The following is a 57,671-nucleotide window of genomic DNA, read 5'->3' as shown; positions in this document are numbered from 1 at the left end:
GGGTCAGCTGGAAATAGTCACGGGTTGAAATTAGAAAACATGATTCATCTCGATATTTCAGAAAAATTCCTTTCTCCTCCCAACTCTATCGCTGCAACTGTCACAAATTTACCGATTGCATCAAACTCTATAAAGGCCATAGTTTGCGTCGGCTCTGTGATAAACTATACGGATATTTACTTGTCTTTGTCGGAACTATCTCGAGTTCTGATTGCGAAGGGCAAAATGCTCATTGAATTTGAAAGTAGCTGGAGTTTTGAATATCTATTCAAGAAGGCTTTTAAAAAGCATGCTTGCATTAGTGAAACTTTTTATCAAAACAAAAAGGAGATGCTTTGGGTTTACTCGGATACTCTTGTTGTTGGTTTGGCTAAGAAGTTTGGATTAGGTGTTGATTATGAGCGCCACATTCATATACTTTCGCCGTTATTGTTTAGGTTTACGGGGTTACAAAATTTATCTTCCAAGGTCTCATTTCTTGATGACGCCCCCATAGTTAAAGGTCTATTGAGCAAGTACGCATCCAATGTAATCATTTGTTTTTCCAAATTTTCAGAATGATTGTCAGGTATTGGCGCACTGTTTTTTGGGTGGCCGGCAGGATTATTCCTGTAATCATTAGGAAGCTCAAGAATATAAGGAGGAACAGCTGAATAAAATCTGATTTCTCCGCACTTAGCAGCTTCAATAAAGCAACAATGATAAGTGTTGAGGAGAATATTGACACCATGTAAAAAACTGGCCAACTAAAAGACGCACCTCTCAACGCAGTTGGTTGAGCTAGGTTATTGTTCTTCAATAGCTCAGTTTCGGTTGATTTTAAATTTATATTTTTCTTCAGTTTTTTGGAGGATGTTTTGTATGTTTGGTGAGCTTTAATTTTATACTCATCATAATCTTGTCGGGGTTGAACCTCGTACCATCGGAGATAATGCTTAATATAAAGAACATGCAATATTTCACACACGGTCTCTTTTTTCAAGAAATCCCCGGCCGGACGGGGATTTACAAACAAACCAGCCTCCAAAAAACTTTCGTGGTTTTTGCTCGATAGCTCTAGCTGAACGTAATCAACATCTAATTCGTAAAAACCCACCATCCCAAGCAATCGACTCATTATTTCAAAGTTGTCGCATTTTTGTGTGGGATTTTGCATTTTTGCAAGCTCAGTGATTATGAATAAATAGTCCCTAAATTCATTTTTAATATATTCAAAAATATGATCGCAAAATTCGAAAAAAACGTTGTGTTTTCGGTAGCCGGGGTCGATTGACACGTAATCTATAACAACTATTTTCTCTTCTATAAAGTAGCAAAGCTGAGCAAACCCAATTACGATATCGTTCATGTAGAACGCCAGTGCGCAAAGCTTGTCATCGTATATGTTATGATAATTTTCTAGCCAGTAAAATATGGCATTGCTATCAGTTCTAATACAGGGGTGCGTCGTATTCATATAAATATCAACAGCATCGATCGCATCGGGATATGACGGATTTTTTATTTCTCTTAGCTGATAATTTGCGGAAAATTTCATAATTAATAGTTATCAATAATATTGTGTTGAAACACGGTTATTAGTTACCCGCATTAACTGGCAGTTAATAGCGATTTACTACCGATTCTGGATAATAAGACAACACATGCAATGAACAAAGTCATCTGGCGCCGTATGGAAGATTGTGCTGTCGAAAGCTGCTAGCTTCGAACAAAGTCAAAATGTCGATGATTGCTTGGGATAAGTTTTAAAAACACGGTATGTTTTGGTACAAACCATAGAAATTTCTAGTCTAAAACCCATCCCAATAAGGCGGGTCGCCAAAATAGCCGTCTATAAAATCGATAAACGCGCGTACCTTGCTGGCGAGGTGAGTGCGGTGGCTGTACACCGCATAGAGGGTGAAGGGCGGGGGCGTGTGTTCGGTGAGTAAGGCGACAAGTTCGCCGCGCTTTATTGCGTCGCCGGCAATAAACGTGGGTTGTAGCGCGATTCCTGCGCCAGCGATAGCGGCTTGGGTGAGCAGGTCGCCGTTGTTACACACCAGCGAGTGGCGAGCCCGCTGAAGGTGTTGATTCAGGGGGATGGCCTGCGCGTCCAGGTAGCTGTAGCGCAGGAAGTGGTGGTCTGCCAAGTCCTTGGGATACGCGGGTGTGCCCTGTTTTTCAAGGTAAGCCGGGCTGGCGCACAATACCAGTTTGATGGGGGCGATGGGTTTGGCAATAAGCGAGGAGTCGCGCAAGCGGCCAATGCGCAAGGCGATGTCGAAACCTTCATCGACGATGTCCACTTTGCGGTCGTTCAGCTTCAAGTCGACCGTCACCTCAGGGTGAGTTTGTCGAAAGTCGCTAATCAGGGGGCCCATGTGTTTAGCGGCGAACGACACAGGTGCGCTTATGCGCAATTCTCCCTTCGCCTCCTGCTGGAAGTTACCCAGTTGCTGGTCCATATCGGCCAGCTCGTCTAATAACAGCTCAGCCCTTTGCGCATAGCGTGCACCGGCTTCCGTGACGTGCAGGCTGCGCGTAGTGCGCTGGAGAAGTCTCGCGCCGAGCTGCTCCTCCAATTTGCCAACATATTTGCTCACCAGCTGCGGTGACATCTGCAGGCGCTCAGCCGCTTTGGTGAAGCTGCCCTCGTGGACAACCGCCACAAGAGCTCTCATGGTTTCAATCCGGTCCATTAGTATCCCCCTGCCGAGACGCTTCAGTTATTGTCAACGATACGTTGATAGATAAGCATGATATGCTGATTTATTCAACATAGCGGTGATACTAACCTGTACTCACTGGCTCGCAGAGTCAACCGCTGCGAATTCTTCTGTTAGCTTATCTGCCTATCGGCTTCCCAAATGGAACACGCTCCTCACGAGAAATAAATCGGTCATTGTGCCTAAATGGATGAACCTAAAGGGATTAAAAGTAGTGGTCGCGTGGAGCGCCTAGTATTTTTCAATGGGAGAATGTGCGCAGAGCGCGTGTTCTAAGCGTTTATGGAGTGGTTGCAGGGGAGGCTCGGTGTATTAACGTCCTGTGGGCCATCAAAGGTAAGAAGAATGCTTTGGTGCGGATGTTTAGGGTGGGGTGCGAACTGAAGGAGAATCAAGCTGTTTTATTAAGTGACTTTTTAATACTTAATACTGGTCTGACTGTGGCCGTCAATGAATATTCAAGAAGCGCTGATTCGTATAATTAAAAGCCCCTCGTTAATCTACCGGTTACATAGCGGTTGTGTTGGTCTTTTCTTGTACGATCTGGGGCGGGCACTCAAGTAGAAGGCGCGTCAAGTCACATTGCTCTCAGCTTACAACCTTTTGATCCAGTGCATTTTATTTCCTGGTGAATTTGTCCAGGTGTTTGTGTTAGCAAATTAAAATATAATCGCTGGAATAAAACGCACTGAAGGAATACATAAATAGCACCTTACGGACATCAGGGAGATTAAATGGAAATTTCAAACCTAAGAAGGAATGCAAAGCTGGCTGGTTTTTCCAGGCTGCTGGGAACGCCCAGTTCTAATTTTGTATTGCTTGCCAAAGAAACAGACGGAACCTCTGGCAGAAAGGTGTTTATCGACCAAAATCTGGCAGCGAAGTTTTCTGCGCTTGCCGGTGGCGAAAAGGGGGAGGCGAAAGTCAATTCTGACCGTTTGCTACGGCAGCTCTACCAGTTGCGCGCAGTTGCCGCCGGAGGAACAGCCTTTAGCAATATGCAAAATGCTTTCGAGCATATGCATATATTTGGCGACTTGAAGGTGGTGTACAAAGTTGTGCAGAGTAGCGGTAGTAGTGAGCCTTCAGGCGTGTATGTTACGGATATTGATTATGCGAGTTTTCGTAAAGGAGAATCGCCAGGTTTTTATAAAGCTACGTTTGAAGCTAGGGGTAAAGGTTGGGTCGTTAGACGAAATGATAGTACAAGTATTCTCACAAAAAACGCAGCGATAAATGGCTTGGCCAAGGGCTTGAACCATGCTGGCGCCGATATTTTGCCCTCTTTGGTAGAAGCCTCGTACGGGAATAGAGATGGTATCAACGCTATTCGTAATGAAGGTTATACGCTGTTCTACAATCCTCAAAGCTTGAGGGATAAAGGATGCAACTGGTACACACCAGAACAAAAGCAGGTAAATCGTAAACATGCGGCAGGAATGTTGGGTAACGGGATATTGGAGGCTCAGCGGCGCGGGCAGGTGGTTCAGTGGTCAATCCATGGCAATGGAGCAAAACTTTTCGGTGAAGCGATAGAACGTCTAAAAGGTCAGAACCTTGATAAGCACGAAGTTATTTTTCTTTCTACACCCGATGAATCGCATTTAGGTAAAGTTCTGGGTAGTGTACGCGCAGCGGGCATGAAGCTGCATGAAGACGCGCTAAAAGTACATGAAGACGATTGGTCTGGCGCATTAAACCGCACGATAAGGGCCGGTGCAATCGCGAACGAAGTGGCTAAGTTTGGCGAGGAACATGTCACCCAGGCAGACGTGATTCGTTCTCAAGGCAAAGCCAGCTTGCTCGCGTCTGCAGGCTGGATAAAGTTTGCAGCACAGTTGGGTGCGACATCGCTTTTCAAGTACAACACCCTCCGTAATATGGTAGCCGTAAACGCAGAAATAACAGACGCAGCAGTTAACCCTCATTTTCACCCGTTTAAAGACAAGCATCAGTTTGCAGCGCATGCCAAGGCCGCTACGGGTGGTAGGGTCAATAGCGTTTTCTTCTCTGAAATAGTTAAAAAAATCAGGGGGCGATAATGTCGTTTCTCAAACGCTGGCGCGCGTCGCCAACAAATCTTTACGGGCCGGATGTTGAAAAAGCGCCAGTGGAAAGTTTAGATCTCTCAGGAGTGCTTGTTAGCTTTAAAAAGCCGCCTCATACGGCAGAAGTTCCCCTTCGGCCGGTTATAAAACAGTTTGATATGCTTTCAGAGGGATCATATGACGATTTGTTGGAGGCTAGTACTGTATATGCAGAGGCCCTGCTTCGCACCGGCTGGAGTTTCTTCGCCGGTCTTTCAGCATCAGACTCTATCGGTAGTCTAATGCTTCACATTGCAATAAATAAGACTCTCGATGAAAAATGTGCTGGAAATTCATTGTTTGATCGAAATATACATCTTGATCTTTTGTGTCAAGCTTTGGACAAACAATATTCCAAATGGAATGGCGATATGTTAACTGAGCGAAATATTCCGCCAGAAGATATTGTTAGGTATAAAGCCCAAAACTTTTTTCAATACCCCAAAAATAGGAATGATTTTGAAGTAATAAAAATAAACAATTTCGAGTGGCTAAAATACAGTGTGGGTCAGCCGGGTTATCCACATCATGTCAATTATAGTGTTGCGCTCAGCCACAGTAATTCACTAGTTGTAATCTTCGAACCCAGCCGCCATATAGACGACTACTTCAGCCCCGATACCAACCTTCCTGAAGCCGTGGACAAAACCATTAACGATATAATGAACTCCATGGAAATAAAGCTCTCACCAGAGGCAGAACTGCAGCGAAAGGAAGCGCTTGGCGATGCTGAGTCAGCTTAAAAACCTGTTTTCCGCAAAACGTGGGGAGTTGGTGACGGTAGGAGCCTCGCAAGATTATTTAAAAAAGTGCCCTTGGTTCGAGCTTGTACTCTCCAATAAACGCTTGCGTTTTCGCGACCCTTCGGTGCTTGTGGGGGAGGCGTGTTTGCAGGCGAACATTAAAAAGGACCTGCGCCCTTTTATTAATTTAGAGTCGCGCGCGGACTTCACCTATTGGGGCGATTACGGCAGTGTTACGGTATATACTGTGGTGTGGCGAATAGGCTCGGGCTCTAACAAGCTCGCTGTGCAAACTCAGCAGCCTACTGGTCCACGCCCGGCGTTTTGCTTTTCACTGCAACTGCTGACACCACAGGGGCAAGATTACGAGCAATACGATAATCTGCTGGTTACTCAACAAAGCGAAGCCTGGATACAGGCGTATTTGCAGCGCAGCAATACTTTTCTCAATAGTGTTTCCCTAAGAGTCGATCCGCAAGCAGGGCTGGAGGTAACGTTCGCTGATGAAAACGTTCACCAGCCTGTGGTAGCAGATACGTCTCCCGTGGAACTTCAACAACTCGCCGGTGGTGTTTTTTACCTACAAGAAAGCATTGCCAGCGAGCGTTATTTTCTCGCGCTGGGGGAGAGAGATCTGGCGGAATTTAATTTCTATACCGCTCCCATTTGGGACGGTCGATCTTTTCCACCCGGTTTTGCAGGATTACCGCGAGCCTTAATGGAAAGCGTTAATGTTGATCAGAATTAACCAGCAAGGCGGGAGCCGCTGAAGTACCAATGGAATCGGCGCCTGTTTAGTACTGATGATTGTTTTCTGCCACCAACTGCTCTGCCGACTTTTTGTTTTTCCCCCGTAACGCGGGTTCACCTTGCCTTGCTGACGCGGGCTCCGTGCTGTGCCTGCATCCGCTTATTCAGACGTCAATCCGCTCCATCGCACCCTCACTGCCCAAACAATCTCGCAATTATCAACAATGCGTTGATAGATAAGCAATGCTAACCCAATTTATTCAACGTTACGATGATATTAACCTGTGTTCACTGGCTCGCAGAGGTAATCACTGCGAATTCTTCTGGATTAAAGGAATCACATTATGAAAACGCTATTTTCGAAATTTGTATTTGCGCCCACGTCTGGCTTGGCGGCGACCAGCTTGCGACTGCCGGTGGCGGTTATTTTTATTGCTCACGGTGCACAAAAGCTATTCGGCTGGTTTGGCGGTTACGGTTTGGTGGGCACTGGTCAATGGATGTCCAGTATTGGCTTGGAGCCCGGCTACGCCATGGCGCTGCTCGCTGGCAGTGGGGAGTTTTTTGGTGGGGTGGCGCTTGCCCTCGGCCTGTTAACACGTCCGGCGGCGCTGGTGACCGCGTTTACCATGCTCGTTGCGCTATTTTCCGCACACGTCGGTAACGGACTGTTCTTATCGAACAATGGTTATGAATATGCTCTGGCGCTATCTGCCGCGTCTGTCAGCTTGGCGTTTTCAGGTGGTGGTGCTTTCTCGCTGGACGCATTAATCAATGCAGTTCGCCAGAAGGCAATGTCTGAACGAAGCTTCAACAATGAATCTGTTTTGGTGTGATTAACGTAGCCATTAGATAAAGACATCGAAAGAGCAGGGTATTGGCGAAAAATCTAATACCTTAAAAACGGAGAAATTTATGTTAGTGAATGGCAAATGGCAGGGCGATTGGTCGCCGAACGATGATAAAGACACCGATGGCGAGTTTGTTCGTCAAACGTCCTCATTCCGCAATTGGATTACACCGGATGGCAGCGCAGGCCCAACTGGTGGTGATGGGTTCAAGGCGGAGCCGGGGCGTTACCACCTTTATGTTGCGTACATTTGCCCTTGGGCGTCTCGCGCACTGATGGTTCGCGCGCTAAAAAATCTGGAGTCTTTGATAAGTGTGAGTGTGCTCAACCCCCAGCTTACCGATCAAGGTTGGGCGTTTAAGGGGTTTCCCGGGGCTACTCAGGATCACATTTATGGCCTTACATATATGCACGAGCTGTACACAAAAGCAGATCCGGAATTTACCGGCCGCGCTACGGTTCCGGTGTTGTGGGATAAACAGCGTGAGACCATAGTCAACAATGAGTCGGCGGATATACTTCGCATGTTAAATACAGCATTCGAAGAGCAGGGTGCGGCTGGCCCGGATTTATATCCACAGGACCTTGCCAGCGATATAGATGCCCTTAACAAACGGCTCTATGAAAACCTGAATAATGGCGTCTATCAGGCCGGGTTTGCCACTCGTCAAGTTGTATACGAGGAAGCTTATACAAAAGTTTTCGCCACCCTGGATGACCTGGAAGCGCGGTTGGCTGATGGTCGTCCATTTTTACTGGGGGAGCAGCTGACCGAAACCGATGTGCGTTTATTTGTTACGCTGATTCGGTTTGATGCCGCCTATCACGGGCTGTTTAAATGCAATCGCAACACGTTGCGAGCTATGCCGCATCTGATGGCGTACACGCAACGGATAGTTGCTCTGCCCGGGGTGAGAGAAACCGTGCATATCGATCACATCAAAGCCGGTTATTACTCGATTAAAGAATTAAATCCGCGCGGGCTGATACCGCTTGGTCCAGAGGATTATTAAGTGCAGCACCTGTCTGAAAATACTCGCCATCGGGCACTTTTTGTGTCCCACGGCGGCGGCCCGTTACCACTGTTGGGTGATCCTCAGCACCGAGATATGCGGGCATTATTGGAAACCATCGTGCAGGGTACGCCGTCACCTGCGGCGATTGTTGTTATCAGCGCGCATTGGGAAGCGTCGGGTGTGCGAGTTACGGGGGCGAGAAACCCGAGTCTGCTTTACGATTATGGCGGCTTCCCAGACGAGGCTTACCATATCCAATACCCGTGCCCCGGCGAGCCTGCTCTGGCTCAGGAAATTGTCGAGTTACTCCGCGCAGAGCCTGCACTGATTGGGGAGGTCAACGCGGAATTGGATAATTCGCGCGGGTTGGACCACGGAGTTTTTGTCCCCCTCAAATTAATGTTCCCCCAGGCCAACATTCCAGTCGTTCAGGTATCCTTAGCGGCGGGTTTAAACCCGCTCCAACATATCCACATTGGCAGAGCCCTGGCAAAGTTATCGCGCGGAAACCTGCTGTTTATCGGTTCGGGTTTCACCTTCCACAATTTTCGCGCGTTTTTTTCTCCAAGCGAGGAGAGTGAAGCTAAAAATACGGCGTTTTTGCAATGGCTCGACAAGACGGTGGGCGGGGCTCTTGACGAAGCCCAGCGCGTTGAGCAGCTGACTAAATGGGAGCAGGCACCCTTCGCACGTTTCTGCCACCCGCGCGAGGAGCATCTTATCCCTTTGATGGTTGTCTACGGTATTGCGGGCAGGGCCAGTTCCAGAAGTTTGCACGCGCAAATTCTGAATTACACGGCGGGCTTTTATTGCTGGGACTAAATATGGCCCCGCGTTTTACACGGAACTGACGCGCTGCGCGCTAACCTTGGCTTGAATGACGATTAATTCTGGTATAAACCGGCGATAGAGCGGATGATCTTATAATGTTTATTGCCGACTAAATTTAAAACCAGTGTTGTGAAAATTGGAGAAAACTTAACGATGAAGATTGCATTTTTAGGCTTGGGAGCGATGGGGGTGCGTATGGTCGAGCACCTGTTGAATGCCGGGCATGATGTCACCGTTTGGAATCGCACATCCGAAAAAATGGCGGTATTGGTGGAGAAAGGTGCGGCGAAAGCAGAATCGCCGAAGGCGGCAGCAGCGGGGAAAGACGTTGTGTTTTCCATGGTGCGTGACGATGAGGCCAGTCAAGCGGTGTGGCTCGACGAAGCCAGTGGTGCGATCCACGGTATGGGTGCGGGCAGTGTGGCTGTTGAATGCTCGACCCTTTCTCTCGCCGGTTTGCAAACCCTGGCGCAGGCGTTTCGTGTACAGGGGAGAGCGCTGGTAGATGCCCCTTTATCCGGTTCCCGCCCGCAGGCAGAAGCGGCGACGCTGGTATTTTTCGCGGGTGGCGATAATGACGCTGTAGCTAAAGTTACCCCGTTACTCAACACAATGGGCAGCGCTGTGCACCATGCAGGCCCTCTCGGCAGTGGTGCGGCGATTAAGCTTGCGGTTAATGCCATGCTGGCTACTCAGGTGGCGACCATGGCTGAATTGTGCAAGTTCTTGCAAGCGCAAGACCTGCCGGTACCGGGCGCGCTGGAAATGATGGCCAGCAGTCCTGTGTTTAGCCCCGCAGCCAACCTGGCGGGGCAGAGTATGGCCAACAGTAATTTCGCACCCTTGTTTCCGGTCGAACTGGTGGCGAAAGATCTCGACTATTTTCAACGTTCCAGCCCCAATGCCGCCGTTATTTCGCAAGTAAAGCAGACCTTCGACGCCGCAATTGCAGCAGGTTTTGGCGATGAACAAATGACGGCTGTGGTTAAGCTTGATCGCTAGAATTCCAGTTTTGAAAATACTTAAGTAGCTGCAAAATCTCCCACCCTCTCCCGCTGATATTTTTGCGGGTGAACTGGCGGTTCCGACACGGTTGGAAGCCGCCATCACATTCCGCGATAGCTGCCGGCCCGGCATTGGTATAGAATCACCGCCTTTCTCGTTATGTCCCCGTATGGGCAAGTGTTTATATCTGAACTGTCCGCCGGTTTTATTATTTAACCGCAACAGCAACGCAAACACTTGAGGGAATGCCAGGGTCTGGTGGAATGAATTCCAATATGCCAGATACACTGGAGCTGTCCCCGCAACTGTATGCAGTGAGCGTGTCTCATAGCCACTGGCCTTCGGCCGGGAAGGCGAGACCTGCGTTGAACGCGATTGCTCAAATCCGTTCAAAAACTGAGAGCCAGTAGACCTGCCATAGCAGAGATCACTTATTTGATGTCGGGGACTGCATCAAGCGAGGATTTTATCTGCCCAGTGGGTGCTTCCTGCAAATTGACCGGGCTTGCTCGCCGCGCACAGCGCACCTATCTCCCGATATTTCCACTCGTCTCCTGGCTGCGATGCCAGAATTCCCAGCCGTTTGTTGCGGCTAAGGTGAAGTTGTTAAATGAAAGTATCGGTATGGGTGTGTTTTGTGTGGCTGCTGGTCGGGGCGTGCTGCACGCAAGCCGCAAGCGCGGATTATTTATTGTTGATCTCCTCACAACGCAATGCCCAAACGCTGGCGGAAGCTGTCCGTTTGTTTCGAAAATCACACCCGGCGCTGGCGGTACAGGCGCGCACCGACGAGCAGTTGCGCGAATATACCGCGAGTGAGCTGGATGCATTGTTTCGTTCGGCAAACGGCATTTTTGCCACCGGGCTTTATGGTGGCAGTGTGGCCCAACTCTCGCCTTATTTTGCCCGGGGTTCGCTGAACCAGTTAATTGTCAGCAGCGACCACCGCCTGGTGGCGTTTAGCCAAATTCAGCAACGGGCGCTCTTCGCTACGGGTGCAGGCTCGCGACGGGTTGCAGAATCCGCAACGAGCGCAACTGCAACCCCAACTTCAGCTATAACGACAAATACCACCTTGCTAGCTACGCTCGCGAAATCCAGTCCGGAAGGCGACGTTACCGCCTGGCTTAAGAATATGCGCGCGCAGTATCCTGCGCAGCGCGCGTGGTTGGAAGCACGTGCTTACTGGCAGGTAGGCGGGGCCAAAAATACCACGGCACTTATTTCTTACCTCTACCGCAACTTGGCTGGCGCAGCGGTAGAAGTAGCGGCACCAGAAAATCTGGCGCCGGTTCGCTGGTTCCATAATGGCGGTTATCGCGCGGACTTTCCCACGGTGGGTAGCCAACCTGTGATTGCGGTAATTGATCATGCCGGTGGTGCGCGCGAGGCGGATTCGCACGTGTTGTCAGCCATTTGCGAGCAGGCAGTGAACACGTTAAATCACCAGTGTGTGGCTGCGGTAGCTAATTGGGGGGCTGCCGGGGTTGATGCTTTGTCTGCATTACTGCCAATAAAACACCAGCTGAGCGCGGTAATTATGCTGCAGGATTTTGTGGTTGGTGGCGGCGAGGGTCGATTGGATGCAACAGCATTATTTAGCAATTTAAATGTACCTGTGCTGAAAGGGATTAAACTGCGTGATCGCAGCCAGCAGGAGTACGCCTTGTCTGCGGATGGATTGGCGCGCGAGAAGGTGTACTACCAGGTGGCGATGCCGGAGCTACAGGGGGCGAGCCAACCGCTGGTTGTTGCGACCGCAGGCGATGTTACAACCGATGCCTTAAGTGGAATTCGAATTCATCCGATTACACCTGAACAGAGCGGTATTCACGCTTTGCTGGAGCGCATTGGCAACTGGCATAAATTGCAAACCACACCCAATAAAGAAAAGCGTGTTGCGATTATTTATTACAACCATCCTCCGGGTCGCCACAATATCGGCGCAGATAATTTAGATGTACCTGCGTCACTGTGGCAAATATTGCAACAGATGAAACGCGCAGGCTACACCACGGGCGACTTGCCGCAGTCCCCTGAAGCGCTGCTCGACCTGTTACAACGCAAGGGCGTAAATTTACCACGAGATGCCAAAACGCTGCGCACCATGGCTGCTGAGGTCGCGACCATGGCACCTGCAGCATACAGCGACTGGTTTAATCAACTCCCGGCTACGCTGCGGCAAGAAATGCGTCTTGGGCCGTTAGGCTTATTACATCAACAGCTGGTTGATGCCATTGAGCACAATGCGACAGATTTGGGGCGTGGGCTGTTGAGTCAAACCGTGGGAGAAACGCGTCACTTATTGGAGGGGGTGGATCATCCTGGGCGCTCGCGGGCGATGGCCTTGCTCGGCGATATCGAACACTGCTATGAAGCGGCGCTTGCCAGTAAAAAAATGTCGTGCTTTCCGCAGGCGCTTAGCAATATTCAAGCGTTGCGGCAAACGGGAATAGAAGGGTTGGGTGGCTGGGGGGACGTGCCCGGCAAGGTAATGGTTGTGGACGAGCGTATTTTGTTGCCCGGAATTCGGTTCGGCAATATTTTTGTTGGCCCTCAGCCGCCGCGCGGTTGGGAAATTAACGAAGAGCTGTTACACGCGAATCTGGCATTTCCGCCACCGCACCAGTACCTGGCGTTTTACCATTTCTTAAAATCTGAATTTCGTGCTGATGCATTAATCCACCTCGGGCGGCACTCTACCTACGAATTTTTACCGCGACGCGCTGTCGGGGTCGGGCCGGACGATTACTCGCGCATTATTGCCGGTGATCTCCCCGGTATTTATCCTTATATCGTCGATGGTGTTGGTGAGGGAATTCAAGCAAAGCGCCGCGGCCTCGCGGTCATGGTGGACCATTTAACGCCACCGCTGAAACGCACCGATTTATACGACGAACTCTTGCAGTTGCGGCAGTTGGTGGAGAGCTTCGAATCTCAACATGGCAGCGAAGACTCGGCGGTGAGTGAACGGTTGATTCAACAAATCCGGCAAAAAATCGTCGCGTTGAATTTAACCGATGAACTGGCGCAATCCATGTCGGCGGAACTGGCGGTCATGGGGATTGGCTTTGCCGAAGTTGACGATGAAATGTTAGTCCACGAGATCGGCCACTACCTCACAAATCTGCAAGAAAAGTTTATGCCGCTAGGGCTACATGTCTTCGGAAAGCCCTGGCAGGAAAATGCGGTAGCCATGATGCTTGATTCCATGGGGCCAACGACCACTGCAGAAAACAAACAATGGCGAGCGCTGTTGGAAGCGTCTCCGGCGGCGGAAATGAAAGCGCTGCTGACGGGGCTTAATGGCCGCTATATTTCACCCGGCCCCGGCAACGACCCCATTCGCAGCCCGGAAAGCTTGCCAACCGGGCGCAACTTTTTTGCGCTCGACAGCAGTTTAATTCCCAGTCGTGCCGCCTGGGCGCTTGGCCAGGAAATGGCAGCGCAAGCGCGCCGAGACAATCCGCAATCGGCAGAAAAAAGCACGGCGCTGGTACTGTGGGCATCGGATGTGGTGCGCGACGAAGGGGTTATGATTGCGTTCGGTCTCGATTTACTCGGCGTTGAGCCACAATGGAACAGCCGCGGGCTGGTGACCGGATTGCGTCAGCAGGAACGCGCTGAGGGCAACCCGCGTCGCGACGTGGTGTTTACCACCTCAGGGTTATTTCGCGATTTGTACGGTATGCAACTGGAATTGCTTAATCGCGCTGCACTTATGGCGCTGGATGCAAGTCGCGACCGTATCGTGCGGGATTTTCCCGCGCTTACCGTTCCACTCCAAAACGCGCTGCAACCCCTGCAAGCACACAATCAACGCGGCGATGAGTCGCTGCAAACGAACCAGGTGGCGGCGCACTGGGTCGCTCAGGCGAAGGCGTTACTCGCCGATGGCGTGAGCCCTGAGCAGGCTGGAGCCATGGCGAGTTACCGGGTATTTGGCGACGCGCCCGGCTCATATGGTGCGGGTATTAATCGCATGGCGGAGCGCTCCGGTGCCTGGGAATCCCGCGATGAACTGGCGGATGTGTATCTGCGACGTTTGGGGCACAGTTACGGGGGCGACAATTACGGCGTGCCCGCACAACGCGCGTTTAAAATGCAATTGGCAAACGTGGAAAATACCTATTTTGGCCGCGCCAGTAATTTGTACGGGCTGCTCGATAACAATGACGCATTTGATTATCTCGGCGGCTTGAGCCTCGCGGTAGAAACCTTGAGCGGGCAGGCGCCGAGTAATTATGTTATCGATCACAGTGACCCTCAGGCATTTAAAACCCAGCCGCTTAAACTGGCATTACGCCAGGAATTGCGCAGCCGGTTTTTAAACCCGCAATGGCTCGAAGGCTTAATGGTGCACGGTTACGCTGGTGCCCGGACCATGGGCAGCGAATTTTTCGAGTACCTCTGGGGCTGGCAGATTACCAACCCGACGCTGGTCGGCGATTGGGCATGGGACGAGGTTAAAGCTGTGTATATCGACGATAAATATCAGTTAGGGCTGGACACGTTTTTGGAACAAGGCCACAACGTGCATGTAAAAACCAATATGCTGGCGATTATGCTGGTGGCAATTCAAAAAGGCTTTTGGCAAGCCGATGCGGCCACCAGAAAAAGCCTCGCATCTGAATTCGCGAACCTTGTTGCGGAGCATGGTCTGCCGGGTAGCGGTCATACCGATCCAGATCACCCTATGCTTACCTGGTTGCAGAGTGAGTTGTCACCTGCGCAGCGCGAGGCGCTTGCAAACGTGGTTCGCGATGCGCGCCCCGCGCCGGAGCAGGCATTGGAAATTCATCGTCTGTCGGAGTTGCAATTGGAAGTAAGCGATTCTGAAGCTACGGACGAAATTTTGCGCACTGTAGAAAATCAAAGCAAATCAACCAGCTCGCAGGCGGCGGTTAAAAATAGCAGTGAGGCATCAGCCGAGCAGAAACAATCTTCCGCTAGCAATGTTATGCGTACCCGGTTCCTGCTTGCGTTATTTTTATTTGCGGTGGCGACGGTGGCTTTTGCCAGCGTGCGCGCGGTCCAGAATGCTCGCAAGGGGAGTGAATAAATATGATACACGGGTATTTTCTTGGGGCATTACACGATCTGGTGGCCTGGCTGCTTTATCCGGTAATCGGCGCATTGTTGCTGGCTTTGTTCATGCTGCTGGTTGAATGTGGTATTGCGCTGGCGGAGCGCTTTAAAACGCTGGCACTCTACCGACAGCAATCGCTCACCCGCTTTGAACACTACGCGCAAAAGCGCCTGGAACGCAGTGATTTACTGGCGCGCTGCGGCCCCATCCTGGGGTTAATGGGTACCCTGATTCCGCTCGGTCCAGGGTTAACCGCGCTGGGCGATGGCAATATCGAAATTCTTGCCGTCGCGTTGAGTGTTGCTTTCGATACAACCGTGCTGGGGTTACTGGTTGGGTTGGTGGCTTACGTGATCAGTCGCTTGCGTCGCCGCTGGTACGAGCAAACCTGGCAACAAATGACGGAGGCTGACTCGTGAGTTCGCAACGGCCCAACCCATGGCGCTCACCCTCCCGGTTTGCTCCGCACGAGGAAGACCCTCTGACGGGCTTTGCAAATATTATGGACGTAATGCTGGTGTTTGCCCTGGGCTTAATGCTGGCGCTCGTTGCGCAAAGCCAGGAATTGCGTAAACACTTTAAGTTGGAGCAGCCCGTTAATGTTGCCAGCAGCCGCGAACTTTCAGATGCTCCCGAGCTGTTGAAACAAATGCAGCAACGTGATGGCAGCGGTTTGCAGTCTCTGGGGCAGGTTTATCGCGATCCAAAAACCGGCAAACTGATATTGATCGAAACTAACCATGCAGCTGCGAACTAGTGTTTACAGGCCCTAAGGCCCAGGGCGGTCCAAATTTAATTTTTAGGTTGCGATTGTGTTAATGGTTTCTCTTGCAATTTTACTGCTCGCCTGGTGGCTGGATACCCGTCTGGGTGAGCCTGCGCGGTTTCATCCGTTGGTGGGGTTTGGCAATTATGCAGCTTGGCTGGAACGCCAGCTACGGCGATTGCCGCTGGCGGCGCGTTGGCAGGGCATTATCGCGTTTTTACTGGCAATGCTGCCGGTGGTGCCGTTTGCGTTTGCCGCTGCGATATTTTCCGGCGGGTTCTATGTGCTGCTAGGCAGTCTGGTGGTCTATTTAGCGATGGCTTACCGGGCATTGCGCGAACACGCCTTACATGTTTACCGCGCACTTGAGGCCGAGGACCTGCCGCTGGCACGGCTGGAGATCGCAAAAATAGTCAGCCGCGAAACGGCTGAACTCAGTGAGGGCGAAGTCTGTACCGCTTGCATAGAATCCGTATTGGAAAATGGCAGCGACGCAATTTTTTCGGCATGGTTTTGGTGGCTGTTATTGGGGTTTCCCGGCGTTGTGCTATATCGGTTGGTTAACACACTCGATGCAATGTGGGGGTATAAAAATACCCGCTATCGCTATTTCGGTTGGGCGGCGGCGCGGGCGGACGACGTTATGAATTATTTACCCGCGCGTTCGGTTGCCTGGTGCTATTCACTTGCGGGCAACGCCAAGCAGGGTTTGCGCTGTTGGCGGGAGCAGGGGTACCGTTGGAAAAGCCCGAACGCTGGCCCGGTTATGGCTGCGGGTGCCGGCAGTTTAACCATCACGCTTGGCGGTGCTGCGCGCTATCATGGCGTAATGCAAACACGTATGACGCTAGGTGTGGGTGCTACGCCTGTTGCGCAGGACATTTTGCGCGCACTTAATCTAGTGCGCCTGGCGCTGTGGATTTGGCTGGCGCATGCGGTTGTCGTGTGCGTTGGAATATTTCTCTTATTTTCTTTAATTGAAAGAGGTTTCGTGTGAAGCCACTGCAAATACACCACGGCGGCAACCTGCTACAAGCGGCGGAATTCTGGTCGGTTCCACTTGCGGATTGGCTGGATCTGTCAACCGCCATCAGCCCTTTCAGTTATCCTCTCGCAAGTCCACCGTCAGCGGTATGGCAACAATTGCCCTATTTGAATCCGGAATTTGTTAAGGCGGCGTGCAGTTATTACGGGTGTAAATGCTTATTGCCGGTCGCGGGCAGCCAGCAGGCTATTGAATTATTGCCGGGCCTGTTAAAGGCCGAACGTGTGGTGGTACCTGCGCTGGGATATTCTGAGCACGAGATTCAGTGGCAAGCGGCGGGAGCAACCTTGTGCCGCTACCACGATATTCATCAGTTGGAAGCACTTATTACGCAAGGTGAATTGCAGGTTGCGGTGGTAATTAACCCGAATAATCCGACAGGCGATGTTTTTCCTCGCGAAAGAATGCTCAGGTTGGCCGCGCTTGCCGCGGCCCATAATACACGTCTGATTGTCGACGAGGCTTTTGCCGATGCGACGCCGGAAATCAGCCTGGCAGGCAGCTGCCTGGAAAACGTCATCGTGTTGCGGTCGCTCGGTAAATTTTTTGGCCTTGCCGGGGTGCGGGTTGGTTTTATCGTCGCTGCAGAGTCACTGTTGTCCCAATGGGCTGATGCGGTCGGCCCCTGGGAAATTACCGGCCCCAGCCAGTGGGCTGCGCAACAGGCCCTGCAAGATAGCCGCTGGCAGGCCGAGCAGCGACAACGGTTACAGCAGGCGTCCGCGCAATTATCGCAACTTTTGCAAACGCGATTTCCCCAGACGACCGTGGTAAAGCAACCCCTTTTTTGTAGCCTGTATTTACCACAAACAACCGGACCTGCGATTTTTGAACAGCTGGCCCGCAGGGGGATTCTGGTTCGCCTGTTTACACCGTCACACGCGTACAGCCTGGTGCGCTTTGGCATGCTCGCTTCATCCTCAGCCTTTGCGCGCTTGGCCGAGGCATTAGCGTCATGCCGTTTTTGACCTATCGTCGGGTACCATAGCTGCGCTGTTAGAGGTAGCGTTGTTTGCGTTTATATCGAGACCGTTGCTGCGCGCGCGGTTGAGTGCACAAGCCAATGCTTTAATGGCCGCGGTGCTGATATTGCCATCGCGACCGACTCCAAACACCGTGTGATTGCCGAGCTTCACTTCCATGTAGCACATCGCTGCGCTATTGGAACCTGCGCCTACGGCGTGCTCGTGATAATCGACTACAAACAGTGGCTGGCCACAATGGTCCATAAATGCCTGCGCTGCTGCATCCACCGGACCGTTACCGCTGCCAGACAATACTGCGCGCTCGCCTGATTCGGCGTTGCACACACTAACCTCAATATTCACACAGTCGGCATCGCTGTCACGGTATTTACAGCCTTGTACCTGCAGAGGTATTTGTGCTTCCAAATATTCGTGTTTAAACAGCGCGACAATATCCGCACTGGAGACTTCTTTACCGGTGTTATCGCTGACGGTTTGCACAATGCGGCTGAATTCCATTTGCAGCTTGCGGGGCAATTCAAAACCTTCCGCTTGTTGCAGTAAATAACTTACGCCGCCTTTGCCAGACTGCGAGTTGACCCGCACCACCGCATCGTAGCTGCGGTTTACGTCCGCTGGGTCGATGGGCAAGTACGGCACTTGCCAAAACCCTGTGGTTGATTGCACAGCAAAGCCCTTTTTAATCGCATCCTGATGCGAACCGGAAAATGCGGTATAGACCAACTCGCCCGCATACGGATGGCGAGGGTGAACCGGCAATTGGTTGCACTCTTCCACCAGGCGCTTTACCCGGTCGATATCGGAAAAATCCAGCGCGGGGTGAATACCTTGGGAATACAGGTTAAGTGCGAGTGTTACCAGGTCGACATTGCCGGTGCGCTCGCCATTGCCGAACAGACAACCTTCCACCCGGTCTGCCCCGGCCATAATCGCAAGCTCGGCTGCCGCAACAGCGGTGCCGCGATCATTGTGCGGGTGCACACTTAAAATAATATTTTCCCGTTGCGCCAGGTTGCGGTGCATCCATTCTATTTGGTCTGCATAGGTGTTGGGCGTGCTCATTTCCACCGTTGCCGGTAAATTTAAAATGACTTTTTCATGCGCAGCCGGGCTCCATGCGGCAACCACGGCATCGCACACGTCTTTGGCAAATTCAATTTCGGTGGAAGAGAAACACTCGGGCGAATATTGATAGGTCCACTGGGTTTCCGGTTGTGCTGCACAACGGGCCTTGCAAATTGTCGTGGCGTCCACCGCGATGCGCTTTACCCCAGCGCGGTCTGTGTTGTACACGATACGGCGAAACTGCGGTGACAGCGGATTGTACACATGCAGAATCACCTGTTTTGCGCCCTTCACGCTGGCGATGGTTTTTTCGATCAAATCTTCGCGCGCCTGCGTTAATACCTCGATTGTCACATCGTCGGGAATGCGGCTTTCCTCAATTAATTTACGCACGAAATTAAAATCAGTTTCAGACGCCGATGGAAAGCCAACTTCAATTTCCTTAAAACCGATGGCGACTAGCTCCTCGAAAAACCGCAGCTTGGTGGCAATGCTCATTGGGTCGATCAGCGATTGGTTGCCGTCACGCAAATCGGTACTCATCCAAATTGGTGGCTTGGTAATCTGGGCATTTGGCCACTGCCGGTCGCGCAATGGCACCGGGCTAAAACGCGGGTATTTGCTGGCTGGGTCGCTGATCATAAGTCGCTTCTCTCCAAAAGGTGTATTTTCTAAACGCCTACAATTGGAACCGGTGTGTGGGTATAAACCGTAAAGCAGCGGGCGCCTTGTGGACGCGCGGTGTTTTTCCCTGGGGCGCGGGTAGCGTCAGCAGGCGTTTAGATGGGGTAAAGATTACAGGAGGAGGAGAGACAGCCGATTGCTAAAATTGCGCTTTTAGTGGTTTTTAAAGGTTGAATATAGCTAAAATAGTCATAAAATTGATATAAAATGCTCATCTATAGTAAATGTTGGCTATTTATATGACGATAGACCGCTTTGATCGACTGATTTTGAACGAATTGCAGCGCAACGGCCGTGTTTCCAATCAGGAGCTGGCCGATGCCATTAGCCTTTCTCCTTCGCCCTGCCTGCGCCGCACCCGCGCGCTGGAAGAGTCGGGATTGATCGATGGCTACGTGGCACTGCTGAATGCCCGCAAGCTCGGCCTGACGCTGATGGCGTTTATTCAGATCAGTATGGACCGCCACACCCCGGATCGGTTTGCCCACTTCGAGCAGGCCGTCGAGCGTTGCCCGGAGGTTCTGGAATGCCATCTCATCACCGGCCAATCCGCCGATTATTTGTTAAAAGTCATAGTGAAAGATATGGATGCCTACCAACAGTTTTTACTGCAAACACTGACCCGCATCGACGGAGTAAGTGGTGTGCACTCCTCCTTCGTGATGAAATCACCAGTGCGCAAAACCGCATTACCACTGGATTTGTGAAGCAAGGCCTGTTTAAACGCGGTGAGTTGCGCAAGACCGCTCGAATTTGCAAGCGAAGCCTGCCGGACCTAAACCGAGTGCATGTGCCAGTCTTCTGGCGATTGAGACGGTGGTCTGCGACTTGTCGATTGGTTGCCCGCCAGGAGTTGTGTGTTTGAGTGAGAGTTCTGTATATTAATACAGTTTCCTCATTCGGACGGCTCGATGAATTTACCGACCAAACTTAGTGTACTAGCCGATGCGGCAAAGTACGATGCTTCCTGTGCGAGTAGTGGCTCCGTTAAACGTAATTCGGTTGGAGGTAAAGGCATTGGCTCCACGTCTGGCGGTATGGGCATCTGTCACAGTTATGCGCCCGATGGTCGCTGTATATCGCTGCTCAAAATTCTGCTCACAAACTTTTGTATTTACGAATGCAGCTATTGCGTGAATCGCGCATCCAGCTCTGTGAAACGCGCGCGTTTTAGCGTTGACGAGGTGGTGAACCTGACGCTGGATTTTTACAAACGCAATTATATTGAAGGCTTGTTTTTAAGCTCTGGCATTATCCAATCGTCTGATTACACTATGGAGCAGTTAGTCAATGTTGCGCGCACGTTGCGCAAGGTTCACGACTTTAGAGGGTATATCCATCTTAAAACCATCCCTGATGCGAGCCCTGAGTTATTGCAGGAAGCGGGGCTCTATGCGGACCGTCTCAGTATTAATATAGAGCTACCGTCCAAGCAAGCGTTAACGCTTTACGCACCGGAGAAAAACCCGGCAGCCATACATCGCTCAATGGGGCAGTTGCGCCACCATATTGATGAATCAAAAGAAAGCCGACAACAGGCCAGCAAAATTATTTCTTCCACCAAGCGGAAACCGAGTAAACCTTCGCGCTTTATTTATTCTCCTGCGGGGCAGAGTACGCAAATGATCGTGGGTGCGGATGCATCTTCGGACAGTAAAATACTCACGCTATCCAATTACTTATATGGCAAATACCAAATGCGACGGGTGTACTATTCTGCGTTTAGTCCAATTCCGGATGCGGCACAAATGTTACCTGCGAAAGCGCCTCCACTGGTGCGCGAACACCGGCTTTATCAGGCGGATTGGTTATTGCGGTTTTACGGTTTTACCGTCGACGAAATCAGCCAACCCAATGATGAGCGCGCTGGCATGCTCGATTTGGATATCGATCCAAAATTATCCTGGGCGATTCGCAACCGGGATTTTTTTCCGGTGAATATAAACCGCGCACCGAAAGAAACGCTGTTGCGGGTTCCTGGCATTGGTGCCATTGGTGCAAAAAAAGTGATGCAGTCTCGTCAGTTCAGGCGTTTGCGGTTTGGCGACCTTGCCAAGTGCGGGCTTTCGGTAAAAAAGGTCGCGCCGTTTATTGAAGCAGTAGATTACAGGCCTGACGCGAGACTGCTGGAGAGCGAGCATCTTAAAACCCACTTCGTGGAACGCTCTTCTCCGCAGATGGCGCTTTTCTGAGTATAAAAACGTGTACTGCATCGAAGTCACTTGTTTTGAACACTGGCGAACAGTGGCTCGCGCGCTGCTACAACGCCATGTAGACCCTTCCTCTGTCGCCTGGCAGCGAGACGACCAGCCTTCGCTGTTGGCTGCGTTTAGCGAAGACTATGAAGCCTTGCCTGTGCTTACTCCGAGCTTGTCAGTATCGCAAGAATTTTTACAGCTTGCAGAAAGTGTCGCCTGTTGCCGGGACGATGCTCGGTGGTCATTGCTGCACCGCGTTGTATGGCGGTTGATTTTTGAAGACAAGCGATTACTCGATGATCGTCTTGATACTGATGTCGCTCGATTACTGGCAATGCATAAGGCGGTATCGCGTAACATACATAAAATGAAAGCGTTTGTTCGCTTTCGCAAGCTGGAAATTCCGCACGAATACTATGTCGCCTGGTTCGAACCGGAACATTTAATTGTTCCCCGCACCGCGCCGTTTTTTATCAAACGGTTTAATTCCATGCACTGGTCTATCTGCACGCCCGACTGCTGCGTCCATTGGGATACAGCGCAGCTGGTGTTTTCCCCGGGGTTGCCCCAGGCACCACAAATAAGCGATAAAGTTGAAGAGCTGTGGTGCCAGTACTACGCCAGTATTTTCAACCCCGCTCGTCTCAAACTGCAGGCCATGCAAAGTGAAATGCCAAAAAAATACTGGAAAAACCTGCCGGAAGCTCCGTTAATAACCCAACTCACCCGCAGCGCCAGTGCTCGGACGACAACGATGCTGTCTAACACCAGAAAAAATGGCTGGTCGAAAACTGAAAACTCGCAGTTTATAAGGGAAAAGCAGGCAGCACTGCGCGCGGCCAGACGAGACACTTGACCTCCTACTTTTATTGCACGAGGTCAAGTATCTAGAAAAGTGGCTACGGCGAGGTAATGGAGTCGAGGTGGCCATTGATGTTCAGCCGGAATACCCCGGCGTGATCTGGGTTCGCCGTTGTTGCGGTGATGTGGTTGTCGGGCTCTTCAGCCGCGTGAGTTGACGTATCAAGCCGCTCATTTTTATCTCTCAATAGTCAAGCGGTATCATTTATAAGCGGCCTCTTTTCGGCAATATCTAATTTCATACAGAAATTGATTCTTGCCTGTTAATTTGAGATGGGAAACCTGTTAACGTTTGGTTTTAAACGACTAAATGACAACAACAGCGGAAGTGAAATGTATGAAATTTGACCGATTTGTGGGGTTGGCGACGTTAGGGCTCTTCTTGGCTGCCTGTGGCGGCAATGGAGGATCGGATTCCTCGTCCAAACTTATAGAAGATTGGGCGGATAAAGTTGCCGAAGACCCATCAACTCAGACGAGTACTGAACTAAAAGACGCCTACTGGGGGTATGCTCAGGCGCTCTATTCTGGGAGCACTGCCGATGCCGATACGAATCCACAAAATGTGCAGGCTGCGTCGCGTTATCTGTTGAGTGACTCCAGTTTGGATGTGGCCTCATTGCTCAATTACATCATTTATAGCGCGCTTGATCCCTATTTTGAAAGTACGGTATCAGCACCTCAATTGAGTCACACGAAACCGCTCGTAGAGTTAGTGGTCTCCGCCCTGGCTAAGCAGAAAAAGGTGAATAATAAGGGACAGCAGAAAGCATCCAGTGACGCTTTTCCTTGTTATTTTTCTGGCAGCGTGTCTGTTGATGGCAATCTGGATGATAACGGTACGGGAACCGTGTCTATCGAATTTTCGAGTTGCATGGAGTTTTACGGCACGGCAGACGGCAGTGCCGTTGTTCGCATCGATGTCATGGAGCAAGATGAGTACTCCTCAACGTTCTACTACAACAAGGTCAATCTCAATATTGAAGACGTCGAACATTGGGAAGTAACAGGCTATTCCAGTGAAAATTATTCGTTGCTGCGAGATGAGTCCGACGTAGGGCTGCTGCTCACTAACCTGTATTCGGGTGAACAGTATCTTGAAAATATTGAGCGCACTGTCGTAGTTGACAGTTATGGTTACGCTTCTCGAGCCTTAATGACTGGGGATATCAGTATTGGATCTATTGGGAAGCTGAGTATTGCTACTTATTTTCAAGCAAGCGATGAACAGACAGATGCATATACGTCTTTTGAGTTCGACGGTTCGGGAAGTAGCATCGCAACGCTCGAGGTAGGTGTTGACCGTGTTAAATTCCTACTCGATGCAGATGGTAACGGAGAGGCGGAAAATGGGCTCCTATATGAAGACTTGTACGATTTTTATGTATCGGATTTGAGTAATGTGCAATTGGTGCCTATAGCACAGCTCTCGTTTTCCCCAAGAGTATATGGTGTTTGGGTAAGCGGATCATCGAATCTTTCTACCCTCGACTCAATAGTCGTCGATGGAGATTATTACGATCCGGATACGCCACACAGTGAACTTGAAGCTCATTACGAGTGGACTTTAAATGGTGAGGTCTTAACACAATTCACGTCCGACACTTTGCCCCCGGGTACGGCCGTATATGGTGACAGCTTACAAGTGAGGCTCGCTGTCTTCGACGGCTACAACACAGGTTACAGTGAACCTTTGGATATTGAACTAGTGGACTCTCCGTTAGAGGTAACCTTATCTGACGTGCCTGAATGGGTTGCAGCGGGAGAACAGGTTAGCTTTTCGGTGGTGCTTTATGACGCCGATACCCGCGATACCACGCAGTTACAACCGATACTTGCCTATGGGCCGGAAGGCACGGATATTACTTCTGACGGCGCTGTTGAATGGACCGCAGCGGCGCAGCTGTTTAACAGCACTAAAGTACATTTTGGCTTTATGCTTGAAGACGGCGGGGAGGTGACTGATGTTGTAGTCAATGTAAGAAGTGCCGACGCTGCTATGCCCATCGCGCGTTCTGGAATCGAGGTTCCCTATTCAGACAGATCAACGCATGTTGGAAATTTTCTGGTTGCTGATGGTATGGAAATCATTACTACAGACAATAAACAGCGTCTTTTTGCATTAAAGACCGATGAAGATTCTGGTGTTTACCAGGCCTGGATGTATCCATACAGTATTTCCGAAAGTAGTGGTGACAATATCGTACAGGTAGCGCTTGCGAACTTGGATGATGATGAGAGCAGTGAGATTTTGGTTGCGACTCCCGACGGTCTGTATGTGATATGGGACGAGTATTCGCTGGCAACACGTATACTGACCATGGCAGATGGAAGTGATTCTATTATGGGATTCGCAGTTGCAGATGCTGATAACAATGGCGGAGTTGAAATTGCGTTGCTATCCGGTGGCTGGTCCGGTGCACGAAAACTTACCGTCTACAGCCTGCTCGAAACTGCAACAGAAGTGTTTGATGTAACCTTGTCCGATACTACGGAAGAAATTATTTTTAGTAATGTGGATGCTGATCCAGCGTTAGAGCTTATCACCAATGACGGTTTTGTTTATGACGGTGCGACATGGCAAAATCAGTGGTTTTATGGCGCAGGATTTGGACGTGAATTTGTGGCCGCAGGTGATATAAATGGTGATGGACTGGAAGAAATTATTGGCGGCAGCAGTTGGGGCGACATCAAGGTGTATTCTCTAGCTACTAAGCAGACGATTGCGACCTTGGAAAACTTTAATACCTGCTCTCTACTTGCCGAAAATGTGGATAATGATAGCGCCGATGAATTGCTGGTTGGTGATTGCCAATGGGGCAATATTTCTGCTTACAGTGAGGTTAATGGTAATCTGATCTCAGAGTGGAGCATAAATACGCAGGGGCATGGTGCCAAAGGTATCGCCGTGGGGGACATCGATAGTGATGATGAAATGGAAGTTATGTGGGGGACGGGGCAGGGCTCTAGTGGGGCTGATCATTTTGTAATTGTAGATGTGCTCCCTCAGCCAGTGATCAAGGGAGCGGACTCTGATCTCGCTCAATTGGATTCTTTCATGACTGCTGGTTGGGCCAACATCACACCGGATGAGCACAAAGCGGTATTTATCGTTCCCACAACCAATAGTGATTATGACGGGCAGCGCCTGGTGTATATGGACGAAAATGGTCGCTACACTGTATCGCAGCAAATTTCAGACAACTGGCAGGGTGGCCGCTTTGGTGTGATAACGGATTTTGATAAAAACGGTTACGACGATATATTTCTCGCTACCGCAGAATTGTATGATGGCGGATTCAAAGCAATGGATCTTGAAACGTTGAGCGTGGCCTGGGAGGTAAGCGGTGGTAACAATGTTGGTCTTGTTGATGCCTTTGATGTAGATGGCGATAGCTACATGGACGCTGTTTATCTTGACGGGACAACCATACGTTTTGTGAACATATACGATGAGGTGCTACTGGGAAGTGTTACGGCCGATAGCTCAGTTAACGATATAGCGTTGACTAAAACTGGGGACGGTACGACCTATCTTGCAATTGCCTCCTCGACAGAATTAAGTTTCTATAGTTCAGATGGAACAGGTTTTACTTTTTTGTCTAAGACGACGTCCAACGGTTGCATGCGTATAGGTTTTTATGATGCTACGGATACGCCAACTTTAGTTTGCTCGGCGCGTTCTGGCTCCAGCTTTTACGCTGAAAACACCGATATTATTTCTTATTCCATAGTGGATGGTTCTTTTAGTGAGATCTCGCGATTTGAGGTAAACGGTGAGATTACTGACTTTGTACTGAATCAAAGCGCAGGAACGCTGCTCGCAGGTGTTGCGGAGGAAACAGGGGAGGGATATTATGAAACCTATTATATGGCAGAATATTCGCTAGCAAATAAAGCGATTCTCTGGTCGAGCAGCCCTTTGCTTGGTCGGGTTCAGTTTCGCAGTATCAAGTATGTGTCGGACGCAAACTCAAAGTTGATGTTTTCTACGCAACATGCAATGTATCTACTTCAATAGAGAGGCAATTCTAGCGATAGACTTGCTGTTTTTCCTACTCTACGGACGCTAATACTCTTCGCTTATTAACGTTTGGAAAACCCCGTTTGCAATGCAGCCGGGGTTTTTTTTATGCGCGTTAAACCGTGATTGGCGTTGACTCGGCTCAATACTTATTCGAGTGACATTTTCCCAGCACTCGCCGATTAATAGAAAGAGCCCATTACTGAAACCACCCCTGGTTTCCAGGCCACTAACAAACGCTCAGGTTTGATCGCGGCAGTACTATTCTTTCGATGTGGTGACTAAATCCTCCAGAGTAAAAACTGACAGATTTAGGTGCTCTCGGATCGCGACAGTGCGACAACAGGTGGTTTATAATCTACCAGCTGTTGGGTGAGTGGAATCTATACAAAACAATTTAAATGAATCGCGGCCTATATGGATATCAAACAACTCCGGTACCTGGTTGGCATCGCAGATGAACAACACGTAGGGCGCGCAGCCGAAAGGCTGCATGTCACTCAACCCGCCTTGTCGCAGCAACTACGCAAGCTGGAAGAGGAAATCGGCTCCCCTTTGTTTGAGCGCCATCACAGAGGGATGCGGCTCACTATAGCTGGCCAGGTCATGCTGAAGCACGCCAGACAAATTCTCGCGCAGATGGAGGACGCTCGCAATGAGATTGATTCTCTCGCGGATACGGGTGAATGTCTGGTTCACATCGGTACCATTCAAAGCATGAATTTCCACCTTATCCCCACCGCTATTTCCAGGCTACAGGAGAGTGAGCCCAATATTCATGTCAGGGTTGCGGAACTCTCAGGCAGCCAACTCGAAGACAGTGTAGCCAAAGAAAAACTCGATTTCGGTATCGGCTTTTTGCCCACTATTCGTGAAGATCTGGTTACCGAACAACTCTTCAGTGAAAACTTTTATCTGGCTGTTCACAGGTCTCATCCGTTGGCCGAGCAGGAAGTGGTTGATTTCAAGCAGCTGCATGGCCTCTCCATGGCGTTGTTGACCGATCGTTATATCTCAAGACGACTCTTCGATACGGCGGCATTGAGGGCTTCCATACGACCTAAAATAAAAGTTGAGACGAACACGACAGCCAGCCTGCTGCTTATTGCCTGTGTATCGCAGTTGGCCGTGGTGTTACCGAGAGCGGCTATACCAGAATGGATCCAGAGTAAGGTTGCCATGATCACCCTGAAAAACCCGACACTTCAGCGCTCGGTGGGGCTTATTTGGGGGAAAAACAACGTGCTCACCCACCAGGCGTTATCGCTTGCAGCCAGCATCCGCGATTGCTTTGTAGAGGATGCCTTCTGCCTTGGCTCAAAGAACACCACTTAAACTGATTCTCGCGTTGTTTCATCGAATTCCCCATAGAGCCGTCGTCTGTCATCAACCTCCGCGCCTTCGAGACGTTTTTTAAGCGTGGCACGCAGCGATGTCGCAATTGACTTGAGCGCCAGTAGCTGATTAATCAGCTGCGGATCAATCTCCTTCCCGTAGAGTATGCGGTTGACATCTAAAATACTAACTCTAGTTTCCTCGCCGTGGTGCCACACAATTTCATCACCAGCTTGTAGCTGGCCTGGCTCCAAGCAACGGAGATAGCAACCCGTGTACCCTGTTTGCTGGAAATAGTGAGCGAGTTTTGGTTCTCTATGTACAGCTGAAATTTTGTAGCAAGGCCGTCGTGGCTGGCTTACTTGAAGCTTGGTCGTACCGATACATAAAATATCGCCTATGCAGAGCTCTCTATCATCAACCCCTGAGACCAGCAAGTTCTCGCCAAACGCGGGGCGGGGAAGACTTAGCGCTAATTGCTTTTCGATATTGTTATACTCCTCACTCGCAAACAGGCAAAGCGCCTTGTCAGGGCCCCCGTGGTGTACCTGGTCGGCCTGGAAGTCATCGGTGATACCACTCACAGTTATAGCCACTTTCCCCGCCACTCGCGTTTTGAAGATCGCGGTTTCAAAACGCTTTCCATTTCCACGCCACTGGGCCACTTTGCCGCTATAGACACCAACTACCTTTGTCATGAGGAGCCCCCGATATTGCAATCAATACGCTTTCTTTCTTTTGTGTGTTCTGTGGACCCGCTTAGCAGGGACAGTTGGGTATTGGGGCGCTAGATTGCATCCGTTTCCGCGTTCGAAGCCGCGCGCTTGCTGCCAAATTGTTTGAGCATACTCTTTTCTAGCAGGCACTCGGGGCAGAGCCAGTCGTCGGGAAGTTCGTCATAGGATGTTCCTGGACGGATTCCGCTACCAGGATCGCCCTCCGATTCGTTGTATATGTACCCACACATGACACAGACATAAGTTTTTGATCGTTTAGACATAACGAGTTGAACTCCATTTGCATTCAGATCGTTGTACTTCACTTGTGAAATCACGTCTTTTCTATGAAATTGACTGCCTGCCCGTGAGAATAGACGTAGCAATTCCTAAGCATCTATCGCCTCGGCTGGCGTCGATACTTGATCCAGCCAGCTGAGCCAAATTTCACCGGCAACATGCTCGAGCTTACCTGCGTACTTCGCGCTGTCACTGCGTAGTTGGCTGACGCTCGTTCCGCGTGTTTGAGAAATTTCTGTTGCGTGCCCTATATACCACCGCTCCATATTTAGCTCAGTAACCTCTGGGTGGAATTGCAGGGCTAAACAATTGTTGCGCCACCGAAATGCTTGATTGGGATAACGCTCACTTGCGGCTAGGTGGACAGCGCCATCGGGTATATCGAACGTATCTCCATGCCAATGGAGAACCGGAACATTCTGTATTTCAAAGGGTGCGAGTAAAGAACGCTTGCCGGCCTCGGTGAGACTTAAAGGAAACCATCCGATCTCTTTTTCTCCGCCGGGATAGACCTTTGCACCTAACGCTCGAGCCATGAGCTGAGCGCCAAGGCAAATCCCAAGAGTCGGTCTGTCTCTATGAAGGCGGCTTTGTAGAATTGAAAGCTCTGTCTTTAAAAAAGGGTAGTCTGCGTCTTCGTACGCACCTATTGGCCCGCCAAGTATGATCAAAAGATCCGGGTCATCAGCGAGGATTTTATTGAATTCGCAAAGGCCTGCTTCATAGTAGCTAACGGTATAGTTTAAGCGCGATAGTGCGTCCGCAAGCGTACCCAGATCTTCAAAAGCCAAGTGACGAATTATGGCGGCCTGTTTCATTGAATTTGTCCTTTGTAAATAGCAGTTTTTACGCTTGACTGTAATGTAAAGTAATTACTAGCACGGCGATAAAATAGGTGATGCCATCTATTTTATCGCGCCCTTGAAATATCGACGGTTAATTTTAAATTTCAAGTATTTCAACGAGTTATATCGCCCTTCGGGCACATTGAGTGCTAATCTTTCTGTGCTGGGTATTATCGACCTTATTTGGTTAAGATTTCCAATAATTAAACTCTTTCAGAAGAATAACTATGCCTTATGGCCATTTGCTTCGTGGCGCTTAAATGGTGTCAAAGGTTGTTAATGGTTGCGAGCGGACAAATCTGTCTCTGTTTTAGTCGGTTTTTTTCGGTGTGAACCGTTGCTCATTCCTGCAGTAAATAATAATTTCGAACTCTGGTGAAAATTTTTAGATAATTAAATAGTTATTTAAAATCAATGCGATAAATTTCTTTTTAAGAAAAATAAGAAAACCTTATTTCTGAAAAAACAAATAACTATTGGAATCAACGTCATCTGTAGCGTTATACCTTACGCCGCACATCGCGGATCTTAAAAGAACAGCGTGGATTAAATCAATAAAATCATTGTCCTCGGTTTTTTTAAGGGGCCTACTCATAGCGCAAATTGACCAGCCAATTAAAATACAAATTAGATGTCACTATTAAGGTGGTACACGTTTTCCGTGATCTGCGGAGAAGCTGATATTTTAATAATAATTTTCGCTCATATAAAACGCTAAGCGATGTGGCAGGTTGTTGTACATTCGTTCAAGGTTGCGGGGCGCGCGAACATGCAAGAAAATTTACGCTCCAAGCGTCAAAATACCACATTGTATCGCAGCTAAGATTTAGCTGCGATAGCAGTGATTGAATCAGTATTAACAGACCAAAAAATGGAGAGTTGTAAAATGAATATGCCAAAAACAAGTTCAAACGATTATGACGATTCAGTAGGTGAGGTATCTGACAATCAAAGCTTTGAAGTGCTTGAACAACTCGCTGAACACTGGGAGTTACGTGCTGGCGTAAAAAAGAAAGAGTTGAATCCGGAAATAACATTTGACGCGCATGCGCCTGATTTTTTACCTGAGCTTTTACCGTTTCACAATCATGACCTCTTTTTGTCTGCCGATAGCCAGGCGAAGTCTAAAGCACTTTCATGCGGTTGGGTCGCTTACAACGAAAAAACAATCGATATTGAGTCGTATATTGTATCGCCTTCCTGTCTCGATATCCTTTACGGAAGACTGCCGCAAACACAAAACAGCATCATAAAATGGACTGCAAGTGAAACCTTAACCGACGAGGCCTATCATGTTTTACTTGTTACCAACACCTGTCGAATTACTCGCCAGCGACGTGGGCTTGAAACCCTTAAGCTGCCAACCTTTGATCTCGTGCGATTTATGCAGCGTGAAATGGCTATGGTGGATGAGGAGTGGAAAAAACGGTTGATAAATCTGGCTACAGCTACCGTGTCTGAGGTCTTTGTCAGTGATTACCTGTCATTGATAGCCGACGCTGAGCACATTCAACCGATCAATAGGCTAACGACAGATGTTCATCGCAAGGATGAAATGGCGCATAGCAGTATTTTTAAACATCTCATGAAGGTTATCTATCCATACTTAACCCAAAAGGAACAGGATTATCTGGCTGAGATACTTCCAAAACCTGTTAGTTGGTTTGCCAGTCAAGAACTTGATGTCTGGGAGAGCATGCTGAGTCAGATCAGGTTTCCGAATTACCAGGAAATGATAGCGGATTGCCGATCCGAGCATATAGTTAACCTCGGGCGCATTGACTACTCAGGATTAACAACCCTCGCTGATGAGCTGGGAATTTTACGCTCCCAGCGTGGACAGGATAGCTTTGGTGAAGCCGGCCTGCAGTAGCAAGCTGGTGAGAAAACCTACATGGGGTATGCGCTCCCCTGCGTGCGGTCCACAAAAATTGTTGGCCTATGAAGTGTTGTGATGCGCATGCTCCCGCGACTGTCAATCAAAAAAGTTACACTCTGAGATCTCTGAAGACGAGCTATTCAATAATAATCTGTTTCATTCTGCGCTTTAGCGGCAAAAAAGGTTATTGGAGTCTTTCAAAACCGTTAGTAGTGTTGTCGCCTCGTGTTTCTTTGGTCATTTCAATGCTCAGCTTGGCAGTCATAATTTTTATTTTTTATCGTCACTCAATCACATACGGATCTTTTATACCGGAGAAACTTGATGACTACACTTAACGATCTAGTGCGTAAAATACAGACGCTTGCAGAGGAGATATACCCACCCGACCTTTCTGCCGCTTATAGCGAGTTGGAAAACAGTCTTAACGACACCAGAAATGCCATCAAAATCGCGAAAAAAATCAAAGAACTCAAGCAAACATACAAAACGAAAGCATACAGTATCGACTGGTCGGACTTTTTTGAGAGAATTACCCAGGATTTTAAAAATGGTTCCAGCATTTCTATCGAAGACATTATAAAACTGGAGTATGCCCCAGAGGATCAAGCCGATAACGTTATCGAATTGCTCAATGTAGTGGCAGCCAATCGCGCAACGGAGAACAACGAGGCGATTCGCGTTTGTCAGTCCATATACGCGTTCACAACGTGCTTGACACCGTGCAACTACGGTACGTACGGGTCTTGCATTTTTGTACCGAAAGATAATGAAGAGACAAGTGTGGCTGAGCGGATACTTGGAAATATAAACACAGTGGACGAGTTTGTTGATGCGATTAAAAACAAATCTTATTCTAACAATCGCAAACTTATCACCACATCTCGTACAATCACTAGCCACCAATTTCGTGTGATTCTGAACACCATAAGAGAGATTCGTGCGAGCGACGACCCACACTGCCGTGATCTTCCCATGTGCGTGTCGCTTGGATCTTTGAATGAAGATCATATTATTCAGCTTAAGGATGCCGGGGCCACTAGAATTAATCACAATCTCGAAACCTCCTATTTCAATTCTTTGTATTTATCTGCAATGTCTCAGATGGAGGATGAACAGAAACCGAAGAAAAAAACATTAGATAATGAACACAAGCGCAGGTTGTCCACGCTACTAACTGGACTGAAGAATGACATCGGCTTTTGCTCCGGTGGTATGCTTTTCTATGGTGACGATGAGATGGTTGAAGACAGGATACTGCTTTACCTCACATATCGAGAGCTCGACAAAATAAAGGGGGGTAACTCATCCCCGTTTAATGTTTACGTTCCGCTTGATGAAATCGTTGAAAAATCCAGTGAATGGTTCAGCACCTTTGAACTACCCGTCATTGAGCGAAAGGCTCAAGTTGATCGATATAGCATTCTTAAAACCTTATTGTCGTTTAGTTTAATTGTCTCAAGTCAGCACAAAATCATTGTTAGTGCAGGATCAAAATGGCTAGGAGACGAATACTACGCACTTGCGGTTAAGCTCTCGGGCGGCGCTGGTTTAGCCAATTACCTCCAGCAAATAGATTCCGAAACCACTAAGAATGTTGTGGATAAGTTGACTCGCGAGAAATTTGCAAGCAGCTCACCAGCGGCAATACCGAATCAAATGTAACAAGGGTATTGGAGTCTCATTTCTAGCAGGGAAGCTTATAAATTCGTTATAGGGATTTGAACTGGCGTCCTTATATGGCCTCGATTCAAGTTCGATGGGGACTTGAACTTAATTTCTACCTGAAACGCCCTAAGATAAGCGACGCTGAACCCGGGCCATCTTGCTCATCCAAAAAACGAACGGTATCTTCGTTCGACATGTAGCTATGCTTTCACTTCGTCTTGCCAACTTTCTTTATCGAAAATCGGCAGCTGGCATAACGCAGGTGTGAACCTTAAGAAGCGAAGTGCGTAAAGGCCAATAATCTGTTGTCCAGACACCTGGTGATAAATAACTTGATCGTTGAATTCACTAACCTGGCAATGAAGCTAATCCTGATACCTCATACGTGGTTAATTGCAGATTCGATTTACCCACTTGCTGCAAGCAACGGAGTAGTCACTTCGTGCTTGCTGATTTTTCCAACGGTTAGCGAAAATATCAGTTCTGCCTCTAAACAATCCTCTGAAAATGGCAATCTTTTGTTCTGGTGAATATAGGGGCGAGTCAGATGTATTTGATGGGGGCTTTAGAAGTTGTTCTCTGAGAGCTAGAAGTTGCTTTTTCTCCTGTTCAAGCGCAACAAGCCGAGAGTCAATCTCGGCAATGCTTTGGAAACTTTCATGTTTAAGCATGTGCTTGTGGTGGTTTGATCAGAGACTCAGCTGGAATACCCAAGCCCTCATGCAGCTTCCAGATCATTTTTAGCGTGAGCGAGCGTTTGTGATTGAGAATCTCATAGACTCGATTACTCTTACCAATCATGGGCTCAAGGTCTTTTACGGTTAAACCTTTACGTTCCATCTCAAACTTAATGGCTTCAACAGGGTCAGGCAGTTCCATAGGGAAATGCTTGGCCTCATAAGCTTCGATAAGCGTGACCATGACATCCAGCTTTTCGCCTTCAGGTGTGTCAGGGCCAGCCATCATTAGGCTTTCAATTTCTTTTAATGCCGCTCGGTAGTCGGAATCAGTTTTAATCGGTTTGATGTCCATGGTAGTTCCTCCGGCAATTAAATAGTTTGTACATCAATTTTGTCGTACTGCGCATGGGTGCCTATGAATCGGATGTACATCACACGATAGGCATCGTTGGTCCAGACGACCAGTCGGTACTTGTTGCCTGCAATATTAAAAACCGCACGTCCATCTTTAAGAATGCTAGCATTTCTGAAGTCCTGCTTTACATCAGCTGGTGCGCACCAGTCAGCCGCTAATGCATGTCGATACCAAGCAAGCGTAGGCTCTTTCGCATCCATGTACTCTGGGTTTTCTTCCCAGAAAGTTTTCAGTGTCGATAGGGCAATGATTCTCATATAGTTAACAATAGTCCCAAAATGGGACTTGCTCAACTAAAATATACTGGAGAATCAATATGAATGAATACCAAGCACTTATGACGCAAAGGCAAAGAGAGCTATGTAATAGGTGGCAAGTAAGCGAGGCGACACCGGAGCGATGGCGATCTGAGGGCATTGGCCCAATTTACGTGAAACTGGGCGGCCAGGTCAGGTACAGGCGAGAAGATGTGCTGGAGTATGAGGCCAGTTGCTTGAGAAGGAGTACGTTTGAAGCTGTTTAAGGGTTGGATAGTACGCAATTGCCCGCATCAGTCCTAATTTCCTGATAGTAAAGTTGCGGGTTAATAAATAGCCCTAATGGCTGGTGAGGGCTCATTAGGGCTATTTACAAGTGGTGGAGGCGGGGGGATTTGAACCCCCGTCCGTCAGCTCTCCATCCGCGGCTCTACATGCTTAGTTTCCGTTTATTGTTTTGACCCATCCTCAGCCCAACGGTCAGGACGTGGCGGGCGAGTTCGCTATTAGTTTTGCAATGTTGCCGCGATCTTAACAACACAGCTATCCAGTTCTATTTGACAGTCGTTAGCGCGGTACTGGCACCTTGCTAAAAACCGCTAGCGGCGCACCGCTAGAGATGCTTCACAGGCTACTTACGCAGCGAGTTGGGCACCGTAGTTGTCATCATTGGCAACTGTAAAGTTACAGCTTTTGATTTACGTGATTGGCTGCCATCACGGCATGCACCTTGGGCTTTGACACCGGCGTCGAATCCTAATCGCCCCCAAAGAGTTCTTCCTGCATTTCGCGGGAAGCAAAGTAGTATATAACAAAGTGGGGGATATCCCCAGAGTTTCAAGCGGTTAGCGCTGGTTGGTTTGCAAAATGCGCTGTTTCTGCTTGTTCCAGTCCCGTTCTTTTTCCGTTTGGCGCTTATCGTGGAGTTGCTTGCCCTTAGCCGTGGCGATTTCGCATTTCACCAAGTGGTGTTTCCAGTAAAGGGCTGTGGCAACCACCGTGTGGCCTTTTTGCTCGGTCGCTTCTTTGAGTTTGGTCAGCTCTTTGCGGTGGAGTAGAAGCTTGCGGGTGCGGGTTGGATCGGTCACAAAGTGGGTCGATGCTTGCGGGAGCGGTTGGATCTGAGCACCCAACAGCCAGGCTTCGCCGTTTTTGAAGATCACGTACGAGTCCGTCAGTTGGCCTTTCCCTGCACGCAGGGCTTTGACCTCCCAGCCTGCGAGGGAAACACCTGCCTCGAAGCGCTCTTCGATAAAGTAGTCGTGTCGCGCTTTTTTGTTTAGTGCGATGGTATTGCTGTTTTGCGTTTTCTTCTTAGCCATGGCGCGGGATTATAGGGTTTAGATCGTGGTTGAGCCAGCGGAACCGTAAAGGCTTTTGTGGTTCGGTATTGATCAAAATGGTGGGGGCACTTGCGCCAATCACAAGTAATTTTGTTGTTTTTGGCGCCGATAGGCGTGTGCCTTGCATCAGAATTCCCAGCGAAAGCTGCCCTGGATCAACCGCTGCGACTGGCTAGTGCCTCTGTCGTCTTAAGTTTGGGGGAGTTTCCGGCTACAATCGAGCGTTCTGCGGCCGTAAAGAGCCGCGTGTGCGCGGCACATAGATTAAACATTTGGGGGCATTTAATGGACCAACGGAAGATGCACGGCGTGTGGGGCAATCGCTGGACGTTTATTCTCGCGGCGACCGGGTCGGCGGTAGGGCTGGGTAACATCTGGAAATTTCCTTACATCACCGGTGAGAACGGTGGTGGCGCTTTTGTGTTGGTTTACTTGGTTTGTATCGCTTTGGTTGGCATTCCGGTAATGATGGCGGAGGTGCTGATTGGGCGTCGCGGGCGTATGAGCCCCATCAACTCAATGCGCTATGTTACGCGCGAAGCTGGCCTCCACGGTGCTTGGACAGCGATCGGCTGGATGGGAGTAGTTGCTGGCCTGATGATTATGGCGTTTTACAGTGTGGTTGCTGGGTGGGCTCTGAATTATGTGTTGCTGGCGGCAACAGGTCAGCTGTCCTCCCTGAGTGGCGCCGCCGCTGGTGAACTGTTTGGCGGCTTTCTCGGGGACACTAATCGGCTGCTGGTATTTCACTCGTTGTTTTCGCTGCTGACGTTTGCTGTTGTTGCTGCGGGAGTCACCAGGGGGCTTGGCATGGTCGCACGAATTCTGATGCCGTTCCTGTTTGCAGTGCTCTTGGTCTTGCTGGTGTATGGCGTGGTGGAAGGCAACTTCTCGGCGGCGTTCGGATTCTTGTTTGACTTCAAGTTCGATAAGCTGAGCATGAGTGGAGTTCTAGTGGCACTTGGGCATGCCTTCTTCACCCTGAGCCTGGGTATGGGCGCCATCATGGCTTACGGCGCGTATATGCCTGAACACGCTAATGTGAGCCGCACAATTATTACGGTCGGGGTTTTAGACACTGCCGTCGCTTTAATTGCCGGGCTGGCCATTTTCCCAGTGGTGTTCGCCAATCCTGGGATGGAGCCTGGTTCTGGCCCAGGGTTAATGTTTGTCAGTCTACCCGTCGCATTTGGTAGTATGCCGGCCGGGGAGATCTTCGCCACGCTGTTTTTCCTGCTGGTGGCCGTTGCTGCCTGGAGTTCAGCGGTTTCGTTAATCGAGCCCGGTGCGGCCTGGCTTGTGGAAACGGGTAAGCTAAAGCGGGCGCCCGCAACATTTTTGCTCACGCTGGTCGCTTGGTGCGGAGGCGTTGGTTGTGTGCTCTCCAACAACTGGCTAGGCGACAACCCCGATGGGTTGCATATTTTTGAATCGCTGGATTTTTTAACGTCACAGATTATGTTGCCGCTGGGCGGTTTGTTCATCGCAATTTTTGTGGGGTGGCTTATGCGGCGTGCCATTGTTGTTTCCGAAATGGATGCCGAAGAGCATCCATTATTCGATATCTGGCTGTTTATAGTGCGTTTCGTTTCGCCTGCGCTTGTCGCGGTGGTGATGATCGCAAGTTTGTACGATAAGTTGGTTAGTTAATGGCAAAACGAATAGAACGCTCAGCGCTGGTCAATTTCTCGGCAGAGCAAATGTTTACGTTGGTGAATGATTTTGAGTCTTACCCCCAATATATGAGTGGTTGCGTGGCCGCGGAGCCTATTGACCGTGGTGAGGATTGGCTGGAGGCTCGCTTAACGTTGGAAAAAGCCGGTATTCGACAGTCGTTTATCACGCACAATACCTTGCGCCCTCCACATTCTATGGCGTTGCGCCTGGTGGAGGGGCCTTTTAAGCGGATGGACGGCGAATGGACGTTTACTCCGCTTGGCGATGATGCCTGCAAAGTCAATTTCTGGCTGGAGTTTGAATTCAGCAATCGGATCGTTGGGTTTGCTGCAGGCAAGTTGTTCGAGCAGGTGGCTACCGAACAGGTGAACGCCCTCTGCCGGAGAGCGAAGCAGGTATACAGCAAAAACTGAGTGAATGTGGAGCCTGCGCAGATAGACAGGCAGGATAGTTTAATCAGGTAAGAAGAGGGTGGTAGTTTGACCGATATTGAACCCATTTCGGTAGAAGTGGCATACGCACGTGCAGATAAGCAGCAAATTATTGCACTTCTGGTAGACCCGGGTACGACTGCGTTTGTTGCCGCGGAAAAGTCTGGAATTGTGCGGGTATTTCCTGAGATAGACCTGGAGGCGGCCAACTTTGGTATTTTCGGGCAGGCACTTGGTACCAAGGGGCTAAAGCCTGCAAAGGAGCATGTTTTGAACCCGGGAGATCGTGTGGAGATATATCGCCCGCTTATTGCAGACCCGAAAGAAGCGCGCCGCAAGCGCGCGGAGAAGGCGAAATCGGCAGAGGGTTAACCCTCTGCCGTATCGTTTTTCTCAGATACTGCTTTTTCTTTTGTTCCTGAGGTTTTCTCTTCTTTCTTGCTCTCTTTGTCTACTTCTGCAGCGGCATCGTTAAATTCTTTCGCTTCTTCTTCCTGCTTAGCCGCGCGTGTTTGATAATCGCCTTCCCAGCTTGCTAGCAACCCCTCGTTGAAATGCACTGTGAAGTGATATTCCTTAAAAACTTTGTCGCCGCGTTTATACTCAAAGTAGTAATCCCAGCGATCGGGATGAAAGGTGTCGGTGACCATCGGGGTGCCCATAATGTAGCGCACTTGTTCTGGTGTCATTCCTACTTCCAGCTGTTCTATCATGTCTTCTTCGAGATAGTTTCCCTGCTGAATGTAAATTTTGTATGCCCAGGGGAATTGAAGCTTGGAGCAGCCGGTAAAAGCGAGGACAGCGGCCGCGAGGAGCGCTGCTTTCAGAACAAATTGCATGCCAGGGGTTCCCGAAAATCAATAGGGCGGTGATAATACCCGATCTTTCAATCACCTGAGAAGCCCCAAACAGGAGCAACTGAATGGCTGTAGAAAATCAGGAATTGCGGAAAGCAGGCCTAAAGGTGACCTTGCCACGGGTTAAGATTCTGCAAATTCTCGAAAATTCCCCAGAACGCCATCTAAGCGCAGAAGATGTGTATAAGATGCTGATGGAAGCGGGAGAAGACGTGGGTTTGGCCACAGTTTATCGCGTATTGACTCAATTCGAAGGCGCAGGCCTGGTGGAGCGACACAATTTTGATGGTGGTCACTCTGTATTTGAACTCGATCGCGGCGACCACCACGACCATATGGTCTGTGTGGAATCAGGGAAAGTTATCGAGTTTCACAACGAGAAAATCGAACAATTACAAAAAGAAATCGCCGAAGATCACGGATACGATATTACCGGCCATAGCCTGGTGCTATACGTTAAACCTCATAAAGAGCAGTAATTACTGCTCTTTCTCCTTTCTCTTTAGTAAATATCGAACTTATTACATATCGAACCACTCGGGTTTCACACCGAAAGTCCTGCTGGAAAATGCTATTAAAGCCGTCTTTTGCGGTTCTCGCGGAAGCGCGTAATCACCAACTCCCGCTCGTTTGATTGAGGAATTGCCGCTAAGCTGTCGCCAACATCTCTCTTGCGTGTGCGAGAGAGCGCTTGGAATCGGCATTGCCGCCCATCATTCGTGCGACCTCGCAAATTTTCTCTTCCATGGTGAGGGGGCGAACTTGAGAAACTGCGCCAGTTTTCGAGCTGGCCGTTTTACTGACGTGCAGATGGTGATGTCCACGGCTTGCCACCTGCGCCAGATGGGTAACACAGAGTACTTGCCCGTTAGCGCCCAGCTCGCGTAGTAATCGACCCACTTCGTCGCCAGTGGTACCGCCAATACCAACATCGACTTCATCAAATACCAGTGTCGGGGTTGTGGATGTTTGCGCGGTAACGACTTGAATCGCCAGACTCACCCGTGATAATTCGCCACCAGAGGCTACTTTGGCCAGAGGTTTGGCCGGCTGACCGGGGTTGGTGCTGATGAGCATTTCAACCACCTCGTTGCCGTGTGCCGCAGGTGCGCTACCCTGCTGAAGATCCAAGCTGAATTTCGCGTTGGTCATTGCCAATTGTGTGAGTTTGCCGTTAACGGCTTTGGCCAGGCGGGCGGCAGCAAACTGACGTTGCTCGCTAAGTTGGATGGCGAGCTGGTCATAACCTGCGCGGCTCTCTTCAAGCTGATGCTCCAGGTGCTCAAGCTGTTCGTCGCCACTTTGCATACCGGATAGCTCTTCGGCCAGCCGCTGGTGGTGCTCGACCAATTCATCCGGCGCTATACGGTGTTTGCGGGCAATGTCGTATATAGCATTGAGTCGCTCTTCTACCTCTACTAGACGGCTTTCATCCTGCTCCTGGCGATCAATATAACGGTCTAGCTCGCCGCGGGCTTCCTGTAGCTGGATCAAAGCATTGCTGAGCATGGATTCAGCTTCAGATAAAGCGTCTGGCTTTTCTTTGAGCGAAGTGAGCTGGTGCACCGCGTAGTTGAGCTGGTCTTCCAAACCCTGGTCCTGGTTGCAAAGCGACGCCACATTGCTGGCGGCACGGTTGATCGTGTCTGCATTGGCGAGAGTGCGCTGTTCAGTTTCCAGGCGGTCCAATTCACCAGACTCCAGCGCCAATTGATCCAGTTCTTCCACCTGATAGCGAAGTAACTGGAAGCGGGCGTTGAGGTCAGCGCTTTCGGAGCGTAATTCGTTCAGTTTGTAGTGGACGCAGTGCCATTTTTGGTAGGCGTCTTTAACCTGTTTCGCCAGTGTCGATAGACCGCCGAAGGCGTCCAGCAGGCGCCTGTGAGTATTGGTGTTGAGGAGTGATTGATGTTCGTGCTGACTGTGAATATCGATCAGCATATCGCCAAGTGTACGCAGCTGACCCAGGGTGACGGTTTGGCCGTTGATAAACGCACGGGAGCGACCCTCATGAGTAACAATACGTCGCAGAATACAGTCGTCGCCATCCAGCAGAGCATTGTCGTCGAGCCACTTTTTAACATAGGAGAGCTTGGTGATATCGAAACTTGCCTGTATCTCTGCTTTTTTCTTCCCTGCGCGCACTTTGTCGGCGTCGGTGCGATCTCCCAGTGCGAGACCGAGCGCATCCAGCATGATGGACTTGCCGGCGCCGGTTTCACCGGTAATTGCGGTTAGCCCGCATTCCAATTCGAGGTCTAGCTTGTCGACGAGGGTGAAATCCTTAATCAGCAGATGTGTTAGCACATTAACCTCCAAACCCTATTGGCTGGTTGTTTATACAGTAAATTATATTGGCTATTTATACAGTAGTCGCTACTGAATGCAAGGCTTTTTTTATCTCCTTTTGTTGGGGTGGGTTTTTCCCTTGAATGTGGCGTTTGTGGCCCCATATTGCTGACCATCGTTCAGATCATTCAATGGAGAAGCGCGTGTCAAACCAAGACGAACCTCAAAACTCACCGGAAGAATTTGCCGAAGACCAGCAGGCCGATGTGGCATTGGAAGAGGCGAGTTCCGACAGCTCTGAAACAGCGGCGGATGTGGATCTTGTTGCTCGAATTGAAGCGTTGGAAGCTGAGCTTACCGAGGCAAAAGAACAAGCGTTACGTGCCGCTGCAGAAATGCACAATGTTCGCCGTCGCGCCGAGCAGGACGTGGAAAAGGCTCACAAGTTCGGCCTCGAGAAGTTTGTGAGCGACATGCTGCCAGTAGCAGACAATCTGGGGCGTGCACTCGAAGCAGCGGCGGCGGAAGGCGCAGACATGACGGCGGTAACTGAAGGTGTGGATCTCACCTTGAAGTCACTCATGGATTCTCTGAAAAAGCATGGTGTGGAGAGCGTTAACCCGGAAGGCGAGCCTTTTAACCCTGAGTTGCATCAGGCCATGACCGCGGTGGAAAACCCTGATGCCGAACCGAATACGGTTATTAATGTGTATCAGGTGGGTTACACCCTGCACGGTCGCCTGGTTCGCCCGGCGATGGTAGTGGTATCGAAATAAGTGAAGTTGGTTTTATCCCTTGAATAATTGTGGGGAGAACCAATATTGAACAGCAACTGAGCACGGCTACGGGAGTTCGGCTCACTACAGAATTTTGTCGACTGGTAAGCACCGGCGACAGCAAGTAAAAAATTTGGAGACTTTCAATGGGCAAAATTATTGGTATTGACCTGGGAACCACTAACTCCTGTGTAAGCGTGCTGGAGGGTGATAAAGCCAAGGTTATCGAAAATGCGGAGGGCGACCGCACTACGCCATCCATCGTCGCGTTCACCGATGACAACGAAATTCTGGTTGGCCAGAGCGCGAAGCGCCAGGCAGTTACCAACCCGCGCAACACTTTGTTCGCAGTGAAGCGCCTTATCGGTCGCAAATTTACTGACGACGTTGTGCAGAAAGACATCAAAATGGTGCCTTATTCCATCGTAGGTGCGGACAATGGAGACGCATGGGTAGAAGTTAAGGGTGACAAAAAAGCACCACCTCAGATCTCTGCAGAAGTCCTTAAGAAAATGAAGAAAACTGCGGAAGACTACCTGGGCGAGAAGGTGACTGAAGCGGTTATCACTGTGCCTGCGTACTTTAACGACTCTCAGCGCCAGGCGACTAAAGATGCCGGTAAAATCGCGGGCCTCGAGGTTAAACGTATTATCAATGAGCCTACTGCTGCGGCGTTGGCTTACGGTATGGACAAGGCCAAAGGCGATCGCACCATTGCGGTATACGACCTTGGCGGTGGTACTTTCGATATTTCTGTAATCGAAATTGCAGACGTAGATGGCGAGCACCAGTTTGAAGTGCTCAGTACTAATGGTGATACCTTTTTGGGCGGTGAAGACTTCGACCTGCGTTTGATTGAATACTTGGCAGAAGAATTCAAGAAATCCAACGGCATCGATCTCCACAACGACCCGCTTGCTCTGCAGCGTCTGAAGGAAGCCGCTGAGAAAGCGAAAATTGAGCTGAGTTCCAGTCAGCAAACCGAAGTTAACCTGCCGTACATCACTGCAGACGCAACGGGTCCGAAGCATTTGGTCGTTAAGTTGACACGCGCTAAGCTGGAGTCGCTCGTTGAAGAGCTGGTAAACCGTTCACTCGAACCAGTAAAAATGGCGATCAAAGACGCGGATCTTTCTGTGAGCGAGATCGACGACGTTATTCTGGTGGGCGGTCAAACCCGTATGCCACTGGTTCAGCAGAAAGTTGCCGAATTCTTCGGTAAGGAGCCGCGTAAAGATGTGAACCCAGACGAAGCTGTGGCCATGGGCGCTGCGATTCAGGGTGCTGTACTCTCTGGCGACGTGAAAGACGTATTGCTGTTGGACGTAACGCCTTTGACACTGGGTATTGAGACCATGGGCGGCGTGGCTACGCCATTGATCGAGAAAAATACCACCATCCCGACCAAGAAGTCGCAGGTATTCTCGACAGCGGAAGACAACCAGACCGCGGTGACTATCCACGTGGTACAGGGTGAGCGCAAGCAAGCCGCGCAGAACAAGTCTCTGGGGCGTTTTGATCTCGCAGACATTCCTCCAGCGCCGCGTGGTATGCCACAAGTCGAAGTGACTTTCGATATTGATGCCAATGGTATTTTGAACGTTTCAGCCAAGGACAAAGCGACGGGCAAAGAGCAGTCCATCGTCATCAAAGCCTCTTCCGGCCTGAGCGACGATGAAATCGAGAATATGGTAAAAGACGCTGAAGCGAATGCCGAAGCTGACCGTAAGTTCGAAGAGCTGGTCTCTGCACGTAACACCCTGGAAGGTTTGGTGCATGCAACCAAGAAAACGCTTGAAGAAGCGGGTGATAAAGCGACAGCTGAAGAAAAATCTGCCATCGAAGCTGCGATTACTGAAGCGGAAGAAGCGCTTAAATCCGGCGACAAAGATGCGATTGAGGCGGCGACCAAGAAGGTGACCGATGCATCCGGTTCTTTGGCACAAAAACTGTACGCTGAGCAGTCTGCGCAGCAACAGGGCTCAGCTGGTGCTACCGGCGGCGAACAGCCTAAGGCCGATAAAGCTGCAGACGACGGCGTAGTTGACGCTGAGTTCGAAGAAGTGAAAGACGATAAGTAAGTTTGTCGTTTTGTAGCAGACCGGGTGCCAGCCCCCCGGCTTATCAATTAACTTAGCGCGGGCGATTCAGCCCGCGTTTCCCGTAGATTCCGACTCAAATACTTATGGCAAAGCGCGATTATTACGAAGTTCTGGGCGTGGCCCGCGACGTATCCGAGCAAGACCTGAAAAAGGCCTATCGCAAGGTTGCGATGAAATTCCACCCGGACCGTAACCCTGATGATGCGAGTGCCGAGGAAAAGTTCAAGGAAGCAAGCGAAGCTTACGAGGTGCTCTCTGATAAGCAAAAACGCGCGGCATACGACCAATTTGGTCATGCGGGTGTGGAAGGTCAGGGCGGTATGGGTGGTGGAGCCGAAGGTTTCGGCAGCTTCTCAGACATTTTTGGCGACGTATTTGGCGATATCTTCGGTGGGGCTGGCGGCGGTCGCGGTCGCGGCGGGCCCAGCCGCGGTGCTGATTTGCGATATACCCTGGATCTCAGTCTGGAAGACGCGGTGCGCGGCACCTCGGTAAAAATCAAAGTACCGACGCTGGTGAGTTGTACCAACTGTGGCGGCAGCGGTGCCAAGCCTGGCACTACCGCTACAACTTGTAATACCTGTGGTGGCCATGGTCAGGTACGCATGCAGCAGGGCTTCTTTTCTGTGCAACAAACCTGCCCCACGTGTCGCGGACAGGGGAAAACTATTTCTGACCCCTGCAACAAATGCCATGGTCATGGTCGCGTAGAAGAGACCAAGACACTGTCGGTAAAAGTGCCTGCAGGTGTCGATACTGGCGATCGTATTCGCCTGGCAGGAGAAGGCGAAGCGGGCGCAGATGGTGGCCCTTCTGGCGATCTCTATGTGCAAGTGCATGTAAAAGACCACGAGTTTTTTCAGCGTGAAGGCCGCAACCTCTACTGCGAGGTACCTATCAGTATTTTTGACGCCTGTTTGGGCGGAGATCTGGAAGTGCCGACGCTCGATGGTCGGGTCAAGCTGAAAGTGCCTGCAGAAACCCAAACGGGCAAACTGTTCCGTTTGCGTGGCAAGGGCGTAACCCCCATTCGCGGTGGCGCGGCCGGTGATCTACTCTGCCGTGTTATCGTGGAAACACCGGTTAACTTGAGCAATAAGCAGAAAGAGTTACTCGAGCAGCTAAAAGATACGTTCAAGGGCACTCAGCATTCCCCCAAACAACAAAGCTGGTTTGAAGGGATGAAAAACTTCTTCGGCGATATGAAAATGTAGGCTGTTTTCAGGCCGCGTAATTGTTTGCAAGCGAATACCAACCATGACTACCCGAATAGCAGTAACCGGCGCCGGTGGGCGCATGGGAAAAATCTTAATCGAAGCCGTTTCACTGGCTGGAGGCGCACAGCTGACGGCCGCAATTGAGCGGCCAACCAGTTCGTTGCTTGGTGCGGACGCAGGTGAGCTGGCCGGCATCGGCAAGCTCGGTGTCCCGGTAGTCGGCGATCTGGCTGAGGTTGTTGATGGCTTCGATGTATTGATCGATTTTACCGCGCCAGTAGCAACGCTCGCTAATGCAAAGGTGTGCGCCGCGGCAGGCAAAGGGATGGTGGTTGGAACGACCGGGTTCTCAGGCGCCGAAAAGGCCGAATTCGACGAAACCGTCACATCAATACCTGTCTGTATGGCATCCAATTTCAGCACCGGTGTTAACTTGTGTTTCAAATTGCTTGATATGGCGGCGAGTGTTTTGGGCGACGACGTAGATATCGAAATCTGTGAAGCTCACCACCGCCACAAAGTCGACGCGCCTTCGGGTACCGCGTTGAGCATGGGGGAAGTGGTTGCCAATGCCGTGGGACGCAATTTAAAAGACGTTGCAGTATACGGGCGTGAAGGCCAAACCGGTGCTCGCGAGCGTAATACCATCGGTTTTGCCACGGTACGCGGTGGCGATGTAGTGGGCGACCACACGGTTTCTTTTTTGGCCGATGGTGAACGTGTCGAAATTTCCCACAAAGCCTCCAGCCGCATGTCGTTCGGGCGCGGGGCCGTGAGAGCGGCGACATGGCTGCTTGGTAAACCTGCGTCTCGCTATGATATGCAGGATGTACTTGGGTTGCGTTAAGCTAACCCACATCTTCGCGCGGCAAGCTGGCCGCGCCTGCCTTTCCTGATTTTTGTCGAAATCCCCTCTTTTTGTGCTGCAGCTAAGGTGCCTGTGGTCGTGCTGTAAAAATGTTTTGTGAATAACTGCAGCTGATTTATTGCCTCTACGGAATTAATCCGAATGATCTGGAACTAATAATGCAGGAATTTTTTCCTGGGTTATTGGACAGCTAGAGAGCCTTTGGAGTAGAATCCGCGCTCAGACATGGCGTGAGACGCCAACCCCACCAAAGTGGGTTCATGATTCTTAAAAGCGAGGTCCGGTGCAGCCTCGCTTTTTTGCAAATGGCCGTTCAATTCTTGATGAAATCAGGACTACATTTTAAGAGACATGTTCAACCGACCGTTGATCATGCTCTTTCGTTCGGCCTGCAGAAACTAATCTGAGTGTCCGCTGATCGCGGATGTCAGCCAGTAAAAATGTGGAGGAGATACTCTTGTCATCAGAGCAAAAAGAAGAGCTAGGTTTGTTGGCGCAATTAACCGGAGCGGGTAAGGTCCCCGCGATCCTGGTGTTGGAGGATGGCAGTGTATTTCGCGGAGTATCGATAGGTGCGACAGGAAAGTCTGTTGGCGAGGTCGTGTTTAACACCTCGATAACGGGGTATCAGGAAATTCTGACCGACCCATCCTACGCCCGCCAAATTGTCACTCTCACCTATCCGCATATTGGTAACACCGGCACTAATTCTGAAGACGAAGAGTGCAAAACAATCTGGGCGACAGGCCTGGTTATCCGCGATTTGCCCCTCCTTGCAAGTAATTTCCGCAATTCACAGTCTCTCGATCAGTACCTCTCCAGTAAAAATATTCTCGGTATTGCCGATATTGATACTCGCCGCCTGACCCGCTTGTTACGCGACAAGGGTGCATTGGCCGGTTGTATCATGGCTGGCGACGTTGATGAAGCAGAAGCGCTTGAGACCGCGCGGGGTTTTGCTGGCTTACAGGGAATGGATCTCGCAAAAGAAGTGAGTACTAAAGACACTTATCAGTGGCGTGACGGCAGCTGGAAACTCGGTTCCGGTTATGCGCCGCTGGCCGAGAAGCGTTTTAATGTGGTCGCTTACGACTACGGCGCCAAAAGCAATATTTTGCGCATGTTAGTGGATCGCGGTTGCGACTTGACCGTAGTACCCGCGCAAACCCCGGCAGCAGATGTGCTGGCGATGAATCCAGATGGTGTATTTCTGTCTAATGGCCCGGGAGACCCCGAGCCGTGTGATTACGCCATCGACGCCATTAAAGTATTGCTCAATGAAAACATGCCTATCTTCGGTATCTGCCTGGGGCATCAGCTGTTGGCTCTGGCCAGCGGTGCGAAGACCATCAAAATGAAATTCGGCCACCACGGTGGCAACCATCCGGTACAAAATGTCAAAACTGGTGAGGTCATGATTACCAGTCAGAACCACGGTTTTGCCGCGGATGAGTCCACCTTGCCTGACTGCCTCGAGGCGACCCATAAGTCTCTGTTCGACGGCTCACTGCAAGGCATCCACCGTACCGACAAGCCCGCATTCAGCTTCCAGGGGCACCCTGAAGCCAGCCCCGGCCCGCACGATGCCGCCGAGCTTTTCGATCACTTTATTGAACTGATGCAGCAACGAGCTGCGTCGAACGTCTGATAGTCGGCCGTCCGACGCCAGTTTGGAGAAAACATGCCAAAACGTACAGATATAAACAGTATTCTTATTATCGGCGCTGGTCCTATTGTGATTGGCCAGGCCTGTGAGTTCGACTATTCAGGAGCCCAGGCGTGTAAAGCGCTGCGCGAAGAGGGTTACCGAGTCATTCTGGTGAATTCCAACCCCGCCACCATCATGACTGATCCGGCTATGGCGGATGCCACCTATATTGAGCCGATCACCTGGCAAACCGTTGCGAAAATTATTGAAAAAGAACGCCCTGATGCAATATTGCCCACAATGGGCGGCCAGACAGCACTGAACTGTGCTCTCGAGCTGCATGCTAATGGGGTTCTTGAGAAGTTTAATGTGGAGCTGATTGGCGCCACCCAGGATGCAATCGATAAAGCCGAAGACCGGGATCGCTTCGACAAGGCGATGAAGAATATCGGCCTTGAATGTGCGCGGGCGAAAATCGTCCACACCATGGAAGAAGCCAATGAGGTACCAAAAGAGTTTGGTTTCCCCGTCATTATCCGCCCGTCATTCACCATGGGCGGCTCCGGTGGCGGTATTGCCTATAACTGGGAAGAATTCGAAGAAATCTGTTTGCGCGGCCTCGACCTCTCGCCGACCAATGAGCTGTTGATTGATGAATCGCTGCTGGGTTGGAAAGAATATGAAATGGAAGTGGTGCGGGACAAAAACGACAACTGCATCATTATTTGTTCCATTGAAAACTTCGACCCAATGGGCGTTCACACGGGTGACTCCATTACGGTCGCGCCGGCACAAACACTGACCGACAAAGAATATCAATTGATGCGCAACGCCTCGGTTGCGGTGTTACGCGAGATCGGTGTCGAGACAGGCGGTTCCAATGTGCAGTTTGCGGTAAACCCGGAAAACGGGCGCCTGGTGGTAATTGAGATGAACCCGCGGGTATCGCGCTCCTCTGCGCTGGCTTCCAAAGCGACCGGCTTCCCCATCGCCAAGGTGGCGGCAAAACTAGCCGTAGGTTACACCCTGGATGAACTGCAAAACGAAATTACCGGCGGTGCAACACCTGCGTCGTTCGAGCCCAGCATCGATTACGTGGTAACCAAGGTGCCGCGTTTTACCTTCGAGAAATTTGGCGATGCGGACGCGCGTTTGACCACCCAGATGAAGTCTGTTGGTGAAGTTATGGCGATTGGCCGCAGCTTTCAGGAATCCCTGCAAAAAGCTCTGCGCGGCCTGGAGGTTGGTTCTGCCGGGTTTGAACCCCGCCTTGATCTGACCAGCGACGACGCTATCGACCGTATTCGTCACGACCTGGCCACGCCGGGCGCTGAGCGTATCTGGTATATCGGAGATGCGTTCCGTGCGGGCATGTCTGTAGACGAGGTTTATCAGAAATCCAAAATCGACACCTGGTTCCTGGCCCAGATTAAAGATCTTATTGATACCGAAGCCGCACTGGCGGAAACACCGCTGTCAGATATCGACGAAAACATTATGTTTCGTCTGAAGCGCAAAGGTTTCTCCGATAAGCGCCTGGCAGAATTGCTGGCTGTTTCCGAGAAGACCGTACGTGACCATCGCCATCGGTTGGGTGTGCACCCGGCCTATAAGCGAGTGGATACCTGCGCGGCGGAGTTCTCGACTTCAACGGCCTATATGTATTCCACCTACGAGGAGGAATGCGAGTCTGACCCCAGTGATCGTGAAAAAATCATGGTGCTTGGCGGCGGGCCGAACCGTATTGGCCAGGGGATTGAATTCGATTATTGTTGCGTGCACGCGGCGTTGGCGGCACGTGAAGACGGTTACGAGACTATCATGGTGAACTGCAATCCGGAGACGGTATCAACCGACTACGATACCTCCGACCGCCTGTATTTCGAGCCGGTCACGCTGGAAGATGTGCTGGAAATTGTGCACAAAGAGAAGCCCAAAGGTGTGATCGTGCAGTTTGGTGGGCAAACCCCGCTCAAGCTTGCAAACGCATTGGCAGCGGAAGGTGTGCCGATTATTGGCACCAGCCCGGAAGCTATCGACCGGGCTGAAGACCGCGAGCGTTTTCAGCAGATGATTCATCGTCTCGGCTTACTACAACCGCCCAATGCGATTGTGCGCTCCACCGAAGAAGCGTTGAGTGTGGCGAAAGAAGTGGGTTACCCCCTGGTAGTGCGCCCGTCCTACGTGCTGGGTGGCCGTGCGATGGAGATCGTGTACACCAAGTCCGAATTGGCTAATTATATGCGTGAAGCGGTACAGGCTTCGGAAGACGCGCCAGTGTTGTTGGATCACTTTCTGAACAATGCTATCGAAGTGGATATAGACGCGGTATCCGACGGTAAGGATGTCGTCATAGGTGCGATCATGCAGCACATTGAACAGTGTGGTGTTCACTCTGGTGACTCCGCCTGCTCGCTGCCACCCTATTCTCTGCCAGAAGATGTGCAAAACGAGATGCGCGAACAAGTGCGCAAGATGGCGGTCGAACTGGGCGTGATCGGCTTGATGAATGTGCAGTTGGCGTACCAGGATGGCAAGATCTATGTGATCGAAGTGAATCCTCGTGGTTCGCGTACGGTTCCTTTTGTATCCAAGTGTATTGGTGTATCGTTAGCCAAGGTTGCGGCGCGCTGTCAGGCGGGAATGTCACTGGAGGAGCAGGGTTTCACCCAGGAAATCATCCCCGATTATTTCAGCGTAAAAGAGGCGGTGTTCCCGTTCAACAAATTCCCCGCTGTCGACCCCATTCTGGGGCCAGAGATGAAGTCCACTGGAGAGGTGATGGGCGTTGGTGAAACCTTCGCTGAAGCTTTCTTTAAGGCGCAGTTGGGAAGTGGTTCGGCGTTGCCGACATCTGGCAAGGCGTTTATCAGTGTGCGTGATTTCGATAAACCCGGCAGTGTTGTTGTCGCAAAAGAACTGGCCGATATGGGCTTCCATCTGGTCGCCACTCACGGTACCGCGCAAGTCTTCGAAGAAGCGGGTTTAACTGTAGAACGTGTCAACAAAGTCGGGGAAGGTCGTCCGCACATTGTTGATATGATCAAAAACCGCGAAATTCACTTGGTAATCAACACCACTGAAGGCAAAAAAGCCATCAAAGACTCTGCGTCGATACGCAGGAGTGCAGAAATGAACCACGTGTATTACACCACTACGCTAACGGCAGCGGACGCGTTATGTGTCGCAATTCGCTTTGGTAAAGAGCAGGAAGTCCGCCGTTTGCAGGATCTGCACAAGCGTATCGCCAAATAGAACACAATAAGAGAATCCTATGCAGAAATACCCTATGACAGTCGAGGGCGAGAAAGCTCTGCGCGAAGAGCTGGATCACCTCAAAAAAGTGCAACGCCCGAAAATTACGGCGGCCATTGCTGAGGCCCGTGAGCACGGTGACCTTAAAGAAAACGCTGAGTACCATGCTGCGCGCGAGCAGCAGGGTTTTTGCGAAGGCCGGATACAGGATATCGAAGCCAAGCTATCTAATGCTCAGGTTATTGATATCAGTAAAATGCCCGTGGGTGAGAAGGTGATTTTCGGTGTGACTGTGCGTTTGATTAATGTCGAAACGGACGAAGAGATCAGCTACAAAATTGTGGGTGAGGATGAAGCCAACCTGAAGCTGAATAAAATCTCTGTGACATCACCCATTGCCCGCGCACTCGTGGGTAAGGAAGTTGGCGATGTCGCACTGGTGAAAGCGCCCGGCGGTGATATTGAGTATGAGATAGACGCCGTCAGCCATATTTAGTCGATTGCATTGATGCAAAAAAGCGGGCCGTGAGCCCGCTTTTTTTGTGCCTGATTTTCTGCGCGGTGCCTCGTAGCTCAGATCACATTGCGCTGGTGACCTCATTCACAGAAACAACATTAGGCGCCAATGATGCTTAGGGTGCCGTCGGCTCTGTGTAATACTCGCGCAAATTGCGCTAACTGGAGCTAAAGCGATGAAAATTGACCCGAAAACACTGGCTTTTTTGCTGGAAAGCATGCGTGAAAGTGTTCGGGACATTAAGCGATTGTGTCGTCCGGGGTTTGGCTCCAGTGAGTTACTGCAAATGGCGAGGATCGCCCATAAGTTGAAAGGTGAGGCGACGGTGGTGGGGCTGGCGAATCTGTCACTCTTGGTGTCTCAGTTTGAAGATTATCTGCAGTGCCTGCGCGATCGGGTAGCGGTGAGCCCTTCCCATCGCACGACGATCGAGCGTTATCTTATGCGTATCAACGCTGCGGCGAACCGGATTCAAAAATATGTGGCTCCGGCAAGCGAGGTCATGCCGCTAGCTAAACCATCTCCGGTGTCTAAACCTGAGGTTTCCACGTCGGGTTTTGCCGCGACTTTGCAGGTTCTCGCCGCTAACATGGGTCGCTCCGACAACAAATCTGTCGCTTTGAACCTGGAGAAATTTAATGCTCAGGGCATTCCACGCCCACTGCTGGTCAAAATTCAGGATATGGTGATGCAGCTGGTGCGCAATGCAATTGCGCATGGAATTGAGCAACCGGCGGAGCGCATGGCGAACGGAAAACCGGAGCAGGGGCGTGTAGCTGTAGTGGTGCGCAGGGAAGCCGATGCGGTATTGGTCGCGGTTCAGGACAATGGCAAGGGTATCGATCTCGAGAAAATTCGTCGCAGGCTGATATTTAAGTACGGGGTTGCCGTCCGCAAAGCCGCCGACCTCACCCGCGAACAGCTGATAAACGCCCTGTATTTGCCCGGGTTCAGTACCCTAACCAAGATGCAGAATCACGCGGGGCGTGGGGTAGGGCTTGATCTGGTGAAGTCTTATGTGCGCGAATTGGGTGGGCGCATTGATGTGGAATTTGAAGCCGGACAGTACACGCGGTTTGTGCTTCGTCTGCCGCTCGCTAACGCACCGACGGGAAAAGTTATTCGCTTGCCAAAGGGCCGCCAGCGACCCGCGCGAGAGCAGCCGGCTCAGTCGCGCCACGGATAAAAAAAGGCCCTTACGGGCCTAATCTCGGTTCACTGCCGTTTGCGGAAAAACTGACCGCTGCTTCCAGTGTCGCGCTCTACATGGTTAGTCTATGAGGCAAATGGTCAAGAAAAATGGAAGGATTGAGGATGACCGGCACTTAGCGGGTGCCGGTTGCCGTGATCAAGATTCGCTGTGGCGTCGAAAGATCAGCGAGGTGTTGATTCCGCCGAATGCAAAATTATTGTTCATGACAAATTCGCACTCTAACGCCCGCCCTTCGTTCATGATGTAGTCCAGCTCACCACACTCCGGGTCTGGCGTTTTCAGGTTGAGCGTCGGCAAGTAGAGATTTTCGCGCATCATCTGAATAGTCGCCCAGGCTTCCACCGCGCCACAAGCGCCCAGGGTATGGCCCAGATGACCTTTTAAGGTACTGATTGGCAGCCGATTGCCAAACAGTGACGCAGTCGCGCGTGATTCGGCAAGGTCGCCCCGATCTGTCGCGGTGCCGTGGGCATTCACGTAACCAATATCTGCTGGGCGGAGGCCAGCATCCTGCAGCGCCAGTTCCATTGCGATTTGCATGGTTTCGGCATTGGGTTGAGTGATGTGGCCTCCGTCAGTGTTTTGGCCATAGCCCAGCACTTCTGCGTAGATGGTCGCGCCGCGAGCTATCGCGTGGTCGCGCTCTTCCAGTATCAAGGTGCCAGCACCTTCACCTATCACTAAGCCATCGCGATCCTGATCAAACGGGCGCGGGGTGAGTTCTGGCGTATCGTTCGCTGTGCTGGTCGCGTAAAGGGTATCGAATACGGCGGCCTCGGTAGGACATAATTCCTCACCACCGCCGGCCACCATTGCAATTTGACGACCTGCTTTAATGGTCTCAAATGCCTGTCCGATCGCCTGACTTCCAGACGTACAGGCGCTGGATGTGGTGTAGAGTCGTCCCCGCAAGCCGAAAAATACACCGATATTGACTGGAGAAGTATGGCTCATCATCCGGATATAGGTGGTAGCAGTAACGCTCGTCATATTGCCTTCGATGATCATCCCGGCAAAGTCCCGCACTGCGTCTGTGCTACCCGTGGAAGAGCCGTAGGCGACCCCCACTTGACCCGATTTTAAAATGGGGTCTCCCAGCAGACCGGCATCGGCCAACGCAGTCTCCGCTGAGCTGGTGGCCATAAGCGACACTCGTCCCATACCGCGGGTTTTTTTGCGCGAGAAGTGGCTGGGTGTCTGGAAGTCGGTAACAGGCCCGCCCAGACGGGTGTTGAGATCGCCGTACCGCTCCCACTCCGCCATGCGTTTGATACCGGATTTACCGGCCAGCGCGTTGGCTCTGAATGTCTCCCAATCACTACCAAGAGAGGTAATGGTAGACATTCCCGTAATTACTACCCGTTTGCAGCTCAAAACATACCACCATTGATTGAGATAACTTGGCGCGTGATGTACGCGGCTTTATCAGAGACCAGAAACGCCACAAGATCGGCGACTTCCTGCGGCTCGCCCGCACGGCGCAGGGGGACCATTTGCATGGCCTCATCGCGCAGTTCTGCCGTCATTTCTGTGGCAATGATCCCAGGGGCTACACAGTTTACAGTTACTTTACGTTTTGCCAGCTCTACAGCTAAAGCCTTGGTCGCCCCCATGATGCCTGCTTTGGCAGCGCTGTAATTTACTTGGCCACGGTTTCCCATGACGCCGGAAACCGATGCCAGGGTGACGATGCGTCCGCCCTGTTTCATACGGAGCATCGGCATGGTGATGGGGTGAAGCACGTTGTAGAAGGCATCCAGATTGGTGTGGATCACGGCGTCCCAGTCGTCGCCACTCATGGCGGGGAACGCGTTGTCGCGCGCGATACCGGCGTTACAGACAACCCCATAGTAGGCCCCATGAGCTTGTGTATCGGCCAGGAGAGCATCGGCCGTTGCTGCGCGGTCGCCCACATCAAACTGCAGTAAACGGGCGTTGCCGCCATTGCTGCAGATCTCATCAATGACTTGCTGTGCTTCATCCGCACGGCTGCGGCAATGCACGACCACGGTGTAACCCGCTTTACCTAAAGTGACGGCTATAGCTCGGCCGATGCCCCGGCTGGAGCCGGTTACCAGAATGGATTGGGTCACGTTGGAGTTCCGTTTCGTTAAATGAAGTCAGTGGGATTTTTGGGCTGCACGCCTTTAAGCTGTGCATTGCCAAGGTTCTGGCCGCGACGGTTGCGCAGCTCGCATTGAAATAGCGAAATGTCATTATCGCTTTCCAGAACCGGTTTTACTTTGATACGGAGCGCCTCGCCGTGTTTGAAACAGGGTACGTTCACGTCGAAGTTTCGGGTGCCCAAAAGGAAGCCGACGTTGGGTACGCGGCCACTTTGCCTGCGCTTCAGCCCGGCGTAGGCGGCGACAGTTTGGGCCATGTATTCAAGTGCCACCCAGGCAGGAGTATCGCCGTTTGTCTGGCTGAACACAGTGGGGTGGCGATGATCAACTTCTGCTTCCAGCCATGTCTCCGCTGTCGCCACAATACGAGATAGCAGCACCATGGGTTCCGCATGGGGCAGCAACCATGCCGGCGTGGGCATGGGTTCGGTCGTCTCTAACAGGGCGTTTGGCGTGATAATCATCGTAAATTGTGCAGGGACAAAAACAGGGCGCGATTGTACACGGAAATTTCCCCGTGAATAACCCGTCGGCGATGGATTACCCGTTTGATTTATGAACAGACTGGCTGTTATTTGTTGTTGCGCAAGATGATATGAGGAAATGTAGAAAAATCACCGCCGCGTTGATCGCAATGCCGAGGCTGAGGGTGATACCAAAGTCGCCAATCATTGGCGTTTGGCTGAGGCCGAGCAAACCGAAGGACAGCAGACTGGTGAGCGCAGACAGCACAATTGCCGCTAAGGTGGAGGCGTCCGGGTTATTCCTGGACGCCTGAAGAAAAACGGCATAGTCGATACCCAGGCCCAGGACAAGATACAGAGCAAAAATATGGAAGGCGTTGATAGCGCCGAAAGCACTGATAATAGCGACTGTCGCAAGGCTGCTACCCAGCGGTATCGCAATGAGTTGCAACGCGACCAGTGACCGGTAGTTAATTACGAACATCGCAAGAATCATCAGGTAGGCGACAAGTAGCAGCGATTGCGCTTTGTGACGAATGGTTGCGAGTATGTGAGTCAGGTCGGCAGCGCGATCCGCAAACACCACCATCGGATCATTCAATTTCTTAATTGCCGCTTGCAGCCTGCGGCTATCTGGGCTCTTCAACTCAATGACCGTGGCAACCTCGTCCCCGGACTCCACCCACAGGTTTTGGGTAAGCGCCGAAGACCCCGCGAGCGAAGACGGCGTAAGCAGCCTGAATTCACCGGCTTTCGCCACCGATGCCACAGGATAGCCCAGGGAAATCAGCGTGTCATACACTGCGCCTCCGGGCTGGTAAAGCCTGTCGTTGCGGGCAAATGCAGAACGCTGCTCCTGCGCCAGCGGCAGCAACGTGTGAATACTGCGATAACCCGCAATCAACCCATCGGCGCGCCACTGCTCTAACAGCGTCTGCAGTGCTGCGAGTTTTTGCATCACTGCCTCTTCTGAGCGCCCGCTGACAAGAATTGCGCGGCTCGGGTCGAATTCTTGAATCACACTCGCGGCTTGCTTGAGGTCGTTGATGAGCTTGGGCGATGCGTGGTACATCAGGCGCGGGTTGTCGGATGTGGAGTAAAGTAGGGCAGAAGCTGCTGCCACCGCGATCAAGCCTGCGAACAGTGCCGAGTTAATCAGCGGCTTTTTCCTGGCACCCTTGCCAATAACTGCGCTGAGAGAATGCGTCAGCCAGGGAAGCAAAAGCGCGGGCTTATTGGCGCTGGGCAGCGAGCAGGCGATGGTTCCGAGAAACAGCCAGGCGGCGCTCAAACCCAGGCAGGAAAAAACGGCGATTTGCTGCAGGCTGCTGAGGCCGGAGAAACTAAGGCACAAATAACCGAGCACGCTGCTGGCGAGACTCAGCAACAGCGGGGAGAAAATAGCGGAGAACACTTGTTTGCCATTTTCTTCGGGTGTCTGATAGTAGCGGGCGAACAAATGGAGTGAGAAGTCTACGCACACGCCAATTAACGATGCGCCGAAAACCAGCACAATAAAGTGCAGCTGGGTAAACAACCAGTTGCACAGGGTAAATGCGGTAGCAAAGCCGAATGTGATGCTGCCAATGGAGACAAGCAACGCCTGTGGTCTTCCGAACATAGTGAGGAAGAGAATCAAGATACCCAGGGTAGAGCCAGTTGCTATAACCGATAAGTCGCTTTTCATGCTGGCTGCAGCAAATTGCGCGTGAAACACCGGGCCTAGTCGCCACAGCTGAGCCTCAGGAAGCAGCGGAGCAAGCGCAGACTCCAGTTGATCAACTGCGTCGACCAGCTTTGCCTGGGTTGCGAGATCAAGCCCGCTGCCCTGGATTTGGTAACTCAGCAAAAGACTCGGCGGAGTGTTGTCGTTGATTATCGCAATACGGTTGGCAAATACGTCTGCCTGGGGTTGCGGTAGAAACTCATTTAGGCGCGCCTGCAGAATACCTTGGGGGTCGTTCCGCAAGCTTAGACCCGGTACACCTTCAAATCCGGCACCGTAGGCTTTCGACACAATCGCGGCGGCGACGTCTTCAGCGCTGCGCCCAGCCTGCGTATCCGTAAAATTGAAGCGATGCTGAA

The 57,671-nt window shown here is 50.8% G+C and carries 49 protein-coding genes, 1 other RNA gene and 1 riboswitch (2 of these 51 running past the window's edge); of the genes, 32 read left to right on the top strand and 18 right to left on the bottom strand.

Going from position 1 to position 57,671, the window contains the following annotated elements:
* On the top strand, positions 1-561 hold the 3' portion of the coding sequence (locus TERTU_RS14785) for a methyltransferase domain-containing protein (RefSeq protein ID WP_041590265.1). Its footprint begins 165 nt before the window's first position; only the last 561 of its 726 coding nucleotides appear in the window; the start codon falls outside the window, past its left edge; the stop codon is at positions 559-561.
* On the opposite strand, the gene TERTU_RS14780 is transcribed toward TERTU_RS14785, so the two are convergent.
* Positions 533-1,537, bottom strand: coding sequence for a hypothetical protein (locus TERTU_RS14780; RefSeq protein ID WP_015818759.1), 1,005 nt, complete (start codon positions 1,535-1,537; stop codon positions 533-535). The genes TERTU_RS14785 and TERTU_RS14780 overlap by 29 nt on opposite strands.
* Before the next feature lie 253 nt (positions 1,538-1,790).
* Positions 1,791-2,663, bottom strand: a complete 873-nt coding sequence (locus TERTU_RS14775) for a LysR family transcriptional regulator (RefSeq protein WP_228378170.1) — start codon at positions 2,661-2,663, stop codon at positions 1,791-1,793.
* Positions 2,664-3,442: 779 nt separating this feature from the next.
* Between TERTU_RS14775 and TERTU_RS14765 the strand changes: the two genes are divergently transcribed.
* From TERTU_RS14765 to cobD, 12 genes are all read left to right on the top strand, one after another.
* A complete protein-coding gene (locus TERTU_RS14765; protein WP_015820604.1) occupies positions 3,443-4,750 on the top strand; it encodes a hypothetical protein in 1,308 nt (435 codons plus the stop codon).
* On the top strand, positions 4,750-5,538 hold the full coding sequence (locus TERTU_RS14760; RefSeq protein ID WP_015819618.1) for a hypothetical protein: 789 nt from the start codon (positions 4,750-4,752) through the stop codon (positions 5,536-5,538). Before TERTU_RS14765 ends, TERTU_RS14760 begins: the two co-directional genes overlap by 1 nt.
* Positions 5,522-6,286 carry a hypothetical protein gene (locus tag TERTU_RS14755; protein ID WP_015818900.1) on the top strand — a complete coding sequence of 255 codons (765 nt, stop codon included), beginning with the start codon at positions 5,522-5,524 and terminating at the stop codon, positions 6,284-6,286. The genes TERTU_RS14760 and TERTU_RS14755 overlap by 17 nt, the downstream gene beginning before the upstream one ends.
* A gap of 346 nt (positions 6,287-6,632) precedes the next feature.
* Positions 6,633-7,124, top strand: coding sequence for a DoxX family protein (locus TERTU_RS14750; RefSeq protein WP_015818750.1), 492 nt, complete (start codon positions 6,633-6,635; stop codon positions 7,122-7,124).
* 79 nt (positions 7,125-7,203) lie between these two features.
* A complete protein-coding gene (locus TERTU_RS14745; protein ID WP_015818279.1) occupies positions 7,204-8,151 on the top strand; it encodes a glutathione S-transferase family protein in 948 nt (315 codons plus the stop codon).
* Positions 8,152-8,976, top strand: a complete 825-nt coding sequence (locus tag TERTU_RS14740; RefSeq protein ID WP_015818290.1) for a DODA-type extradiol aromatic ring-opening family dioxygenase — start codon at positions 8,152-8,154, stop codon at positions 8,974-8,976.
* 162 nt (positions 8,977-9,138) lie between these two features.
* Positions 9,139-9,987, top strand: a complete 849-nt coding sequence (locus TERTU_RS14735) for an NAD(P)-dependent oxidoreductase (RefSeq protein WP_015818175.1) — start codon at positions 9,139-9,141, stop codon at positions 9,985-9,987.
* A 186-nt stretch (positions 9,988-10,173) separates the two neighbouring features.
* Positions 10,174-10,424: riboswitch (cobalamin riboswitch) on the top strand.
* Positions 10,425-10,600: 176 nt separating this feature from the next.
* Positions 10,601-15,052, top strand: a complete 4,452-nt coding sequence (locus TERTU_RS14730; protein ID WP_015817087.1) for a cobaltochelatase subunit CobN — start codon at positions 10,601-10,603, stop codon at positions 15,050-15,052.
* Positions 15,053-15,054: 2 nt separating this feature from the next.
* Complete coding sequence (locus TERTU_RS14725; RefSeq protein ID WP_015820828.1) at positions 15,055-15,498, top strand: MotA/TolQ/ExbB proton channel family protein; 444 nt, start codon at positions 15,055-15,057, stop codon at positions 15,496-15,498.
* Entirely contained in the window at positions 15,495-15,836 is a 342-nt protein-coding gene (locus TERTU_RS14720; protein ID WP_018014145.1) for a DUF2149 domain-containing protein, read from the top strand. The genes TERTU_RS14725 and TERTU_RS14720 overlap by 4 nt, the downstream gene beginning before the upstream one ends.
* 61 nt (positions 15,837-15,897) lie before the next feature.
* Positions 15,898-16,842, top strand: a complete 945-nt coding sequence (gene cbiB / locus TERTU_RS14715; RefSeq protein WP_015819972.1) for an adenosylcobinamide-phosphate synthase CbiB — start codon at positions 15,898-15,900, stop codon at positions 16,840-16,842.
* Entirely contained in the window at positions 16,839-17,858 is a 1,020-nt protein-coding gene (gene cobD, locus TERTU_RS14710; protein WP_015818523.1) for a threonine-phosphate decarboxylase CobD, read from the top strand. Before cbiB ends, cobD begins: the two co-directional genes overlap by 4 nt.
* On the opposite strand, the gene leuA is transcribed toward cobD, so the two are convergent.
* Positions 17,844-19,583, bottom strand: coding sequence for a 2-isopropylmalate synthase (leuA, locus tag TERTU_RS14705; RefSeq protein ID WP_015818974.1), 1,740 nt, complete (start codon positions 19,581-19,583; stop codon positions 17,844-17,846). The two genes, cobD and leuA, sit on opposite strands and share 15 nt — an antisense overlap.
* Positions 19,584-19,849: 266 nt before the next feature.
* Here leuA and TERTU_RS14700 point away from each other — a divergent pair, with 266 nt between their 5' ends.
* The 3 genes from TERTU_RS14700 (at position 19,850) to TERTU_RS14690 (ending at position 22,679) form a co-directional block, all read left to right on the top strand.
* Entirely contained in the window at positions 19,850-20,332 is a 483-nt protein-coding gene (locus tag TERTU_RS14700) for an Lrp/AsnC family transcriptional regulator (RefSeq protein WP_015817579.1), read from the top strand.
* A gap of 204 nt (positions 20,333-20,536) precedes the next feature.
* Positions 20,537-21,817, top strand: a complete 1,281-nt coding sequence (locus TERTU_RS14695) for a putative DNA modification/repair radical SAM protein (protein WP_015820708.1) — start codon at positions 20,537-20,539, stop codon at positions 21,815-21,817.
* Positions 21,818-21,827: 10 nt separating this feature from the next.
* On the top strand, positions 21,828-22,679 hold the full coding sequence (locus TERTU_RS14690; protein WP_015816922.1) for a TIGR03915 family putative DNA repair protein: 852 nt from the start codon (positions 21,828-21,830) through the stop codon (positions 22,677-22,679).
* Between the two features lie 43 nt (positions 22,680-22,722).
* Here the strand turns inward: TERTU_RS14690 and TERTU_RS22040 are convergent, their stop codons facing one another.
* Entirely contained in the window at positions 22,723-22,872 is a 150-nt protein-coding gene (locus tag TERTU_RS22040) for a hypothetical protein (RefSeq protein ID WP_187148797.1), read from the bottom strand.
* A gap of 149 nt (positions 22,873-23,021) precedes the next feature.
* Between TERTU_RS22040 and TERTU_RS14685 the strand changes: the two genes are divergently transcribed.
* Both TERTU_RS14685 and TERTU_RS14680 read left to right on the top strand, forming a co-directional pair.
* The gene (locus tag TERTU_RS14685; protein ID WP_015819953.1) at positions 23,022-26,705 is read left to right on the top strand and encodes a hypothetical protein; all 3,684 of its coding nucleotides are present in this window, start codon (positions 23,022-23,024) and stop codon (positions 26,703-26,705) included.
* Between the two features lie 420 nt (positions 26,706-27,125).
* Positions 27,126-28,043: a LysR family transcriptional regulator gene (locus tag TERTU_RS14680; RefSeq protein ID WP_015819819.1), complete on the top strand. Its 918-nt coding sequence runs from the start codon at positions 27,126-27,128 to the stop codon at positions 28,041-28,043.
* Here TERTU_RS14680 and TERTU_RS14675 read toward each other — a convergent pair.
* The 3 genes from TERTU_RS14675 to TERTU_RS14670 form a co-directional block, all read right to left on the bottom strand.
* Positions 28,040-28,741: an MOSC domain-containing protein gene (locus TERTU_RS14675; protein ID WP_015819133.1), complete on the bottom strand. Its 702-nt coding sequence runs from the start codon at positions 28,739-28,741 to the stop codon at positions 28,040-28,042. The two genes, TERTU_RS14680 and TERTU_RS14675, sit on opposite strands and share 4 nt — an antisense overlap.
* A gap of 89 nt (positions 28,742-28,830) precedes the next feature.
* Entirely contained in the window at positions 28,831-29,043 is a 213-nt protein-coding gene (locus TERTU_RS21440) for a rubredoxin (protein WP_018276708.1), read from the bottom strand.
* Between the two features lie 105 nt (positions 29,044-29,148).
* A complete protein-coding gene (locus tag TERTU_RS14670; protein ID WP_015817936.1) occupies positions 29,149-29,877 on the bottom strand; it encodes a glutamine amidotransferase in 729 nt (242 codons plus the stop codon).
* A 913-nt stretch (positions 29,878-30,790) separates the two neighbouring features.
* Here TERTU_RS14670 and TERTU_RS14665 point away from each other — a divergent pair.
* Positions 30,791-31,777, top strand: coding sequence for an AurF N-oxygenase family protein (locus TERTU_RS14665; RefSeq protein ID WP_012779333.1), 987 nt, complete (start codon positions 30,791-30,793; stop codon positions 31,775-31,777).
* A gap of 330 nt (positions 31,778-32,107) precedes the next feature.
* Positions 32,108-33,448, top strand: a complete 1,341-nt coding sequence (locus tag TERTU_RS14660; RefSeq protein ID WP_015817367.1) for a biotin synthase BioB — start codon at positions 32,108-32,110, stop codon at positions 33,446-33,448.
* A 392-nt stretch (positions 33,449-33,840) separates the two neighbouring features.
* On the opposite strand, the gene TERTU_RS22485 is transcribed toward TERTU_RS14660, so the two are convergent.
* The 5 genes from TERTU_RS22485 to smpB form a co-directional block, all read right to left on the bottom strand.
* Positions 33,841-34,122 (bottom strand): TOTE conflict system archaeo-eukaryotic primase domain-containing protein, encoded by a 282-nt coding sequence (locus TERTU_RS22485; RefSeq protein ID WP_041590263.1) that lies wholly within the window; start codon positions 34,120-34,122, stop codon positions 33,841-33,843.
* Positions 34,115-34,483 carry a helix-turn-helix domain-containing protein gene (locus TERTU_RS14650; protein WP_015820831.1) on the bottom strand — a complete coding sequence of 123 codons (369 nt, stop codon included), beginning with the start codon at positions 34,481-34,483 and terminating at the stop codon, positions 34,115-34,117. Before TERTU_RS14650 ends, TERTU_RS22485 begins: the two co-directional genes overlap by 8 nt.
* 17 nt (positions 34,484-34,500) lie before the next feature.
* Positions 34,501-34,803 (bottom strand): type II toxin-antitoxin system HigB family toxin, encoded by a 303-nt coding sequence (locus tag TERTU_RS14645; RefSeq protein ID WP_015819211.1) that lies wholly within the window; start codon positions 34,801-34,803, stop codon positions 34,501-34,503.
* A gap of 377 nt (positions 34,804-35,180) precedes the next feature.
* Positions 35,181-35,571: a transfer-messenger RNA gene (ssrA, locus tag TERTU_RS21105) on the bottom strand.
* Positions 35,572-35,648: 77 nt separating this feature from the next.
* A complete protein-coding gene (smpB, locus tag TERTU_RS14635) occupies positions 35,649-36,125 on the bottom strand; it encodes an SsrA-binding protein SmpB (RefSeq protein WP_015819682.1) in 477 nt (158 codons plus the stop codon).
* A gap of 306 nt (positions 36,126-36,431) precedes the next feature.
* Here smpB and TERTU_RS14630 point away from each other — a divergent pair, with 306 nt between their 5' ends.
* From TERTU_RS14630 to TERTU_RS14620, 3 genes are all read left to right on the top strand, one after another.
* A complete protein-coding gene (locus TERTU_RS14630; RefSeq protein WP_041590262.1) occupies positions 36,432-37,796 on the top strand; it encodes a sodium-dependent transporter in 1,365 nt (454 codons plus the stop codon).
* The gene (locus TERTU_RS14625) at positions 37,796-38,236 is read left to right on the top strand and encodes a type II toxin-antitoxin system RatA family toxin (protein WP_015817428.1); all 441 of its coding nucleotides are present in this window, start codon (positions 37,796-37,798) and stop codon (positions 38,234-38,236) included. The genes TERTU_RS14630 and TERTU_RS14625 overlap by 1 nt, the downstream gene beginning before the upstream one ends.
* Positions 38,237-38,302: 66 nt before the next feature.
* Entirely contained in the window at positions 38,303-38,626 is a 324-nt protein-coding gene (locus tag TERTU_RS14620; RefSeq protein WP_015816978.1) for an RnfH family protein, read from the top strand.
* Here TERTU_RS14620 and TERTU_RS14615 read toward each other — a convergent pair.
* Positions 38,623-39,093 carry an outer membrane protein assembly factor BamE gene (locus tag TERTU_RS14615; protein WP_015820979.1) on the bottom strand — a complete coding sequence of 157 codons (471 nt, stop codon included), beginning with the start codon at positions 39,091-39,093 and terminating at the stop codon, positions 38,623-38,625. The two genes, TERTU_RS14620 and TERTU_RS14615, sit on opposite strands and share 4 nt — an antisense overlap.
* An 83-nt stretch (positions 39,094-39,176) precedes the next feature.
* Here TERTU_RS14615 and fur point away from each other — a divergent pair, with 83 nt between their 5' ends.
* Positions 39,177-39,590, top strand: coding sequence for a ferric iron uptake transcriptional regulator (gene fur / locus TERTU_RS14610; RefSeq protein ID WP_015817415.1), 414 nt, complete (start codon positions 39,177-39,179; stop codon positions 39,588-39,590).
* Between the two features lie 169 nt (positions 39,591-39,759).
* On the opposite strand, the gene recN is transcribed toward fur, so the two are convergent.
* A complete protein-coding gene (gene recN, locus TERTU_RS14605; RefSeq protein WP_015819816.1) occupies positions 39,760-41,418 on the bottom strand; it encodes a DNA repair protein RecN in 1,659 nt (552 codons plus the stop codon).
* Between the two features lie 173 nt (positions 41,419-41,591).
* On the opposite strand from recN, the gene grpE reads away from it, so the two are divergent.
* From grpE to TERTU_RS14565, 8 genes are all read left to right on the top strand, one after another.
* Complete coding sequence (gene grpE, locus TERTU_RS14600) at positions 41,592-42,176, top strand: nucleotide exchange factor GrpE (RefSeq protein ID WP_041590261.1); 585 nt, start codon at positions 41,592-41,594, stop codon at positions 42,174-42,176.
* Positions 42,177-42,322: 146 nt separating this feature from the next.
* A complete protein-coding gene (dnaK, locus tag TERTU_RS14595) occupies positions 42,323-44,257 on the top strand; it encodes a molecular chaperone DnaK (RefSeq protein WP_015817846.1) in 1,935 nt (644 codons plus the stop codon).
* Positions 44,258-44,361: 104 nt separating this feature from the next.
* Positions 44,362-45,492 carry a molecular chaperone DnaJ gene (dnaJ, locus tag TERTU_RS14590; RefSeq protein ID WP_015817437.1) on the top strand — a complete coding sequence of 377 codons (1,131 nt, stop codon included), beginning with the start codon at positions 44,362-44,364 and terminating at the stop codon, positions 45,490-45,492.
* Positions 45,493-45,535: 43 nt separating this feature from the next.
* Positions 45,536-46,342 (top strand): 4-hydroxy-tetrahydrodipicolinate reductase, encoded by an 807-nt coding sequence (gene dapB / locus TERTU_RS14585; protein ID WP_015819836.1) that lies wholly within the window; start codon positions 45,536-45,538, stop codon positions 46,340-46,342.
* A 445-nt stretch (positions 46,343-46,787) separates the two neighbouring features.
* Positions 46,788-48,011: a glutamine-hydrolyzing carbamoyl-phosphate synthase small subunit gene (carA, locus tag TERTU_RS14580; protein WP_041590260.1), complete on the top strand. Its 1,224-nt coding sequence runs from the start codon at positions 46,788-46,790 to the stop codon at positions 48,009-48,011.
* Between the two features lie 33 nt (positions 48,012-48,044).
* Positions 48,045-51,266, top strand: coding sequence for a carbamoyl-phosphate synthase large subunit (gene carB / locus TERTU_RS14575; RefSeq protein ID WP_015820364.1), 3,222 nt, complete (start codon positions 48,045-48,047; stop codon positions 51,264-51,266).
* 19 nt (positions 51,267-51,285) lie between these two features.
* On the top strand, positions 51,286-51,762 hold the full coding sequence (gene greA, locus TERTU_RS14570; RefSeq protein ID WP_015819814.1) for a transcription elongation factor GreA: 477 nt from the start codon (positions 51,286-51,288) through the stop codon (positions 51,760-51,762).
* A gap of 196 nt (positions 51,763-51,958) precedes the next feature.
* Positions 51,959-52,969 carry an Hpt domain-containing protein gene (locus TERTU_RS14565; RefSeq protein WP_015817084.1) on the top strand — a complete coding sequence of 337 codons (1,011 nt, stop codon included), beginning with the start codon at positions 51,959-51,961 and terminating at the stop codon, positions 52,967-52,969.
* Between the two features lie 162 nt (positions 52,970-53,131).
* Here TERTU_RS14565 and TERTU_RS14560 read toward each other — a convergent pair whose 3' ends face one another.
* From TERTU_RS14560 to TERTU_RS14545, 4 genes are all read right to left on the bottom strand, one after another.
* Complete coding sequence (locus TERTU_RS14560; RefSeq protein WP_015820669.1) at positions 53,132-54,370, bottom strand: beta-ketoacyl-ACP synthase; 1,239 nt, start codon at positions 54,368-54,370, stop codon at positions 53,132-53,134.
* A complete protein-coding gene (locus TERTU_RS14555) occupies positions 54,367-55,089 on the bottom strand; it encodes a 3-ketoacyl-ACP reductase FabG2 (RefSeq protein WP_015817486.1) in 723 nt (240 codons plus the stop codon). The genes TERTU_RS14560 and TERTU_RS14555 overlap by 4 nt, the downstream gene beginning before the upstream one ends.
* A gap of 17 nt (positions 55,090-55,106) precedes the next feature.
* Positions 55,107-55,586, bottom strand: a complete 480-nt coding sequence (locus tag TERTU_RS14550) for a hotdog family protein (RefSeq protein ID WP_015817445.1) — start codon at positions 55,584-55,586, stop codon at positions 55,107-55,109.
* A gap of 76 nt (positions 55,587-55,662) precedes the next feature.
* Positions 55,663-57,671, bottom strand: the 3' portion of a protein-coding gene (locus TERTU_RS14545) for an MMPL family transporter (protein WP_228378169.1). 328 nt of this gene lie beyond the right edge of the window; the window shows 2,009 of its 2,337 coding nt (coding positions 329-2,337); the start codon falls outside the window, past its right edge; it ends in the stop codon at positions 55,663-55,665.

It is taken from the genome of Teredinibacter turnerae T7901 (genome assembly GCF_000023025.1).
GTDB lineage: Bacteria > Pseudomonadota > Gammaproteobacteria > Pseudomonadales > Cellvibrionaceae > Teredinibacter > Teredinibacter turnerae_B.
The sequence above is the reverse complement of the archived record's forward strand: the minus strand, read 5'-3'. Positions and strand labels throughout refer to the sequence as shown.

What these genes read in the sequence shown, in the direction of transcription:
- dnaK (WP_015817846.1), top strand. Translation starts at nt 42,323, where the DNA reads ATGGGCAAAATTATTGGTATTGACCTGGGAACCACTAACTCCTGTGTA.
- TERTU_RS14660 (WP_015817367.1), top strand. Translation starts at nt 32,108, where the DNA reads ATGACTACACTTAACGATCTAGTGCGTAAAATACAGACGCTTGCAGAG.
- leuA (WP_015818974.1), bottom strand. Translation starts at nt 19,583, where the DNA reads ATGATCAGCGACCCAGCCAGCAAATACCCGCGTTTTAGCCCGGTGCCA.
- greA (WP_015819814.1), top strand. Translation starts at nt 51,286, where the DNA reads ATGCAGAAATACCCTATGACAGTCGAGGGCGAGAAAGCTCTGCGCGAA.
- TERTU_RS14755 (WP_015818900.1), top strand. Translation starts at nt 5,522, where the DNA reads ATGCTGAGTCAGCTTAAAAACCTGTTTTCCGCAAAACGTGGGGAGTTG.
- TERTU_RS14750 (WP_015818750.1), top strand. Translation starts at nt 6,633, where the DNA reads ATGAAAACGCTATTTTCGAAATTTGTATTTGCGCCCACGTCTGGCTTG.
- TERTU_RS14675 (WP_015819133.1), bottom strand. Translation starts at nt 28,741, where the DNA reads ATGACAAAGGTAGTTGGTGTCTATAGCGGCAAAGTGGCCCAGTGGCGT.
- TERTU_RS14550 (WP_015817445.1), bottom strand. Translation starts at nt 55,586, where the DNA reads ATGATTATCACGCCAAACGCCCTGTTAGAGACGACCGAACCCATGCCC.
- TERTU_RS14630 (WP_041590262.1), top strand. Translation starts at nt 36,432, where the DNA reads ATGGACCAACGGAAGATGCACGGCGTGTGGGGCAATCGCTGGACGTTT.
- TERTU_RS14625 (WP_015817428.1), top strand. Translation starts at nt 37,796, where the DNA reads ATGGCAAAACGAATAGAACGCTCAGCGCTGGTCAATTTCTCGGCAGAG.
- TERTU_RS14565 (WP_015817084.1), top strand. Translation starts at nt 51,959, where the DNA reads ATGAAAATTGACCCGAAAACACTGGCTTTTTTGCTGGAAAGCATGCGT.
- TERTU_RS14775 (WP_228378170.1), bottom strand. Translation starts at nt 2,663, where the DNA reads ATGAGAGCTCTTGTGGCGGTTGTCCACGAGGGCAGCTTCACCAAAGCG.
- carA (WP_041590260.1), top strand. Translation starts at nt 46,788, where the DNA reads ATGTCAGCCAGTAAAAATGTGGAGGAGATACTCTTGTCATCAGAGCAA.
- TERTU_RS14765 (WP_015820604.1), top strand. Translation starts at nt 3,443, where the DNA reads ATGGAAATTTCAAACCTAAGAAGGAATGCAAAGCTGGCTGGTTTTTCC.
- fur (WP_015817415.1), top strand. Translation starts at nt 39,177, where the DNA reads ATGGCTGTAGAAAATCAGGAATTGCGGAAAGCAGGCCTAAAGGTGACC.
- TERTU_RS14615 (WP_015820979.1), bottom strand. Translation starts at nt 39,093, where the DNA reads ATGCAATTTGTTCTGAAAGCAGCGCTCCTCGCGGCCGCTGTCCTCGCT.
- TERTU_RS14665 (WP_012779333.1), top strand. Translation starts at nt 30,791, where the DNA reads ATGAATATGCCAAAAACAAGTTCAAACGATTATGACGATTCAGTAGGT.
- TERTU_RS14725 (WP_015820828.1), top strand. Translation starts at nt 15,055, where the DNA reads ATGATACACGGGTATTTTCTTGGGGCATTACACGATCTGGTGGCCTGG.
- TERTU_RS14780 (WP_015818759.1), bottom strand. Translation starts at nt 1,537, where the DNA reads ATGAAATTTTCCGCAAATTATCAGCTAAGAGAAATAAAAAATCCGTCA.
- TERTU_RS14695 (WP_015820708.1), top strand. Translation starts at nt 20,537, where the DNA reads ATGAATTTACCGACCAAACTTAGTGTACTAGCCGATGCGGCAAAGTAC.
- TERTU_RS14700 (WP_015817579.1), top strand. Translation starts at nt 19,850, where the DNA reads ATGTTGGCTATTTATATGACGATAGACCGCTTTGATCGACTGATTTTG.
- smpB (WP_015819682.1), bottom strand. Translation starts at nt 36,125, where the DNA reads ATGGCTAAGAAGAAAACGCAAAACAGCAATACCATCGCACTAAACAAA.
- TERTU_RS14735 (WP_015818175.1), top strand. Translation starts at nt 9,139, where the DNA reads ATGAAGATTGCATTTTTAGGCTTGGGAGCGATGGGGGTGCGTATGGTC.
- dapB (WP_015819836.1), top strand. Translation starts at nt 45,536, where the DNA reads ATGACTACCCGAATAGCAGTAACCGGCGCCGGTGGGCGCATGGGAAAA.
- TERTU_RS21440 (WP_018276708.1), bottom strand. Translation starts at nt 29,043, where the DNA reads ATGTCTAAACGATCAAAAACTTATGTCTGTGTCATGTGTGGGTACATA.
- TERTU_RS14685 (WP_015819953.1), top strand. Translation starts at nt 23,022, where the DNA reads ATGAAATTTGACCGATTTGTGGGGTTGGCGACGTTAGGGCTCTTCTTG.
- dnaJ (WP_015817437.1), top strand. Translation starts at nt 44,362, where the DNA reads ATGGCAAAGCGCGATTATTACGAAGTTCTGGGCGTGGCCCGCGACGTA.
- carB (WP_015820364.1), top strand. Translation starts at nt 48,045, where the DNA reads ATGCCAAAACGTACAGATATAAACAGTATTCTTATTATCGGCGCTGGT.
- grpE (WP_041590261.1), top strand. Translation starts at nt 41,592, where the DNA reads ATGGAGAAGCGCGTGTCAAACCAAGACGAACCTCAAAACTCACCGGAA.
- TERTU_RS14730 (WP_015817087.1), top strand. Translation starts at nt 10,601, where the DNA reads ATGAAAGTATCGGTATGGGTGTGTTTTGTGTGGCTGCTGGTCGGGGCG.
- TERTU_RS14645 (WP_015819211.1), bottom strand. Translation starts at nt 34,803, where the DNA reads ATGAGAATCATTGCCCTATCGACACTGAAAACTTTCTGGGAAGAAAAC.
- TERTU_RS14650 (WP_015820831.1), bottom strand. Translation starts at nt 34,483, where the DNA reads ATGGACATCAAACCGATTAAAACTGATTCCGACTACCGAGCGGCATTA.
- TERTU_RS14680 (WP_015819819.1), top strand. Translation starts at nt 27,126, where the DNA reads ATGGATATCAAACAACTCCGGTACCTGGTTGGCATCGCAGATGAACAA.
- TERTU_RS22485 (WP_041590263.1), bottom strand. Translation starts at nt 34,122, where the DNA reads ATGCTTAAACATGAAAGTTTCCAAAGCATTGCCGAGATTGACTCTCGG.
- TERTU_RS14760 (WP_015819618.1), top strand. Translation starts at nt 4,750, where the DNA reads ATGTCGTTTCTCAAACGCTGGCGCGCGTCGCCAACAAATCTTTACGGG.
- cbiB (WP_015819972.1), top strand. Translation starts at nt 15,898, where the DNA reads ATGGTTTCTCTTGCAATTTTACTGCTCGCCTGGTGGCTGGATACCCGT.
- TERTU_RS14670 (WP_015817936.1), bottom strand. Translation starts at nt 29,877, where the DNA reads ATGAAACAGGCCGCCATAATTCGTCACTTGGCTTTTGAAGATCTGGGT.
- TERTU_RS14745 (WP_015818279.1), top strand. Translation starts at nt 7,204, where the DNA reads ATGTTAGTGAATGGCAAATGGCAGGGCGATTGGTCGCCGAACGATGAT.